This is a genomic window from Ruegeria sp. BG10 (genome assembly GCF_056538575.1).
The window spans coordinates 1-55113 of the sequence record NZ_JBQFTI010000003.1 but is presented as its reverse complement, the minus strand read 5'-3'; the positions used below and the strand labels follow the sequence as shown (position 1 = coordinate 55113).

Sequence of the window (55113 nt, the reverse complement as noted above, 5' to 3'; positions counted from 1 at the left end):
CGGTCAGCGCAATGATCGCCACAAGGATGCGTGGCAGATGCCTCAGGGCGGGGTGGACAAGGGCGAAGACCCCCGCGACGCGGCCCTGCGCGAATTGTGGGAAGAAACCGGCGTCTCCGCCGATCTGGTCGAGATCGTGGCTGAAACCGAAGGCTGGCTGCCCTACGATCTGCCCCATGACATCGTGCCGAAGATCTGGAAGGGCCGCTATCGCGGGCAGGAACAGAAATGGTTCCTGCTGCGCTTTACGGGCCAGGATGACCAGATCGACATCCAGACCGATCACCCGGAATTCACCCGCTGGAAATGGCAGGAGCCCGCCCGTCTGGTCGCGGAAATCGTACCCTTCAAGCGCGAGGTGTATGAGCGGGTGGTGGACGCCTTTGCCGACCACCTGTCATAAACCGATATGCGTATCGAAGACATCTGGCCCAAATACCGGTCCCGCCTGAAGGCGTTTCTGAGGTCCCGCGTGGCAAACGCGGCGGATGTGGACGATCTGCTGCAAGAGATTTCGATCAAGGTATTCACCGGCCTGCCGGGCCTGAAGGATCCGGCCAAATTGCAGCCCTGGCTGTTTCAAACGGCGGATCGCGCAATCATCGACTATTACCGCAAGTCGGGCCGTGCTCCGGCCCATCCGGACGATCTGTGGTATCACCGCGACGACCCCGAAATACGTCAGGATCTTGAGGGTTGTGTCGAGCCGTTCATTCGCGGCCTGCCACCGGAAACCGCCCGGATGCTGATGGCCATCGACATCCAGGGCATGTCACAGCGGGACTATGCGCAGGCGCAGGGGCTGTCCTATTCCACGCTCAAGTCACGCGTGCAAAAGGGCCGGACCGAACTGCGCAGGGCGTTCGAGGAGTGCTGCACCATCTCGATGGATGTGCGCGGCAATATCGCCGAAGTGCAGGAAAAACCAATCAACTGTAAAAAATGTTGATCTGATCGTCGTCTTTTTGGCGCGGGCTTCGTCTGACAGATGAAACCAGCAAAAGGAAAGACCGATGATCCGTATCATAAGCCTGAAGATCTGCCCCTTTGTTCAGCGCGTGACCGCGCTGCTTGCGGCCAAGCAGGTGCCCTGTCAGATCGACTATTTCAGCCTCAGCGACAAGCCGGACTGGTTCCTTGATCTGTCTCCGACCGGTCAGGTGCCGGTGCTGGTGACCGAAGGTGGAACGGCGCTGTTCGAATCTGACGCGATCACCGAATATCTTGACGAAGTGACCGCCCCGCTACAGCCTGGGCTCACACCCGAAGAACGCGCCCTGAACCGCGCCTGGAGCTATCAGGCCAGCAAGCATTATCTGGTTCAGTGCAGCACGATGCAAAGCGCGGACCGGGCGGTGTATGACGACCGGGTCACCAAATTGAACGCCGCTTTTGCCAAGGCCGAGACCCAACTGGGCGACGGTCCCTTTTTCTCCGGTGAGATCCTGGGAAATGTCGATATTGCATGGCTGCCGCTGCTCCATCGCGCGGCGATCGTCACGGAACACAGCGGTCATGACATGCTGGCCGGCTATCCCAGGGTGAAGGCGTGGCAGCAGGCGTTGCTGGCAACCGGGATCCCGCAGGACTCCGTGTCTGCGGATTTCCATGCCCGGTTCACCGATTTCTATCTGGCCGACCGGACATGGCTGGGGCGGGGCGCGAACCTGAATGAAGCCCCGGGAACAGTCAGGTGAAACAATCCGGCGGGTGTTGCGGCTAATTCGATCACTGCGCCGCACGTTGGCGTGAGGTGGCGTGGTTCGGTTCCGTCTGCGCCTCTAGCTTGGGGCACATGAAAGACACCGTGCACCGCCGTCCCGGCATTGCCCCTGCCGGGCGCAAGTTTCAGGGCACCGACCGTCGCGCGCCCTTGCGCGACGGTTTGCAGGGCTGCGGTGAATACGGTCCCAACCAGACCGCCGGGCGGTTCTATCCCATCGCCTGCGTCGCGCTTGAGGTCACGCAGCGCTGCAATCTGGACTGCACGCTGTGTTACCTGTCGGACCGGGCCGAGATGACCTATGATCCGCCGCTTTCGGTTCTGTTCGCGCGGATTGCCACCATCCACAGCCATTATGGCCCCGGTGTTTCGGTGCAACTGACCGGCGGGGATCCCACGCTGCGCAAGGCGCGGGATCTTGAGGCGCTGTGCCGCGAGATTCGCCGGCTGGGCATGCGGTCCTGTCTGATGACCAACGGCATCCGGGCCAGCCGTGCATTGCTGACACGGCTTGCGGCAGCCGGGCTGGACGACGTGGCCTTTCACGTCGACACAACTCAGAACCGCAGGGGGTTCCACAGCGAGGCCGAGCTGAACACCGTGCGCCGCAGCTATATCCGCCGGGTGCAGGGGCTGCGGCTGCGGGTTCTGTTCAACACCGCCGTCCATGACGGGAATTTCGACGAGCTTCCGGCGCTTGCCCGGTTCCTGCGGGATCAGCCCGAAATTGCCTTTGTGTCCTTCCAGATGCAGGCCGATACCGGCCGGGGCGTTCTGCGCCAACGGCCGGACAGGATCACGCAGGACAGCGTGGCGGGTGCGGTTGAGTTGGGCTACGGGACGCCGCTGCATTTCGGCGCGGCGGCGGTCGGGCATTCGAAATGCAACCGCTATGCCAGTGTCGTTACCGCAGGCGGTCGGGCAGTTCCCGTGCTGTCGAACCGGCGGCTGGTGCATCAGGTGATTGCCGCGTTGGAAAAGGCCGGTCGGTCGGCAGAGGCACATCTGGATATCCGCGACAGTGTGCGGCGCGTGGTCCTGCGCAACCCGCTGCTGGCGTTTCGGACCGGGATGCACCTGATCGGGTGCATCATGCGGCTGGGGTCCGGGCTGATGCGTGGCCCGGTGCGTCGGCAGGCAGTGTTCATCCACAATTTCATGGCCGCTGACGCGTTGGACGCAGACCGGTGCGCCGCCTGCGTGTTCATGGTGGCCACGGCCAATGGCCCGATGTCGATGTGCGCCCATAACGCCCGGCGTGACCAGCATCTGTCGGTTCCCGACCGGATCGACGGACCGACCGGTCCAAGCTGGTGGAATCCAGCCGTGCCGCGCTTGTCCGCTGTTCCCGATCTGCCGGGCCTGGGTGATCCGGCGCTGGCACCGCTCAAACGGCTCAAGGGGCAGATGCGGGCGGAACGGCAAAGCCGGAAAACCGCGTCATGAGAAGTACCCTCATCGTGCTGCTGATGCCCTTGCTGGCTGCTTGTGCGAGCGTTGAACGTCTGGCGCTGCCGACCGCTGCGCCCTTACCGGGCACGGCGCTGACGCGCAGCGCGCCACCACCGGGGCAACAGGTCGATCATGGCGACTGGACCGCGTTTCTGACCCGCCATGTCACCGCTGACGCGCAAGGCGTGAACCGGGTGGCTTATGGGCGGGTCACACCTGCGGACCGGGCGCAACTGGATAGCTATCTGGCGGATCTTCAGGCCGTGGATCCGGCCCGTCTGACGCGGGATCAGCAACTGGCATACTGGATCAATCTGTATAATGCGCTGACAGTTGACGTGATTCTGGATAACTACCCCGTCGCCTCGATCCGGGACATCACCGACGGCCTGTTTTCCTTTGGCCCATGGGATCGGCCTTTGGCACAAGTGGCGGGCCGCATGTTGACGCTGAACGACATCGAACACCGCATCATCCGCCCCACTTTCGACGAACCCCGCATCCACTATGCCCTGAACTGCGCAGCTGTAGGATGCCCGAACCTGATGGCCCGGGCATGGCAGGCCGAAACCCTGGAACGCGATTTCGCCGCTGCCGAGCGCGCCTATGTCAATGATCCCCGCGGCGTGCGGTTCGACGCGCGCGGCGGGCTGGTCCTGTCCAAAATCTACATCTGGTTCCAAGAGGATTTCGGAGCGGATCAGCGCGCTGTGCTGGCGTATATCCGGTCAGCGGCCGATCCGGAGCTGCGCGCGCGGCTGCAAGAGGTTCCGCGCGTCCGGGCTTACAGATACGATTGGGCGCTGAACGACGCGGCCACGGGATCGTAGCCGCGCGGTCTTTTACAGCAAGCCTTCGGCGCGCAGCAGGTCTTGCAGGTTGGCTTCGGGTCGGGGACCGATATGGCTGATCACCTCGCGGGCACAGACATTGCCGATCCGGGCGCAGGTCTCGTAATCGCGGCCCGTGGCCATACCATAGAGGAACCCGGCCGCAAACTGATCGCCTGCGCCGGTCGCATCCACCGGCACCACCTTTTGCACCGGAACGTCGATACGCTGACCCTGGTTCAGCACGGTCACGCCATCGCCCGAGCGGGTGCAAACGACAAGGGGGCAAATCTCGGCCGTTTTCGCCAGCGCTTCTTCAAGGTCGGCGGTTTCGAACAGCGATTTGATCTCAGCCTCGTTGCCGATGACGAAATCCAGCTCATTCTCGATCAGCAGCAGGAAATCAACCCGGTGGCGTTCGACGCAGAACGGATCGGAAATGGCGATGCCGGTCTTGCCGCCGCCCTTGTGACAGTCGCGCGCGGCCTCAAGAAACGCGGCCTTGCCCTTTTCCTTGTCGAACAGATAGCCCTCAAGAAACATGATCTGGCTTTTGCCCGCCACATCGCTGGAAACGTCCTGCGACGACAGTTCGGAAGATATCCCCAGATAGGTGTTCATCGACCGTTCGCCATCCGGCGACACAAAGATCATCGAACGAGAGGTCGGCAGTTCCCCGCCCGGTACCGGCGGGTTGACGAAATCGACGCCGTCCTCGTTCATCGCGTCCGCGTAGAACCGGCCCAGGGCGTCGTCATGCACGCGCCCGATGAATGCAGCATCAAGCCCCAGCGCGCCGGCGCCGGCGATCGTATTGGCGACCGAGCCTCCGGGCGTCTGAACCCGGCTTTCCATCGCCGCATACAGAACCTCGCCGCGCTCGCGCTCGATCAGTTGCATGATGCCTTTTTCGATGCCCATCAGTTCCAGGAAACTGTCATCGGCCTGGGAAATGACGTCGACAACGGCATTTCCAATGCCGACCAGCTGGTAGGTTTTCATAGGTTCTTGTCCTCGAATTGACAGAGATCGCGGATGATACAGGTGCCGCACAAAGGCTTGCGCGCCTTGCAGTGATAACGTCCATGCAGGATCAGCCAGTGATGCGCATGGAGTTGAAAATCGGCGGGGATGTTGTCTTCGATGGCGCGTTCGACCGCGTCCACGTCCTTGCCCGGGCAGATGCCGGTGCGATTGCCGACGCGAAATATATGGGTGTCCACCGCCTGCGCCGGTTGTCGCCACCACATGTTCAGCACCACATTGGCCGTCTTGCGCCCGACCCCCGGCAGCGACTGCAGGGCCGTGCGGGAATTGGGCACCTCACCACCGTATTCGTCGACCAGAATGCGGCTGAGCTTGATGACGTTCTTGGCCTTCTGCCGGAACAGGCCGATGGTCTTGATATGTTCGATCAGACCCTCTTCGCCCAGATCCAGCATCTTTTGCGGCGTGTCGGCGATTTTGAACAGCGCGCGTGTGGCCTTGTTGACGCCGGCATCGGTCGCCTGCGCCGACAGTGCTACGGCCACGACCAGAGTGTAGACGTTCACATGCTCCAACTCGCCCTTGGGTTCGGGGTCGGCTGCCTGAAAACGCGTAAAGATCTCGCGGATCGTGTGGTAATCGAGTTGTTTTGCCATCCGCGCCTTAATGCCGCCCGCAGGGCCATGACACAAGCCCAAAGCCAATGCGCAAGTTCCGGGTCGCGGGGGCGTGACCTGCGCGCTATGTTTGACCCAAGACAATGAGGTGAGACCGATGAACGTCCAGACCCCCGAGACCGGCTATCATTACAACGTCATGCGGCGCGCGATCGAATTGATCGACCAGGGTGGCGAAACCCTCAGCCTTGAGGAACTGGCCCGCCAGATGGACATGAGCCCCGCGCATTTCCAGCGCCTGTTCTCGCGCTGGACCGGCGTGTCGCCAAAACGGTACCAACAATATCTGACGCTGGGCCATGCCAAGGCGCTGCTGCGCGAGCGGTTCACCACGCTTGAGACCGCCCATAACGTCGGGCTTTCCGGCAGTGGCCGCCTGCATGACCTGTTCCTGAAATGGGAATCCATGAGCCCCGGCGAATACGCCCGCAAAGGTGACGGGCTGACCATCTTCTGGGGCTGGTTCGAAAGCCCGTTCGGCCCCGCGCTGGTCATGGCCACCGACAAGGGCATCTGCGGTATCGCCTTCAGCGCGGAATCCGGTGAGGCCGCCGCGATGGAGGACATGCTGTCACGCTGGCCACGGGCGGAATTCGTCGAGGACCCGATGCGCCTGCGCCCCTGGGTGCTCAGCGCCTTTGGCACGGCCAGCGACCGGCTGGAGCCGACGCCGCTGTACCTGATCGGCTCGCCCCTGCAAATCAAGGTGTGGGAGGCGCTGATGCATATCCCGACCGGTCAGGTCACCACCTATTCCGAAATCGCCCAGCGGGTGGGCTCTCCACAGGCCGTGCGCGCGGTGGGCACAGCCGTCGGGCGCAACCCGGTCAGCTGGCTGATCCCCTGCCACCGGGCACTGCGCAAATCCGGGGGCCTGGGCGGCTATCACTGGGGCCTGCCGGTCAAACGCGCCATGCTGGCCTTTGAGGCGGCGCAGGCAGAGGCGTGATTGACAGAAAGTCTTTCCGGTGCCAAATACGCGGCAGGTTCGGGTCCCCTGCCGTTCGCGGCCCTTCGGCTTTGGTGAAACCCGGTTGATATCTCATCTGTTGCCCTTTCCAGGCGCGCGGATGGCAATGCGAACCCCGTCCAGATGTCGCGCCCGTTCAAGGAAACGAGGCAAACAATGACGATACAAAAATACATCCCTCCGGTTGACGAACTGAAGGCACAGGCGAAACGGCTGCGTGAGAGATTGCGCATAGCAGGCGATTCGCTGTCGCACAGCGAGGCATTGGAAACGCTGGCTCATCAATATGGCGCGCGGGATTGGAACACTTTGCACGCCCGGGCCGGAAACCGCATGCATCTGCACGTCGGCGACCGGGTCGAGGGGCGATATCTGGGTCAACCTTTTTCGGCCGAGATTCGCGGAATGACCATGCTGGGCGACGGCGCGCATCGCCGGGTGACCCTGCAGTTCGATACGCCCGTGGACGTGGTGCGTTTCGACAGCTTTTCGGCGTTCCGCCAGCGCGTGACGGGTGAGATCGGCTGGGACGGTCGATCTACCCGGTACACCTCGGACGGGGAGCCGCAGCTGGTGGTTCGGCCCACCTGACAACAATACGAGGCACCTTCGGGTGCCTCACAATTTGATACCATCAAATGGGGATTACTCGGCAGCCCAGCCGCCGACGGCCTTGACCTCAAGAAAGTCTTCCAGCCCCCAGACCCCGCCTTCGCGCCCGTTGCCGGATTGTTTCATCCCGCCGAACGGAGAACCGGCGCTGCGCGACTGGCCGTTCATCTCGACCATGCCGGACCGCAGCACACGCGCCATGCGGTTGGCGCGCGCGCCGTCCTGCGTCTGGACATAGTTGGTCAGCCCATAGGGCGTGTCATTGGCAATCTCGACGGCCTCTTCCTCGGTGTCGAAGGGGATCATGGTCAGGACCGGGCCAAAGATTTCCTCGCGCGCAATGGTCATCTGGTTGTTGGCGTCGGCAAAGACTGTGGGGCGCACGTAATAGCCCTTGTTCAGACCCTCGGGCCGGCCGGTGCCGCCGGCAACCAGACGCGCGCCCTCGTCGATCCCGGCCTGGATCAGGTCCTGAATCTTGGTCCACTGAACCTCATTCACCACCGGGCCGATATGGCGGCCTTCCTCTGCGGCGCTGCCGACGGTGACCTTGTTCGCGACCTCGGCGGCGGTTTCCACTGCCTGATCATAGATCGGCCGCTGAACCAGCATGCGGCTGGGCGCGTTACAGCTTTGGCCGGTGTTGTTCATCATATGCAGAACGCCGCGTTTGACGGCCTTTTCATCGGCATCCGCAAAGACCACATTTGCACCTTTGCCGCCGAGCTCCAGATGCACTTTCTTCAGCGTATTGGCCGCGTTTTTGGAAATTGCCGTTCCGGCACGGGTTGATCCGGTAAAGCTGACCATATCCACATCCGGATGTCCCGACAGCTGCGACCCGACACCTGCGCCGTCGCCGTTGACCAGATTGAATACGCCGGGCGGGAACCCTGCCTCGTCCATCATTTCGGCAAAGATCATGGCGTTCAGCGGGCTTTGTTCGGACGGCTTCAGAACCATGGTGCAGCCCGCAATCGCCGCGGCGCCCACCTTGAGCGTGATCTGGTTCATCGGCCAGTTCCAGGGTGTGATCAGGGCGGCCACTCCGACTGCTTCATAGATGATGCGGTCATTCGGGGCGTGATCGCCCAAGGGGCGTTCGAACTGAAACGCCTTTGCGGCGCGGATGAAATTCTTCAGGTGCCAGATTCCCGCGCCCGATTGCTGCGTGCGCGCCATGTCGATCGGGGCACCCATCTCTTGCGACATGGCCCGGGCCAGATCCTCGGACCGGCTCTGGTAGATGTCGGCCAGCTTTTCAACCAGCGCAATGCGTGTCTCGACCGGGGTTGCCATCCATCCCGGCAGGGCGGCCCGGGCCGCGGCGACGGCGGCATCGGTATCCGCCTGCGCCCCCAGTGAAATCACCGCGCAGGGCTCCTCGGTCGAGGGGTTGATGACCTTGAAATCATTGGCCGCCGACGGGGCAACCCATTGTCCGTTAATGTAGAAATTTCGCATTTCGATCATGGCGTGTCCTCCCGACCATGTTGCCGAACCCGGTGTTCGGGGCACTGTGTCATCGGGCCCGGGGCGCGGCAAGTGGGAAATCTGATCAAATCCGCGGGCGCAGGGAGAGCGTCGAAAATTCCCCGAAGTTATTTGCCGACTGTATAACTATTGCGCAAAGTGGTTAGGTTCACAGCAGCCGACTCGGTTAACAATCAGCAGAGGAGATGCCCCATGGGTTTGCGCATCAACGATACGGTACCGAATTTCACCGCTGAAACGGATCAGGGCACCATTCAGTTTCACGACTGGATCGGGGACAGCTGGGCCATCCTGTTTTCGCACCCCAAGGATTTCACTCCCGTCTGCACCACCGAGTTCTCGGCCGTTGCGCAACTGAATGACGAATGGGCGGCGCGCAATACCAAGGTTCTGGGCGTATCGGTTGACGGGGTCGAGGACCACAAGAAATGGAAGAAGGACATCGAAGCCTACGGCAATGCCAATCCGGGCTTTCCGATCATCGCCGATGACGGGCTTGAAGTGTCCAAGGCCTTTGACATGCTGCCGGCCGAGGCATACCTGCCCGACGGTCGCACCCCGGCAGACAGCGCCACCGTGCGGTCCGTCTTTATCATAGGACCGGACAAGCAGCTGAAACTGTCGATGACCTACCCGATGACCGTGGGCCGCAACTTTGCCGAGATATTGCGGGCGCTGGACGGGTTGCAGATGTCGGCCAAAGGCGTCGCCACGCCGGCGAACTGGGTGCCGGGTGAGGATGTGATCATCCCGCCGGCGGTGTCGAACGAAGAAGCGGCCGAGAAGTTCGGCGAGTTTGAGACGATCTTCCCCTACCTGCGCAAGACCAAGGCGCCGTCGTAAGGCGGATGCCGGGTCGGGGGGCTGTCTGCCCCCCCAATCGCGCCTTTGGGCGCGATCCCCCCCGAAGGTATTTTCAGCCAGATGAAGCAGGCGGGCGCTGCGGATGCAGGTGGAGCTGCGCCCGGTAAACCGCACGTTTGAATTCCCGGGTCAGCTTGTCGCTGAGCGGCGGTTTGGTCTGAATGGTCGAGCCGCCGATTTCGCCGGCCACTTCCTGATTGCCGCTGCCCTGGAGGGCGTGGATGGGCTGACCGGTAAGCCAGTGCATCTGCAGGAAAGTATCCACGGGGCGGTCGATCCGGTTGGTGGCAGCCAGCAGGCGGTTGGCGGCGCGCCGTCCGACCACCTGACAGACACATTGCAGGCCGATGATTTTGGGCAGGATCAGGCGCAGCCCGTCGCGTTCGGCCAGTGTCTGAGCGGGCACCTCGCGCTGTTTCACCGGAATGCGGATGTAGTGATCAGGTGTTGCGATCGGGGCCAGCAGATCCAGCGCCTGGGCCATGCGGGGGGCGTCGATGCGCAGATCGTCCTCGGTGATAATGGCCAGGTCGATCTCTTCCTCGACCAGTTTGCGCCAGATGCGGCGATGGCTTTCGAAAACGCCGATTTCCGCCGGGCGCAGGGCAAACGGGTAGTGCGGGCGATACAGGTCGCCCGGATGCAGGTGAACGCCTGCGATCTGGTCGGGGTCGCGCCCGTTCACCGCCTCGAACAGTTCGGCATTGGGCAGATCGGCGCACAATTGGTCGGCATTGGGTTTGCGCGCGGTGCTGGAAGACATGTGGATGACAAAGGATCGCATATTCCCGTGCATAGAACAGGCGGAGAGGCGGGGGAAGAGGAAGCGGTCGCGGATCGCGGGCTGAGTGACTTTCGGTGAGGGCGAGATGGCACGTACCGCCTGGAACGCGACGGTCACAGGCTGAACGCTGTGGATCAGGCTTCGCCAAAATCCACCAGAACGGGGGCGGTGTCATAGATGATCCTGACCGTCTTGAACCGCTCCAGATCGTCGGTCAGTTCAAACAGGTCCACGCATTCGATGGTTTCGGGATGCCCGTCGCGGATGGTGCGCGTGTAGTTGAAGTGCACCGCCATGCCAGGACCGCCCGAAATGTCGGCAAACGTATTCCTGTGGCGGATGGACCTGTCATGGGTGATCTGCATCACGTTACTGTAGAAATCCCGCGCCGGTTGCTTTCCCGAAACCGGCGAAACCGCTGTTGCGTCTGCGGCGAACAGGCCCAGCAATGCGGGCAGATCGCCGTTTTCCATGGCCTGCAGGTAGCGCCGCGCCATCGCCTCCATCCAGGCTTTGTCGGGCATTGGCAATCCTCCCTCTGAGCGTGACGGGAGTGTACCACAAAAAAGGCCCCGGCATTGCGCCGGGGCCTTCGTCATTGGAAAAAGGGGCAGATTACTCTGCGCTTTCCTCTTTCTTTTCTTTCTTCTCGGGAACGATCTCTTCGCCGGTTTCCTGATCGACGACTTTCATGGACAGGCGCACTTTGCCGCGATCATCAAAGCCCAGCAGCTTGACCTTCACTTCCTGACCTTCCTTCAGAACATCCGACGGATGGTTCAGGCGGCGGTTTTCGATCTGGGACACGTGGACCAGACCGTCGCGCTTGCCAAAGAAATTCACGAAGGCGCCGAAATCGACGATCTTAACCACTTTACCGGTATAGATCTGACCCTCTTCCGGCTCGGCCACGATCGAATAGATCATGTCATAGGCCTTCTGGATCGACTCACCGTCGGGCGAGGCGATCTTGATGACGCCGTCATCGTTGATGTCGACCTTGGCACCCGACACTTCGACGATTTCGCGGATGACCTTACCGCCCGAGCCGATCACTTCGCGGATCTTGTCGGTGGGGATGTTCATGGTCTCGATGCGCGGCGCGTGGACCGAGAATTCGTTGGTCTCGGACAGGGCTTTGCCCATCTCACCCAGAATGTGCATCCGGCCTTCTTTGGCCTGAGCCAGAGCGGTTTCCATGATCTGAGGCGTGATGCCCGCGACCTTGATGTCCATCTGCAGCGAGGTGATGCCGTTTTCGGTACCCGCCACTTTGAAATCCATGTCGCCCAGGTGGTCTTCGTCACCCAGAATGTCGGTCAGAACAGCGTATTCGCCGTCATCTTCCAGGATCAGACCCATTGCCACACCGGCAACCGGCGCTTTCAGCGGAACGCCCGCGTCCATCATCGACAGCGAACCGCCGCAGACAGAAGCCATCGAGCTGGAACCGTTGGATTCAGTGATCTCCGACACCACGCGAACGGTGTAGGGGAAGTCGGTCGGCGCAGGCAGAACCGCCTGCAGCGCGCGCCATGCCAGCTTGCCGTGGCCGATCTCACGCCGGCCCGGAGGGCCAACGCGGCCCACTTCACCCACCGAATAGGGAGGGAAGTTGTAATGCAGCAGGAAGTTCGATTTGAAGTTGCCGTGCAGCGCGTCGATGAACTGTTCGTCGTCACCGGTGCCCAGCGTGGTCACGGCCAGCGCCTGCGTTTCACCACGGGTGAACAGGGCGGAACCGTGGGTACGCGGCAGCATTGAGGTTTCGGCTTCGATAGCGCGGATATCGGTGGTCGAGCGACCGTCGATACGCTTGCCGCCCTTGACGACGTCACCGCGCAGAATGCCGGCTTCCAGCTTTTTCATCGCCGAACCAAGATTGGCGTCTTCCAGCTGTTCCTCGGTCAGCGCTTCCTTGATTGCTTCACGGGCGGCGGCAACAGCGGCGGTACGCTCCTGCTTGTCGGTGATCGCGAAGGCGGCGCGCATCTGCTCTTCACCAGCGGCTGCGACGGCAGCGTACAGTTCCGAGTAGTCGGGGGCCTGGAAGTCAAACGGTTCTTTCGCGGTGTCTTCGGCCAGATCGATGATCAGGTCGATGACCGGCTGAATCTGCTCATGCGCGAAGGTCACCGCGCCCAGCATTTCGGCCTCGGACAGTTCGTAGGCTTCCGATTCCACCATCATCACGGCGTTCTTGGTGCCGGCGACGACCAGGTCCAGACGCTGTTCGGGGTTCAGGCGCAGGTCCTGCATGTCGTCCACGGTCGGGTTCAGGACGTATTCGCCATCGACGAAACCAACACGGGCACCGGCGATCGGGCCCATGAACGGCGCGCCCGAGATGGTCAGGGCTGCCGAGGCGGCGATCATCGCGACGATGTCGGGGTCGTTGACCAGATCGTGGGACAGCACGGTGCACATCACCAGCACTTCGTTCTTGAAGCCGTCAACGAACAGCGGGCGGATCGGACGGTCGATCAGTCGCGCGGTCAGCGTCTCTTTCTCGGTTGGGCGCGCCTCGCGCTTGAAGAAGCCGCCCGGAACCTTGCCGGCGGCATAGTATTTTTCCTGATAGTGCACGGTCAGCGGGAAAAAGTCCTGACCGGGCTTTTGGCTCTTGGCAAAGGTCACGTTCGCCATCACGCTGGTTTCGCCCAGCGTGGCGATCACGGTGCCGTCGGCCTGACGGGCAACCTTTCCGGTTTCCAGTGTCAGCGTCTCTTCGCCCCACTGAATCGATTTCTTTGTTACATCAAACATTTGCGTATCCTAGAAGGGAGCGCTCCCGGCCCTCCGGGTCTCCCGTTTGCTTGGCGGCCCCATTGCCGCCGACCCCAATTTATCTTCCGTTCGAGTGCCGGGGTCAGGGCACAACGTCTCAGATGCACGGCGCATACATGAGATTGCGCCCAAAGGAAAGCGAAACTGCATCACCTGGGCGGTATGGTGCTGTGACCATCCGGGCATGGCGCAACGTCGCGCGGGTGGTTAGGATATGAGGGCACCAAATCCGACTGGGCCGAGGATGAAGATGAATATATGGTTGAACATTGCTGCCCTCGTGATGCTGGGCCTGGGCGGCCCCGCCGCCCTTGCCGCACCGGGCACGCCCTTGGAATGGACCGAATTGCCGGACCCGTCGGCGCAGGGGTTCGAGGACCCGTTTCGCGACCTCAAACCCGAACAGTTCGACGATCTGCTGTTCGTGCTGCGCCTGCGCAACCGCTTGCAGCAGGATGCCGGCAGCCCGCAAGAGCGGCAGAAATGGCAGGACCTTCTGATCGAGACTGAGGACGCGCTGGCCGCCGATCAGGTCGATGTCGACTGGTTGCTGTCGCAGCGCCAGCTTGTCACCGACCGCAGGGCCAAGGCGGCGGCGGCCGGAAATCCGACCCTGGAAGGTCAGACCGTGACAGTCACTGGCTTTGCCATTCCCGCACCGCCCGATGCGGACGGGCGGCAGGTCGCTTATCTGGTGCCGCAGGCCGGCATGTGCAGCCATTACCCGCCGCCGGCGCCCAATCAGATGATCCGGGTGACGCTGAATGGCGACTGGACGCCCGGATATGTCTACGAACCGGTGCGCCTGACCGGGCGGCTGGCCATCGCCCCATCGGTGCAGAAGATGCACATTATCGACGGGTTGGTGCCGATGCGGGCCACGTTCCGGCTGGAGGCCGAGATGGCCGAGCCGCTGGAGGGTGCGAAAAACCGGGACGGGACGCTCGGTCGCCTGAAGGATCGCCTGCGGGCGGCGACCGGCCGGAAAACGGGTGGAACACTGGTGGCGGACTGAACGCCGAACGGTGGTTGCGCGCGGAATTAAATTCACGAAAATGAATGCATTTTGTGAAATTTCGATGACAGTGTAGGCTCTTAACCCAAGACCCAGGGTCGAAATGACGGGAAACGCGCCAAGGGGAAACCGAGATACCTGCCGTCTATCGACCGAAAGCCTTGGCGTTTGCACGCAGCAAACAGAAGGAAAGTCGAATGTCTCAAACCAAGAAAATGCTGGATCCGGATCCTCGGATCTATGATTTCGAGACCGAATACGAGCTGGGGCAGGATAACGTCCGGCCTTTCGGTCTGGACATCCACAACCCGGTCTTCCTGATCTCAAGTATCCTGATCTTTGCCTTCGTTCTGATCGCATTGGCCAATCAGGAAGCCGCCGCTTCGTTCTTTGGCTGGCTCCGGCCCTGGCTTACCAGTACGTTCGACTGGTTCCTGGTGTTGTCCGTGGATGCCATAACCCTGTTCTGTCTGGCGTTGATCGTGCTGCCCGTGGGCAAGGTCCGGATCGGCGGCAAGGACGCCAAGCCCGACTATTCCTATGCCGGATGGATTGCGATGATGTTCGCCGCCGGTATTGGCATCGGTCTGCTGTTTTTCGGCGTGATGGAGCCGGTCTATTACAATTTTGCCGAGGGCGGTAACGCGGCCCCTCTGGGCATCGATATCGCAGTGCCGGGCAATGAATATGCCGGCATCGTCGGCACAATCCATCATTGGGGGCTGGAAGGCTGGGCGGTCTACGCCGCCGTTGGTCTGAGCCTGGCAATCTTCAGCTACAACCTCGGCCTGCCGTTGACCCTGCGGTCGGCGTTCTACCCGATCCTGGGCGAACGTGTCTGGGGCTGGTGGGGCCATATCATCGACACGCTGGCGGTTTTTGCCACGCTGTTCGGCCTGACCACCTCGTTGGGTCTGGGCGCGCAGCAGGTCGCGGCGGGGTTGAACGAAGTGTTCGGCATTGCACCCAGCCCGACAGTGGTTGTTCTGCTGATCATCGGCATCACCATGATCGCGCTGGGTTCGGTTCTGATGGGCATGGATGCCGGCGTCAAACGGCTGAGCGAGATCAACATGGTCATGGCCGTCGGTCTGTTCATCTTCGTGATCGCGGTCACGGGCGTCGGTACAGCCATTTCGCGCTATTTCAACGTGATGGGCGACTATGTGATGAAGCTCCCGGCGCTGTCGAACCCGTTCGGGCGTGAGGATACCAGTTACTTCCATGGCTGGACCACGTTCTACTGGGCGTGGTGGATCGCCTGGTCGCCCTTCGTGGGCATGTTCATCGCCCGCATCTCCAAAGGTCGCACGGTGCGCGAGTTCGTGATCTGCGCGCTGCTGGCCCCGACGGCGGTCTGTGCGCTGTGGATGTCGACCTTTGGCGGCGCCGCCATCGACATGCTGAACGCAGGCGGAGCGGAAGGTGTTCGCGCCACGGTGATCGACAGCTATGCCCCCGAAGGCGCGCTGTTCGGGTTCCTCAAGGAATTGCCGCTCTATTCCATCGTAGCTCCGATTGCGCTGGTCCTGATCGTGGTGTTCTTTGTCACCTCGTCTGACTCGGGTTCGCTGGTGATCGACACGATCACTGCCGGCGGCAAAATGGACGCCCCGGTGATCCAGCGGGTTTTCTGGTGCACGCTGGAAGGTCTGGTGGCGATTGCCTTGCTGCTGGGCGGCGGCCTCAGCGCGCTGCAAGGCGCGGCGGTGTCGACCGGCATCCCGTTCACGCTGGTGGTTCTGATGATGTGCTATTGCCTGTGGCTGGCGCTGAAGTCCGAGCGGTCAAAAATCTGAACGTTCGCGAACGACCTGAATAGAATACAAGGGGCCGCCATGCGGCCCCTTTTTCTTGCGGGTGTCTCTTGCATATAGTCCGAAATCGAACTAAATAGTGCGATATCGTATTATATTGGAGATACAGATGCCCCTGTCCCGCCGCAAAGCCCTTGCCGTCCTTGGGGGCGGCACCATTCTTGCAGCCACCGCTGGCGTCGGATACGCGGTGACGCGAACGCCGCGCCGCGCGCTTGCGCCGTGGGCCGCTGCAGGAGAGGAGACCGAAATACGCCGCAAGGCCCTGTCCTTCGCCCTGCTGGCGCCGAACCCGCACAACCGGCAGCCGTGGATCGTGGATCTGAATGCCGAGAATGCGGTGACCCTGTATGCCGACACTGACCGTCTGCTGCCCGAGACGGACCCGTTCAGCCGGCAGATCACCATCGGTCTGGGGTGTTTTCTGGAAGTGATGCGCCTGGCCGCCGCGCAGGACGAGTACCGAGTGGAACTTGACCTGTTTCCCGAGGGTTCGGACGGAGCAGCGCTGGACAGCCGCCCGGTTGCGTATGCCCGGTTTGTGCCAGATGCCACGATCACGCCCGATCCGCTTTTTGCTCAGGTTCTGGCGCGCAGATCGCTGAAAGAGCCCTATGACATCACGCGACCGGTTGCCGCGGATGTCCTTGAACATCTGGCAGAGGCGGCCACTGGCACGGATTTTGGCGCCTCGGTGGACCCCGACAGCATCGCTGCGCTGCGAGAGCTGTCGCGCCGGGCGCTGCTGATCGAAATCAAAACACCGCACACCTACAAGGAAAGCGTTGATCTGTTTCGGATCGGTCACCGCGAGGTGAACGCCGATCCGGATGGCATCGATTTCACCGGGCCCATGTTCGAGGCGCTGAACCTGACTGGGCTGTTCACGCGCAAGGCTGCGCTGGATACCGCATCCATGACCTACAGGGCCGGGATCGATGCCGTGCTGGCCAATACGGAAACCGCCATGGGCCACGTCTGGCTGGTGACACCGGCCAACACCCGGCACGACCAGATCGCGGCGGGCGCGGATTGGGTGCGGGTCAACCTGGCGGCCACCGGGCAGGGGCTTGGCACCCAACCGCTCAGCCAGGCATTGCAGGAATATCCGGAAATGGCCGAACTCTACCGAGACATCCACAACCGGCTTGCGCCCGACGGGGGAACCGTTCAAATGTTTGCCCGTATCGGTTACGGGCCCGACGTGGCCCCAAGCCCGCGCTGGCCACTGGAATCCAAGATTGCACGACCCGAAACATAACCTTGGCACCGTCTTTGCGGTTTTCAATGAAATCGGCATCATCAGCCAGCTGTCGGGGGCGCTGTTCCAACGGCACCTGCCCGACGGCTTTCTGGTTTCCCATTTTTCGGTTCTGAACCATCTGGTGCGCGTGGGTGAAGGGGCGACCCCGCTGGCTATCGCGCAGGCGTTTCAGGTTCCCAAAACCACGATGACCCACACGTTGAGCGGGCTGGAAAAGGCCGGGTTGATCCGTCTGGAACCCAACCCGAAGGACGGGCGTTCGAAATGCGTCTTCCTTACCGAAGCAGGGCGGGCGTTTCGCGAAAACGCGATTGCGACCCTGGCGCCGGATGTCGAGAAACTGGCCCAAGTCATCCCCCCGGACCGCCTGTCCGCCATGCTGCCGCTGTTGTCGGAACTGCGCGTCTATTTGGATGCAGAGCGCGACGGCACGGACTAGCCCGTCTCGGTTATGGATCTGAGCACCGGAACAAAAAACGCCCGCCGGATCGGCGGGCGCAAAAGGCGTAGATTACTTACAAAAAAGCGATTAGCGGCGGATGCCCAGCTTTTTGATCAGGTCCTGGTAACGCGCTTCTTCCTTGCCTTTCAGGTAGTCCAGCAGCTTACGACGCTGGGCAACCATCTTCAGCAGACCGCGACGACCGTGGTTGTCTTTCTTGTGGGTCTTGAAGTGTTCGGTCAGGGTGTTGATGCGCGAGGTCAGGATGGCAACCTGGACTTCCGGCGAACCGGTGTCGCCGTCCTTGGTTGCGAATTCTTTCATGACGCGTGCTTTGTCAGCGGCAGTGATCGACATCGGGGTCTCCTTTGAAAGGTTAGAGTGAATGGCGCAGGCCGGGATGTCGTCCAGCACAGGCCCATGGAGAAAACCGCACCGATTCCAATGCGGATGGGCGCGTATAAGCGCAATTCCCACAAATGGCAAAGGGATTCTGCCGCCTCAGCCAAAGCTGTTGAGCTGCGCCAGTTCTCCGTCTGAGATCAGCTGAATATCGTCCGCGGTCAAGCCCCCGGCCCCCAGCAGGTGAGCCACCTCCTGCCCGTCGATCAGAACATGGGTCAGGTTCTCGTTTTCGGTGTCCGTTTCAATCCGGATATCGGGGTCTTCCTGACCGTCCCAGGAAATCAGCAGCTTGTCCTGACCAGGCTGGAAATCCATCACTGTGACGGCTTCGTCTTCTGCGTCGGGGTCCAGAACGATGTCATCCTCGCCACTTCCGCCGGTGACAATGTCGCCGCCATCTGCCAGAATCGTATCGTCACCGGCACCGCCATTCAGGAAATCCACCGCCTGCGCGCCTGCACCGTCATGGCCCGACAACCTGTCGTCGCCCTGGCCGCCGAACAGGGCATCCGCGCCCGCGTCCCCCTCCAACACATCGTCGCCATACCCGCCCTGCAGGGCGTCGTCGCCTTCGCCGCCAGACAACGCGTCATTGCCCTGACCGCCAAAGAGTTCGTCATCCCCCTTGCCGCCGTCCAGCCGGTCTGCGCCGAAATGACCATAAAGGGCGTCGTCGCCTTCGCCCGCCTCCAACTGGTCATCGCCACCCTCACCGTGAAGAACATCGTCGCCCTTCCCGCCGGTCAGGATATCCATGCCGTCACCGCCAAACAGCACATCGTCGCCGGCCCCGCCGTCGATCCTGTCATCGTCAGCGTAGCCGTTGATCTGGTCGTTGCCGTCCTGACCGGTCAGGTCGTCCGCTTCGTCGCTGCCGGCAATGACCAGATCGCCTTGGAATTCAGAGATGACAGTGCCGGTTGAAGGGCTGGAACCGTCCGGCTCGACGGGGTCTTCGATGTTCTCGCCGACCTCCAGAAAGTTGCCTTCGGAAATCTCATCGGGCTGATCGTCCACGATGTCGTCGTCTTCCGGGTCATCATCGGCGACAAACGCGTCGCTCATCGCGTAGGCCGCGCCGCCGACGGCCGCGAGGCTCAGCAATCCGATCAGAAACATGGGCCCCTCCGTGAACGCATCGCTCCGAGCGTGAAATATCCCATGGATTCAGACGCCTGGTCAAAGCCAGGTTGGTCTCGTGGTTAACCTTTTGTCACCACGCCTCGGGTTGCTGCGTGTAGGCGATGTAGAGCGGATGCTTCGGATGCCCGGCCTTGGTCAGCCCCAGATGGAAGAGCGGCTGGCCGGTGCCGCGCAACAGGGTTTCGACAGCCGGCCCACGGTCCAGATGTGCGCCATGGGTGCCCCAGGCGGCAATGACCTGATCGGCCCAGTCTACGCCATCCAGAATCGCGGCGTCATTCGCCGGACCCACCGGATCGGTCGCCGCCCGCATCTTGCGCGGATCGGTGTCGCGCCAGGCAAAGATGTTGGTTACCTGAAATGCACCGAACCCCAACGCCCGCGCGCGGCGTTCGCAGCGCTCCACTGTCGGGTCATTCTGCACCTCGGTTGCGGTCGAGGGGTTCAGCATCACGAACAGCGCCTTTTGCCCGGCCGGATCCCACACGCGGGTCAGGCTATAGCGATACTTCTCGCAGTCGGAATAGATGGCGGTCGAGGGCGCGTCGCCTTTGGTATGCGTTCGGGTGATCATGTCACCCGCCTAACACGGCACTCAGGCAACGAACACCCGGCTGGGATGCAATTCGCCGGATTTATAGATGCCCACCGCGACGGCCCTGCCATCCAGCGAGGCCCAGGCTTCATCCCCGTATTCCACGTCCGAGGCCAGCACCATGCCCGGATTGCCGTTGCCCAGGCGGGTGGCACCTTCGGGGGTACATTTCAACTCGGGCAGATCAGCAAGGCCGGTTTCCAGCGGGTGTAGGTAGTCGTCCAGCGCCTCGGTCTTGGCCATCTCGTCGATTTGTTCAATGCTCAGCCCGTCTTCGGCCTCGAACGGTCCGGACCAGATGCGGCGCAGCTCCCTGACGTGGCCGTGACACCCCAGAGCCGCGCCCAGATCGCGGGCGATGGAGCGGACATAGCCGCCTTTGCCGCAGGTCATCTCCAACACAACGTGATCTTCGTCAGGGCGGTCGACCAGCACCAATTCCTCGACCCATAGAGGGCGGGCGGTCAGTTCGACGTCCTCGCCATCGCGGGCCAGTTTATAGGCGCGCTGTCCGTCGATCTTTACGGCCGAAAATTTGGGCGGCACCTGCATGATCTCACCCAAAAACGGGCTCAGCGCCTGTTTAATGTCGTCATCCGAGGGGCGCGCATCGCTTTCCGCAATCACCTCACCCTCGGCATCATCGGTGTTGGTGGCCTGCCCCAGACGCACGGTGAACGTGTAGGCCTTGAGCGCATCGGTGATGTAGGGAACGGTCTTGGTCGCCTCACCCAAAGCCACGGCCAGAACGCCGGTCGCCTCGGGGTCCAGCGTGCCCGCGTGGCCCGCCTTTTTCGCGTCCATCGCCCAACGCACCTTGTTGACCACAGCGGTCGAGGTCATGCCGGCGGGCTTGTCCACCACCAGCCAGCCGGAAATGTCGCGACCCTTGCGTTTGCGTCCCATCTTGCACCTTGAATCTTACTGAGGCGCGCGACCTAGCGGATCGGTCGGGCACTGTCAATTTAGCATACGGGGGTGCGGGCCGTCAGGGAATATCCTGCACCACGCCCACAATCGGGCCCAGCGAAAACCCGACATCGGACCGGTTGCTGGCCCGGTCATACATGCGTGAGATATTGCCGTCGAAGAACAGCGCGTTCGGCGTGCCGATCACATCCCGGAACAGGCTGCCGAATTCGTGGAAAGTGACGTAATCATCCGAGATTGCAAACACCGCGCGGGTGCCATCGGCGCTGGTGCCGACCCCGTTGCGCACATAGCGCGAGGTCGAATCGGGCAGGAAACGCGGGTGCAGCGCGCCGTCGATCACCAGCATCGGGCCGGATTGCGTGGCGAAACGGCAGACCGGGGCCTGAGCAACGTAATCCAGCGTCTCGAACACATCGGCGCGGCCTTCGCGGATGCAGAACACGCCGTTTGGCAACAGGCCGAAATTGCCGGGGCCGGGGTTCGGGATCACGTGCATGATCTCGTCGCCTTCTTCGACGTAATGCCCCACGGGCGATCGGTCGTCGTGATACATGCCGGCATTCATGGCAAAGGCCAGACGCTTGCCATTGGGGGTCAGCGCCTCGTTCACCGTCGAAAAATGCCCCAGCAGCTCGCCATTCGCGTCATTCAGGAACAGGCGCAGGTCTTCGTTGGCGGCATCCACCTCGCAGACCGTGTACCGCTTGTCCTCATGGGTCAGCTTTTCACAAGTGACCGCCGAGGCTTGCGCGGCCCAAAGGACCGCGCCCAGCGTGGCCAGAGCCCTTATCACTCGTCAAGATCGCGGCGCACCGCGTCCTGATCGAACATGCGACGTGTGTCGTCCAGCCGATCAAACGTGTCATCCAGACGGAATCGCAGATCGGGTGAGAATTTCAGGCCGACCTTCTTGCCGACCATGCGCCGCAATTCACCCTTGTTGCGGGCGAGCAGCTCGATCACATCCTCCTGCCCCTTGCCGCCCAGAGGCAGCACATAGGCGGTGGCGATCTTCAGATCGGGCGAGGTGCGCACTTCACCTACAGTGATCGACATGCGGTTCAGGTCGGGGTCGTGGACATCTCCGCGCGCCAGAACCTCGGACAGGGTGCGACGGATCAGTTCGCCGACACGCAGCTGTCGTTGGGACGGGCCGGGGCCATCGTGAAATTTGTTCTTTGCCATATTCCCGATCTAAGCCCAAAGCCGGGCTTTGCCAAGCGGGCGCGAACCGGGTAGGAGGCTTTGAGCCGACTTATACAAAAAGGACCAGCGCAATGACCCATATTCCGGGGATCGTCATCACAGGGGCTTCGGGCCGTATGGGGCAGATGCTGATCAAGACCGTCACCGACAGCGATCAGGCGCGTCTGGTCGGCGTCGTCGAGCGTGCGGGCCATGACTGGATCGGTCAGGATGTAGGCGAGGCGATGGGCGGTCAGGCACTCGGCGTCAACGTCACCGACGACCCGCTGGAGGCGTTTGCGCAGGCGCAGGCGGTGATCGACTTCACCGCGCCCGAGGCAACGCTGGAGTTCGCCGCTCTGGCCGCGCAGGCGCGGTGCGTGCATGTGATCGGCACCACCGGCATGACCGACGAACAGATCGCCGCGCTGGAACCGGCCGCGCGCCACGCGGTGATCGTGCGGGCGGGCAACATGAGTCTTGGCGTCAACCTGCTGGTGCAACTGACCAAAAAGGTCGCCGCCGCGCTGGACGAGGATTTCGACATCGAGATTATCGAAGGTCACCATCATCACAAGGTCGACGCACCCTCGGGCACCGCGCTGATGCTGGGCGAGGCTGCCGCCGAGGGGCGCGGCGTCGATCTGACGGATGTATCGGACCGGGGCCGCGATGGCATCACCGGCGCGCGCAAACGCGGTGATATCGGCTTTCACGCCATTCGCGGCGGCGACATCGTGGGCGAGCATGATGTGCTGTTCGCCGCCTCCGGCGAACGCATCGTGCTGCGCCATCTGGCCTCGGATCGCGCAATTTTCGCCCGCGGCGCGCTGAAAGCGGCGCTGTGGGGGCAAGGCAAGTCGCCGGGTCAGTACGACATGGTGGATGTGTTGGGGCTGTAAGGCATAGACGGATCGTCATCCGGTATTAAGCTCTGCATATGCGGACCCTGACGGCGCGCCTTGCAACCGGACTGTTACTGGCAGTGTTCTATCTGACGCTGCTGCCGTTTCTGACGCACGGTTTCAGCATGATCGGGGTCGGGCTGTCAGATGATGCCGCCCGGCAGAGCTATCTTTTTGCCGACGGTCAGAGGGTCGGCAACGCGGCGATGATGCTGCATATCCTGACCGGAACGCTGCTGGTGGCACTGGTCCCGCTGCAACTGCTCAAAGCCCTTCGGCGACGATTCACCCGTTTTCACCGACTGTTGGGCAAGGGTCTGATCACGCTGGCGCTGATCACGGGGCTGGCCGGGATGGTGTATATTCCCCTGCGCGGCACGATCGGGGGGCCGGTGATGTCTTCCGCCTTCTTCCTGTATGGGCTGTGCTTGTTCACGGCCGCCCTGATGGTGGCGCGCATGGCGCTGGACGGGAACCGCGCGGGGCACTGGGCCTGGGGATTGCGGCTGTTCTGGCTGGCGCTGGGGTCCTGGCTTTACCGGGTCCATTACACGCTTTGGTATCTGCTGACCGGTGGGCTGTGGTCCGAGCCCGATTTCTCGGGCCCTTTCGACCTTGTGCAGAATTTCGCGTTTTTCATCCCTTATCTGCTGGCGGTGCAGGTCTGGATCTCTCGACGGCGTTCCGCCCATCAGGGCGCGCTGATCACAAATCCCTGATCTTGTCCGCGCGTAGCGGGCAGGCCAGATAAACGCCGAACTCTTTCCCGATATCGGCGCTGACCCGGGCGTGGACCCGGCCCTGCCGGTCGAGGAAGCGCTGGTCGTCTTCGACGGGGAAAATCCCCTCGTGCCAGATACCGGGGCGGATATAGAGGCCACGCGAACCATCACACCAGAACGCCACCACTTTGTCCGGCCTCAGGTTATCGCCAGGCAGGGCGGCGGGGATAATGAACGGCTTGTTGTCGAGCGGCCAGAACATCTGACCGCCGTCGGGGTGATAGTTCATGTGCCACAGCAGAACCTGATCGCGCGGTGCGGTTTGCCGACTGGCCTGCGCCTGTTGCGGGTCGGTGGACCAGCCAAGAACATAATGGCCGTTGACCGCCTCGTTCCGGCCATACAGCACGTCGCCCTTCCATTCCCCGTGGAACGTGCCTTCGACCCAGCCGCCTTCATCGCCGGTACCTTCGTCGATGGGGCGCCAGCCCTGCTGCGGCCAGCGCACGATCTCGATTTCAAAACTCTCCGGGTCGTCGACAAGACAGCCATAGCCTTTGACAGATGTGTAAGTAGCGCGAATAAGCGGAACCTCGTGCCAGGGCAGGGACGGTTTCGTGCTGGCCTCAAAGATGTATTCCGGCGCGTTCATGGCGTGCCCACATGTTTGTCGACCATGCGCTGCACCATGGGCGCGAAATGGGTGAAATCGGGGGTTTCCATGTCCGGGCGTTTGCCGGCCTCGTCCAGATAGCGGACCTGTATGATCTCTTTCAGGTTTGGATTTGCCTCGAATTCGGCGACTTCATCCGCGCTCATCGGGCCACCCTGCAGTTCCAGCGTATGGACCGAGGCCTCGGACAGGCGGTTGAAATACTCCGGCTTGGTGGCGCAGAGATAGCGTTTGGCCGCGACGTGATAGCGGCAGCAATCGGTGATGACCGACGGGAAGAACTGTTCCAGCACCGCGGCCCCGGCATCTTCGTGATGGCGGTCCTCGGTGTCATCCGGGTGATAGCTGCCGAATTCTGAGGTGAAATGGCCGATGTCGTGCAGCAACGCGCCGACGATGATTTCTTCGGGCATGCCGTTCTGTTCGGCGATGGTCGCACCCTGCAGCATGTGTTCGGCCATGGTGACAGGCTCGCCCAGATATTCCTCACTGCCCCGGCGGGTGAAGATGTCGCCGATGAAATCCACGATATTATCGCGGTTCAGGGTCGAAAAATCCGGTTTCATTCCGCTGCCTCCGGTTGATCCATGTCCATTGCCGCCAGCGTCGACAGCAATCCGTCCTTGTCGGCGTAACAGCCCTGCAACCAGCGCGAGCCTGCGCCGGAATAGCCCAGCCGCGCGTGCAGCACGCGGGTATTGTCGACAATGAAGCTTTCGCCCGGTTCCAGTTTGAACGACACGCCCATGGCGGGGTCATCAATGATCGCGGCCAGTTGGCGATAGGCGGCGTAATAAGCCTCCATCTTTTCGAACGGGATATCCACCAGCGGTGCGGTCGAGCGGTTGTTGAAGCGGATGCCAAGCAATTCGCCATCCGGCGACAGTTCGATCATCGGGCGGCGCGACCGCAGGCAAACGCCGTCCGCGCCTTTGTATTCGAAGCGCGCGGGGTAACCGGCCAGCAGGGCAAAACCATCCGGATTCTGGTCGCGCAGGCGCTCGGCGGCGCGGAACCCGTCCACAACGATGGATTCGCCGCCCTCGGCGCTGTTTTCCAGACAATAGAGGATTTGCAGCGTCGGCACCGGGTCGCGATAGGGGTTGTCGGTATGGGCCTGCAAGCCAAGGCCGGTATAGGCGAGGTTGGTGGGGTTCACCTCGGTCCGGACCTCGAAATAGGCGCCATAATTGGTCTTTCGGACGTAACCGAACAGATCGGCCACTTTCAGCAGCGATTCCGGCTCGGTCGGGCCGCCGGTCAGCTTGGCAAAACCGAACTTGGCGACCGCTGCCAGCCAGTCGCGTTTGGCGGTTGGATCGGCGTGCACCTCGGCCCAGTCGGCACTGGGCGCGTCCATGCCGCTCTGCCATGTGATGATGCCGGGGGCGGTTCGGCCGATGGGGCGGCTGTGGTCGCGGTCATAGATATGGTCGGCCAGCCAGTCGGACGGGAAAGTGACGGTCTTGCCTTCTGGCTGGAAGGTGACACGCAGATCGCCGTTCACGACCTCGGCGGCGCTGACCGAGATGTCCGTTGGGATGTCGCCGATGGTGATCAGGCGTTGCCCGTTCCCCGGCGCGCGCGTTTCTGCGTCCGGCGCATTGTCGCGCAGCCAGATGGCGTGAAAGCGGGCCCGGGTTCCGTCGTCAAATTCCAGCGTCAGGACCGACGGGTCAAACGTAGCGGTGCGCAGCATGGGCGGTCTCCTGTTCGGCGCGGGCTTTGGTTGAGCAGATACGCGCTTCGTGGCATTACGACAATTAATCCTTCTTTCTGCTGAGGCTTGGAAAAACTTATGGCTAAGAAAAAGATCGGATTGCCGCCGCTGGACTGGCTGCGCGTGTTCGAAGCGGCCGGGCGGTTGGGCGGGTTTTCCGCCGCCGCGCGGGAGTTCGGCCTGACGCAGGCAGCGGTCAGTCAGCGGATCGGCAACCTTGAGGCGTGGCTGGGGCGCACCCTGTTTGTGCGCGAGGCGCGGGGCGTGTCGCTGACGGTTGAAGGCGAAAGCTATCTGCCGCTGGTGCAGGACAGTCTGCAGGCGCTGGAACGCAACACCGAGGACCTGTTCGGGAAGTCCCCGCGCGAGCTGCGGGTGGCCGGGTTGTCGTCGCATATCTATGCGCTGGTTTTGCCCTGCATCCCCCGCTTTCAGGAACTGCGCCCCAAAGTTCGCCTCATGACCGATTCCGTTGCCCGCCGGTCGTCGCTGGATGAAGAAAAGACCTGGCTGCAAATCCGCTATGGGCGTGGCGTCTGGCCCGGGCGCGAGGCTGCCCTGATCGCGCAGGAAGTGCTGGTTCCCATGGCCGCCCCGGAAGTGGAATGGGGTGCGCCCTTGGTCGATCAGCGAGGCGAACGTCCGGGGTGGCGCGATTGGGCGCGGCACGCGGGGATTTCGGATTTGCCGCCGTCGCGCGTCAGTTTCGATTCAATGGGACATGCCATTGCTGCGGCGCGTCAGGGGATGGGGGTTGTGCTGGGGTCTGTGCCTCTGGCGGCTGGCAATGTACAGACGGGTCAGTTGCGCCGGCTGGATCTGCCCGAGCTTGCAACGCGCGAAGGCTATTGGCTGACCTGGCCCGAAGACCGCTTGCGCTCGAAAAAGCAGCGCGCGCTGATTGACGACTTTCTGGCGGCGCTGCGGGGATGAGCGTTCAGAAATCGACCGCGATGCCCTTCTTTTCCCAGTCGCCGTAACGGGCGGGGTCCGGGCCGTCGCGCCCGCCCAGCTCTTTCGGCATCTCCTTCGCCTCGGCCTTGGCCTTGCGGCGGCGCTCCTCGGCCTCGGCCAATGCGCGCCGGGCGGCGGGCGGCAGGTCTGTGCGGTCGTCACTCATGACATCGGGTTCCTTTCCGTGCATGGGCTTGATATACGCCCCCGTCCGCCCTTGGCAATGCGGGCGAGGGTCACAGCAAAGGCGGTTTTTATGTCCGACAACGCAACAGCGGCGCGACGCAGCGCGATTTACCTGCTGGATCAGATATTGGGGGAAGGGCGGCTTTTGTCCGAATGTCTGGCCGCCGGTGCGCTGGATCGTCTGGGGCCCGAAGACCGGGCCCGGGCACAACGCCTGACACTGAAAACCTTGCGCGGGCTGGAACGCGCCGACCGGCTGCTGGACAATCACCTGAACCGGACACCGGCCCTGACCGTGCATAACGCTCTGCGGCTCGGCGCGGTCGAGCTGTGTCACGGCGAGGCCGCGCATGGTGTCGTCAACTCGATGGTCGAGATCGTCGGACGGTCGCGCAAGCATGCGCGGCTGAAAGGTCTGGTGAATGCGGTGCTGCGCAAAGTGGCCGCCGAAGGCCCCGACGCCTGGCCAAAGATGCGGGTGCCACGCCTGCCCGACTGGCTGCGCGATCCGCTGATCATGGCCTGGGGCGCCGAGGCTGTAACTGGCATGGAACGGGCTCAGTTTGCCGGTGCACCGCTGGATATCACGCTGAAACCCGGCGCGACCGGACCCGGCGAGGCCCTGCCGACAGGGTCGATGCGCATACTAGATGCCGGGCAGGTGTCCGGCCTGCCGGGATTCGACCGGGGCGACTGGTGGGTGCAGGACGCCGCCGCCGCGATTCCGGTGCGGGTTCTGGCCCCGAAGACAACAGAGAAGGTTCTGGACCTCTGCGCCGCGCCGGGCGGCAAGACGCTGCAACTGGCCGCCGCCGGGGCCGGGGTTACGGCGCTGGATATTTCGGATTCGCGGTTGGAGCGGGTGCGTGAAAACCTCAGACGCACCGGGCTGACCGCAGAGGTGATCGCGGGCGACGCTCTGGAGCATCAGGGGCAATACGACGCCATCCTGCTGGATGCGCCCTGTTCCGCCACCGGCACCATTCGCCGCCACCCGGATCTGCCCTTTGCCAAGGACGGGTCCGAGTTTGGCGGGCTGATCGAGTTGCAGGCACAGATGCTGGCGCATGCCTGGACCCTGCTGAAACCCGGCGGGCGGCTGGTTTACTGCACCTGTTCCCTGCTGCCGGACGAAGGCGAGGTGCAGATCGAAGAGGCGCTGAACCAGTATCCCGACATGAAGGTGGATCACGCTGCGCTGAAGATTGCCGGCGTCGACCCGGGCTGGATCACCGAAGAGGGCGGCCTGCGCCTGCGCCCCGATTACTGGGCGGATCGCGGCGGCATGGACGGCTTCTACATCGCCTGCCTGAACAAAACCGGCTGAGCGCACGCTTTTCGATGACTTGACGATCAGCGCGGTCTATCGTTGGGTCTCAGGCGCCAGCAGAGCGCAAGGGGCAGAGTAACGAGCGGCATGTCGAACTCAGATACCATGTCAAACTGGTGGACGCGGTTTCAAAACCGTCTCTACGCGCGGCTCAGCCAGCGGCGCAAGGCGGCGACCGGTTTCGTCGGCGAGCCCGAGCCGCGCACCATCGGATCCTTTGCGCGCGGACGGCAACTGGTGGCGGGCAACCTGCTGTTTGCCGGCTATCTGGTCGAGGCGCAGGACACCGGCCTTTGGGATGTCGCCGCCCCCAGCACGGGGTTCGACAGTGAACGCCACGGTTTTGCCTGGCTGGACGATCTGGCCGCTGTAGGCGACATCCGGGCGCGTGATAAAGCCCAGCGCTGGGTCTGGGGATGGATCGACGCACATGGCCGCGGGCAGGGGCCGGGCTGGGCACCGGACCTGACCGGGCGGCGGGTGATGCGCTGGGTGAACCATGCGGCGTTTCTGTTGCGCGGCGTCGATGACAAGAAAAGCGCGCTGTTCTTTCGGGCCCTGGCCCAGCAGACCTGGTTCCTGTCCAAACGCTGGCACGCGGCCACACCGGGCCTGCCCAGGTTCGAGGCGCTGGCCGGTCTGGTGCAGGCCGGGCTGGCGCTGGAAGGGCAGGAGCGGTTGGCCGATCCGGCGCTGCGTGCGCTGGCGCGGGAATGCGACAGGCAGATCGACCAGCAGGGCGGCATTTCCACCCGAAACCCCGAAGAACTGCTTGAGGTGTTCACCTTGCTGGCCTGGACCTCGGCCGCGCTCAGCGAATTGGGGCGGGGCACGCCCGGCGCACAGGCCAACGCGATCAAGCGCATGGCCCCCACGTTGCGCAGCCTGCGCCATTCCGACGGCGCGCTGGCCCGGTTCCACGGCGGCGGGCGCGGGGTCGAGGGGCGGCTGGATCAGGCATTGGCGCAAAGCGGGGTCAGACCGCATCACGCCTCGGGTCTGGCGATGGGATATGCGCGGCTTTATGCGGCCCGGACCAGCATCATCGTGGATGCCAGCCCGCCCCCAAGGGGCGCGGCGTCCTTCAATGCGCATGCCTCAAGCCTGGCATTTGAACTGACCTCGGGGCGTCGACCGCTGATCGTGAATTGCGGATCCGGTGAAAGCTTCGGGTCCGAATGGCGGCGGGCCGGGCGGGCGACGCCTTCGCACTCGACGCTGTGTCTGGATGGCTATTCCAGCGCCCGGCTGGCCGCCCCGGCACCCGGCACCGAAAAAGAGGCGCTGGTCGACGCCCCGCAAGAGGTGCCGGTCGATTTCGAAGAGGCGTTCGAAGGTACGCGGTTCATGGTCGGGCATGACGGCTATGCCCGGGTTTTTGGCCTGACCCATGCCCGGACGTTCGAGCTGCGCTTTGACGGGCGGGAACTTGCGGTCGAGGATATCTTGCTGACCGCCACCGACAAATCCAAGCGGCAATTCGACAAGGCGCTGGACGCTTCGGGGTTGAACGGCATCGGGTTTGACATCCGGTTTCACCTGCACCCCGACGTGGATGCCGCCATTGATCTGGGCGGCGCGGCGGTGTCGATGGCGCTCAAAAGCGGTGAAATCTGGGTATTCCGCCATGATGGCGTTGGAAAATTGTCTGTCGAACCAAGTGTTTATCTTGAAAAAGGCCGTCTGAAGCCGCGCGCGACAAAACAGATCGTTCTATCCGGGCGCGCAATGGAGTATGCGACGCGCATCCGGTGGACGCTGAGCAAGGCACAGGATACAGCCTATGCCGTGCGCGATCTGCACCGGGACGAGCCCGAGTTTGACTGACGCCAAAAGGACCTTTGGACCCATGACCGATCTTCACCCCGTGCGCCGCGCGTTGCTTTCCGTTTCCGACAAGACCGGGCTGATCGAGCTGGGCAAGGCGTTGGCCGAGCGCGGGGTCGAGCTGTTGTCGACCGGCGGCACCGCCCGCGCGCTGCGCGATGCGGGGCTTGAGGTTCGGGACGTGAGCGAGGTCACCGGTTTCCCCGAGATGATGGATGGCCGGGTCAAGACGTTGCATCCGATGGTGCATGGCGGCTTGCTGGCGCTGCGCGACAACGACACCCACATCGCCGCGATGGAAGAGCACGGCATCGGTGCGATCGACCTGCTGGTGGTGAACCTTTATCCGTTCGAGGCAACGGTCGCCAAGGGCGCAGCCTATGACGAGTGTATCGAGAATATCGACATCGGCGGTCCAGCGATGATCCGCGCGGCGTCCAAGAACCACGCTTTTGTCAACGTGGTTGTGGATGTCGAGGATTACTCGTCGCTGCTGGACCAGCTGGAAGAGAATTACGGCAAAACATCCTATGGATTCCGCCAGTGGCTGGCGCAAAAGGCGTATGCCCGCACCGCCGCCTATGACGCCGCTGTCTCCAACTGGATGGCCGACGCGCTGCAGCTTGAAGCCCCCAAGCGCCGCGCCTTTGCGGGTGAGCTGAAACAGACCCTGCGCTATGGCGAAAACAGCCACCAACAGGCGGCGTTCTACACCGATGGCACCAACCGCCCCGGCGTGGCCACCGCAATGCAACATCAGGGCAAGGAACTGAGCTACAACAACATCAACGACACGGACGCGGCTTTTGAGCTGGTGGCCGAGTTCGACCCGGCGCAGGGTGCCGCCTGCGCCATCATCAAGCATGCCAATCCCTGCGGCGTGGCCACTGGAGCAACCTTGTTAGACGCCTACAAGGCGGCGTTCGATTGCGACCGCACCTCGGCCTTTGGTGGCATCGTGGCGCTGAACCAGCCGCTGGATGCGGAAACCGCGCAGGAGATCACCGGTATCTTCACCGAGGTTGTGATTGCCCCCGGCGCATCGGACGAAGCCAAGGCGATCTTTGCCGCCAAGAAGAACCTGCGCTTGCTGACGACCGAGGCGCTGCCGGATGTGACCGCAGGCGGCAAGACCGTGCGTCAGGTGGCCGGTGGTCTGCTGGTGCAGGACAAGGACAATGGATTTGTCGGCATGGATGACCTGAAGGTCGTGACGAAAAAGGCACCGACCGAGGACCAGATGCGCGACCTGCTGTTTGCCTGGAAAGTGGCGAAGCACGTCAAGTCCAACGCCATCGTTTATGTCAAAGATGGCGCGACCGTCGGTGTTGGCGCGGGGCAGATGAGCCGCGTCGACTCGGCGCTGATTGCTGCGAAAAAGGCCGAGCGCATGGCAGACGCGCTGGGCCTGCCGCAACCGCTGACAATTGGGTCTGCCGTGGCCTCGGATGCGTTCTTCCCCTTCCCGGACGGGCTGATGGAGGCTGCACAGGCCGGTGCCACCTGTGTCATTCAGCCCGGCGGCTCAATGCGGGATGACGAGGTGATCGCAGCCGCGGACGAGGCCGGGCTGGCCATGGTCTTCACCGGCATGCGCCATTTCCGTCACTGATGCGCTTTCGGCTGCTTTTCTGGGCCGGGCTGGCCGCGTTTCTGATCGACCAGATCAGCAAATATCTGGTCGTTCACGTGATGCGCGTGGCCGAAGGCAATATCGACGTGCTGCCGCCCGTGCTGGTGTTCAAATACGGCGAGAATCGCGGCATCAATTTCGGCCTGTTTCAGGGCAATTCCGAGGCCGCCCGCTGGGTGCTGATCGGCATCTCGCTGGTGATTTCGGCCGGTGTCCTGATCTGGCTGATGCGCACGGCGCCATCAAAGCTGATGCTGATCTGCGGCGGGTTGCTGATCGGCGGTGCGCTGGGCAATGTCGTGGACCGGCTGCTTTACGGGTATGTTCTGGATTTCCTCAACATGTCCTGCTGCGGGATCAACAACCCGTTTGTGTTCAACCTGGCCGATGTGTTCATCTTCGCCGGGGCCATCGGATTGGTGCTGTTCGACGGTAAAAAGCCCTCGTGACGTGCCCGGGGAAATGGGATAAAAGCGCCTGAAACAGGCTGGAGACTCTGATGCGGTTGCCGCGATCCATACTTGCTGTGACATTGGCCTTTGTGGCTGCGGGATGTTCCGACATCGGCCTGCGCCACCTTGAGGCGCCGGGGCCGGGACCGGATGAATTCTCGGTCATGCCGGTCAAGCCGCTGACGCAGCCGAAGGATTATCAGTTTCTGCCGGCACCGACGCCGGGCGGCAGCAACCTGACCGACCCGAATCCCAAGGCCGACGCCATTGCGGCGCTGGGCGGCAATGCAGCCGCAGTGAATACCGGAACCGCGATCCCGTCTTCGGATGCGGCGCTGGTCACTGCCTCCAGCCGCTATGGCGTTCCGGCCAATACCCGTCAGGTCGTGGACACCGAAGATGCCGAGTTCCGCAGGAAGCAAGGCCGCTGGACCCGGTTGCGCCTGTTCAAGGTGGATCGCTATGCGCAGGTGTACCGGCGCGAGGCACTGGACCCGGATGTGCAGACCGAAGCGGCGCGCCGCGCCGGGATCGAAACGCCCTCTGCCCCTCCGGCCGATGAATAAATCTTAACTTTCCGTCATCGGCCTTGAACCTGCGCGGCCCTACCGTAGTTTGAACACTATAAACGAAACGGAGGATGCCCCATGGTTCGGGCTCTGGCCTTGTCTGCCGCCCTGATTGCCGCCGCCCCGGTCTTTGCCGGGGATGGCCACGAGGCGGTCACCACTTTCACGCTGGACAACGGCATGGATGTTGTCGTGATCGAGGATCACCGCGCCCCGGTCGTGCAACACATGGTCTGGTATCGCGCCGGCTCGGCGGATGAACCGGTCGGCTCGTCCGGCGTGGCGCATTTTCTGGAACATCTGCTGTTCAAGGGCACCGACACGCTGGCCCCGGGCGAGTTTTCGGCCACGGTCGCCGCCAATGGCGGCAATGACAATGCCTTCACCTCTTACGATTACACCGCCTATTTCCAGCGCGTCGCCGCTGATCGTCTGGAACTGATGATGCGGATGGAGGCAGACCGGATGCGCAACATTCGCCTCACCGATGAGGATATCGCCACCGAACGCGACGTGATCCTGGAAGAGCGCAACCAACGCACGGAAAACAGCCCCCGTGCCCTGTTCGGCGAACAGATGAGCGCGGCGCAATACCTCAATCACCGCTATGGTGTGCCGATCATCGGCTGGCGGCACGAGATGGAGACCCTGGACATGGAGGATGCGCTGTCCTTCTACCAGACCCATTACGCGCCCAACAACGCCATTCTGGTGGTCACCGGCGATGTCGAACCGGATGCGGTCAAAGCGCTGGCCGAGCAATATTACGGCGTGATACCGGCCAATCCGGACCTGCCGGAACGGGTGCGCTCGCAGGAACCGCCGCAAACCGCGGAACGTCGCCTGACCTACAAGGACGCACGGGTGTCGCAACCTTACGTGCAGCGCAGCTATCTGGCACCGGAACGCGATCCCGGCGAACAGGAAAAGGCCGCGGCCCTGTTCCTGCTGGCAGAGCTTCTGGGTGGCAGCACGACGTCCTACCTGAACGAAAAACTGCAGTTCGAGCAGCAGAAGGTCGTCTATGCCGGGGCCTTCTATCGCGGATTGTCGCTGGATGACACGACCTTCGATTTGCTGGTTGTCCCGGCACAGGGCGTTTCGCTGCAAGAGGCCGAGGAGGCGATGGATCAGGCCGTCGCCGACTTCATCGCCGAGGGTGTCAATCAGGAGGATCTGGACCGGATCAAGATGCAGCTGCGCGCCGCCCAGACCTATGCCCGCGACAATGTCGACGGGATCGGCAACCGTTATGGCCGCGCTCTGACCAGCGGCCTGACGGTTCAGGATGTACAGGACTGGCCCGATATCCTGCAGGCCGTGACCAGCGATGAAATCATCGCCGCCGCCCGCGACGTGCTGCAACCGGAAACATCGGTCACCGGCTGGCTGATGCGGGATGATGAGGTGACGCAATGAAACGGATTTTCGCAACCCTGATCGCCTTTGTCGTCGCATTGCCCGCCTGGGCAGAGATCGAGATCGAAGAGGTCACTTCCCCCGGCGGCATCACCGCCTGGCTGGTCGAAGATCACTCGATCCCCTTCACCGCGCTGGAACTGCGCTTTCGGGGCGGTACTTCGCTGGATGAGCCGGGCAGGCGCGGCGCAGTTTACCTGATGAGCGGACTGATCGAGGAAGGCGCGGGCGACTTGGACGCCCGGACCTATGCACGCGAGCTTGAGGCGCTGGCAGCGTCGTTCCGATACAATGCCGCCGATGACTCGGTCTCTATTTCCGCGCAGTTCCTGACTGAAAACCGCGACGCGGTGATCGACCTGCTGCGCACCACAATTCACGAGCCACGATTTGATCAGGATGCGGTGGATCGCGTCAAGGCACAGGTCCTGTCCGGCCTGCGGTCGGACCAGACCGACCCCAACGACATCGCCGGGCGCAGTTTTGCACGGATGGCCTATGGCGATCATCCCTATGGCACCGAGGGCAAGGGCACGATCGACAGCGTCACGGCCCTGACCCGTGAGGATGTGGTCACAGCCTATGACAATGTCTTCGCCAAGGACCGGCTATATGTCGGTGCCGTGGGCGATATCACCCCGGAAGAACTGGGCGCGCTGCTGGACAACCTGCTGGCCGACCTGCCCGAGACCGGCAAGCCGATCCCCGGCCGCGCCGACGTGTCCATTTCCGGCGGGGTCAGCGTGGTCGAATTCGACACGCCGCAATCCGTGGCGCTGTTCGGCCATGCGGGTATTGACCGGGACGATCCCGATTTCTTTGCCGCCTTCGTCCTGAACCACATTCTGGGTGGTGGCGGGTTCGAAAGCCGTCTGATGCAGGAAGTGCGCGAAAAACGCGGCCTGACCTATGGCGTGGCGACCTATCTGGTGCCCAAGGATCTGGCTTCGGTCTATCTGGGGTCGGTGTCCTCGGCCAATGACCGCATTGCCGAAGCGGTCGAGGTGATCCGCGATGAATGGGCGCGCGCGGCCTCCGAAGGCGTGACGCAGAAGGAACTGGACGACGCCAAGACCTATCTGACCGGGGCCTACCCGTTGCGCTTCGATGGCAACGGACAAATCGCCGGGATCATGGTCGGGATGCAGATGGAAAACCTGCCGATCGACTACATCGCCACCCGCAACGACAAGGTGAACGCGGTGACGCTGGATGAGGTGAACCGGGTGGCCCGCGAATTGCTGGACCCTGAGGGGTTGCACTTTACGGTTGTCGGCAAGCCCGAGGGGCTGGAAACCACGAACTGATACCAAAGGGGCTGAGCGGTGCTCAGCCCTTTTTCATGCTGCGCAGCATCTGCCCCATCATCTGACCGAACTTGCCCGACCCGCGCTGATACAGCGCGCCGTCCACCGCCAGAACCGTCCCGCTGATATAGCTGGCCAGATCGGAACTGAGGAACAGGCAGGCGTTGGCGACGTCCTGCGGCTGACCCCAGCGGCCAAGGGGCACGTCGCGGCGCAATTCCTCATGGGCGTTTTCTGTCGGCGCCAGACGCCGCGCGCCTTCGGTACCTTCGATGAACCCCGGCACGACCGAGTTCACGCGGATGCCCTCGACCCCCCATTCCATCGACAGGGTCCGGGTGATCTGATCGACGCCCGCCTTGGCGGCGCAGACATGGGCCTGACCCTCATAGGGCAGATAGGATTGCGGGGCCGAGATGTTAATGATGCTGGCCCCCGGGCGCTTGAGGTAGGGGTAGGCCCCTTTCAGCACATGGACCGTGCCCATCAGGTCGATATCCACCACCGTCTTGAACGCGTTGACCGACATCTCGGCCGTCAGCGCCGGGAAGTTGCCCGCCGCGCCCGAAACCAGAACGTCGAAGTCGCCAAATGCGTCGTGGAACTGTTTCAGCCCCTTAGCCACGGCGTCGGGATCGCGCACGTCAAAGGCCGCGCCGATGGCCTCCGCTGCGCCTGCTTCCTTGAGCGCCGCGACCGTATCATCCACCTTTTCCTGCGACCGGCTGGCAACCGCCAGCCTGGCCCCCGAGGCCGCAAAAGCCTCGGCAATGCCCCGGTTGATGCCGCTGGTGCCGCCGATGACGATGACGGTTTTGTTCGTAAAATCCATTTGGGCCTCCCTGACGCGGGAGCCCTACTCGCCGTAGGGCACCCAGATGTTTTTGACTTCGGTTGCAGCCTGCAGGAAGCGGCGCGAATGGTCCACGCCCCAATCGATTGCCGTAGCGTTATTGACCCAGGTGCGTTTCAGATTTCCGTCCGAAGCTTTCTCGATCACCGCCGACAGGTCGGTGGATGAGAAGCACCAGACCGCATCCACGTTCAGATGCGAGGCCAGTGGTTTCGCCAGTTCCGCATGGCTGCCGGTCAGGATGTTGACCACGCCAGCAGGCACATCCGAGGTTTCGAGGATTTGATAGAAATCCGTCGCCGCCAGCGGATGGGGTTCGCTTGCAGCCAGCACCACCCGGTTGCCCATCGCAATCGCGGGTGCCATGGCCGAGACCAGACCCAGCAGGGGCGCTTCATCCGCGCAGAGTGCGCCGATCACGCCAACCGGCTCTTTCATGGCAATGGCAACACCCCGGATCGGCACGCCATGCACCTGACCATCATATTTGTCGGCCCAGGCGGCGGCGGTGAACAGGCGCTGGATCGAGGCCTCGACCTCTTTTGCGCCGTCTTTCCTGCCGGTCATGGCGTCGATGCGGGCAGCGAATTCGTCGCCACGGGCCGAAAGGTTCTCGCCGATATAGTACAGGATTTGCGCCCGCAGATGGCCGGTAGTCTTGGACCAGCCTTTGGCACCCGCAGCAGCCTCAACCGCGTTGCGGACATCCTTGCGGTTGGCCAAACCCACGTGGCCCAGCAGGCCGGACTTGCCCCAGACGGGTTTCGAATAGCCGCCATCGGGCCGCGCCTGCTTGCCGCCGACATACATCTTGGCGGTGCGGTCGATGGGATCGACCGGTGCGCCTTCGCCCATGGACGCCTCGACCTTCGCCAGCGGTTTGGCCTTGCCTTTGGGCTTGGTATAGGCCGTCAGCCCTTCCCAGCCGCCCTCGCGGCCAAAGCCGCTTTCACGCACACCGCCGAAGCCTGCGGCAGCGTCGAACAGGTTGGTGGCATTCACCCAGACCACGCCCGCAACCAGCTTGGGCGCAATGTCCAGCGCAAGGTTCACGTTCTCGGTCCAGACCGTCGCGGCCAGCCCGTAGCGGGTGTTGTTGGCCAGTTCCACCGCCTCTTCCGGCGTGCGGAAGGTTGAAGACACCAGAACCGGGCCAAAGATTTCCTCCTGCATCAGCGGGTCCGAGGCCTCGAGCCCCGAGATCAGCGTCGGCGGGTAGAAGCATCCGTTTTCCGGCAACTCACAGGCTGCCTGATGTACGTGTCCGGCGGTATTGCTGTCGACCATACCCTTGATGGTCTGCAACTGGATCGGGTCAACGACCGCGCCCACGTCGATGCATTTGTCCAGCGGATCACCGATGCGCAGCGTGTCCATCCGGGCGCGCAGCTTGGCGTGAAAGCGGTCGGCGATGCCCTCCTGCACCAGCAGGCGCGAGCCCGCGCAGCAGACCTGACCCTGATTGAACCAGATCGCATCGACCAGACCTTCGATGGCACTGTCGATATCGGCGTCATCAAAGACGACGTAGGCCGACTTGCCACCCAATTCCAACGTCAGTTCCTTGCCGGAACCGGCGGTCGCCTCACGAATCCGCCGCCCCACGGCGGTCGAGCCGGTGAAGGCGATCTTGTCGACCTCCGAGTTCACGATCATCTCACCCACCGCGCCATCGCCGGTGACGATGTTGACCACGCCCTTGGGCAGACCCGCCTGCGTGCAGATATCGGCGAACAGCAGCGCGGTCAGCGAAGTATATTCAGCCGGTTTCAGAACCACCGTATTGCCCATCGCCAGAGCCGGCGCGATTTTCCACGCCAGCATCAGCAGCGGAAAGTTCCACGGAATGATCTGCCCACACACACCCAGAGCCTGCGCATCAGGCAATTCGCTTTCCATCAACTGCGCCATGCCCGCATGGTAATAGAAATGCCGCTGCGCCAGCGGGATGTCGATATCGCGCGATTCCCGGATCGGTTTGCCGTTGTCGAGGCTTTCCAGCACGGCAAAGAGGCGCGAGTGCTTCTGCAACAGGCGCGCGATGGCATAGAGGTACCGCGCGCGGCCCGCGCCACCCAGCTTCTCCCATTTCGGTTGCGCCTTGCTGGCAGCGGCAACGGCGGCGTCCACATCGGCCTGTTTCGCCTGTGTCAGCTTGGCCAGAACCTCACCGGTCGCGGGGTTGCGACTGTCGAAGCCCTTACCGGGCTTGGTGAAGGCACCGTCGATATAGTGGCCGAACTTGTCGCCCTGATCGACCAGCCAGGCCAGCGCCTCGGCAGAGCTTTCGGGGGCGGGGCCGTAATCCATGGTCTCGAAGATTTCTTTGACTGTCATTGTTCTTGTCCTTTTCCCGGGGCTTCGCCCGTTGGGCGCTGAAACTGCTGCGGCAGAGCAGTTTCCGGGCGCGCCTCACCCCATAGAGTGACGGTAACCGGCCGAGTAGGCGCCGGTGACATAATGTTCCAACTGGCGTTCGATATCACCCAGCAGAGACGACGCGCCAAAGCGGTACAGGTCCGGCTCCAGCCAGCGGTCGCCCAGTTCGTCCTTGATCAGCGACAGGTAAACCAGCGCGTCTTTTGCCTTGGAAATCCCACCGGCCGGCTTGTAGCCGACGCGGTATCCGGTGCGGTCATAATAGTCGCGGATCGCGCGGATCATGACCAGTGACACGGGCAGGGTGGCGTTGACGCTTTCCTTACCGGTCGAGGTCTTGATGAAATCCGCCCCCGCCATCATGCAGACCAGCGAGGCGCGCGCTACGTTGCGCAGGCTGCCCAGCTCTCCGGTTGCCAGAATGGCCTTCACATGCGCATCGCCGCAGGCGGCGCGGAAGGCTTTCATTTCATCATACAAAGCCTGCCAGTCGCCCGACAGAACATGGCGGCGCGAGATGACGATGTCGATCTCCTCGGCCCCGGCCTTCACGCTTTCCTCGATCTCGGCCACGCGCAGGTGAAAGGGTGACAGCCCGGCGGGAAATCCGGTGGACACGGCGGCAACCGGAATGCCGGTGCCCTTCAGCGCGTCAACCGCGGTTTCGATCATGTCGTGATAGACGCAGACGGCTCCGGTGGTGATCGGCGGCATGTCCAGCGCCTGCAGAACCGAAGGGGACACCGGCTGGCGCGCCTTGGCGCACAGGCGGCGTACACGGCCCACCGTGTCATCGCCCGACAGGGTGGTCAGGTCGATCATCGTGATCGCCTTCAGCAACCACGCGGCCTGATAGTCCTTCTTCACCGACCGCCGACCGGGCAGGGTGGCGGCGCGGCGCTCGATCGCCGAGGTGTTGGCCTGTACCGCCCGCACCCAATCCAGATCCAGATCCATGCCCGGGTTCCGGGGTTCGGTCACTTGCGGCAGATGCGCGGTGCGCACGGCGCTGTCTGAGCTCTGCGTTTCCATCTTCACGTCCTTTGGGAGGTTTGCGCCAAAATCGCACGGGTTGCGGTCAAATGGAAGGCAAACCGGGTCCGCAGGGGGAAATTTTTTGACCAAATGGACAAAATCGGCGTTTTCTTGCGAATAATTCGCAATAGCGTTGACTTAGTTGCGAATGGTTCGCATATTCATTCTCAACAGGAAACCAGATCGGGGTCTGATATGATTCGTCGCAGCTTTCTTGCAGCACTGGCCTTTGCCGCTGCATTGCCACTGACGGCCTGGGCCGAGGCGCCGCTGAAGGTGGTGGCAACAACCGGCATGATCGCCGACGCCGCGCGTCAGGTGGGTGGCGATCAGGTCGAGGTGAAGGGCCTGATGGGCCCCGGTGTCGATCCGCATGCCTATCGCCAGACCCGCAGTGACATCGTTGCCATGACCCGCGCCGACCTGATCCTGTGGCACGGCCTCTATCTGGAAGCGCAGATGGAGGACTTTTTCCATGATCTCGGTCGCAAGCGCACTGTGGTGGCGGTGGCCGAGGGGGTCGACAGATCAAAGCTGCGCGCCCATGACGATTACGCCGACAAGTTCGACCCGCATGTGTGGATGAGCCCGGCCCTGTGGCGCGATGTGGTGGTCGAAGTTCAGAAGGCGCTGACCGAAGCGCGCCCGGATTCGGCGGATGTCTTCGCCGCCAACGCGCAGGCGCATCTGGCGGATATTGACCAGCTTGAAGCCTATGGCAAACAAGCGCTGGCGGCGGTGCCGGAAAACAACCGCGTACTGGTCACCGCGCATGATGCGTTTGGCTATTTCGGTGCCGAATACGGCTATGAGGTTCTGGGCATTCAGGGCATCTCGACCCAGTCCGAGGCCGGTCTGAACCGGATCGGGAAACTGGTGGAGACGCTGGTTGATCAGCAACTGACGGCGGTGTTCGTGGAAAGCTCGGTCTCTGACCGGTCGATGCGTGCGCTGATCGAAGGGGCCGCCGCCAAAGGGCACGAGGTCGGTGTCGGCGGCGAGCTGTTCTCGGACGCCATGGGCGAGCCGGGCACTTATGAAGGCACTTATGTTGGCATGCTGGATCACAACATCACGGTCATAGCCGGTGCCCTGGGGGCGGACGTGCCCGCGCGGGGCATGAACGGCAAGCTGTCGGCGGGGTTTTGAGTGATGCTGGAACTGGCCGCAGATCAGGGTGTTTCGGTTGCTGAGCACGGCGTGGACGACAGCCCTCTGGCCATTCGCGGCCTGACGGTATCCTACGGACAGAAGCCTGCGGTGTTTTCGGTGGACATGACCGTAAAGCCCGGCGCGATGACGGCGATTATCGGACCGAACGGGGCGGGCAAGTCCACGCTGCTCAAGGCGGCATTGGGAATCGTCTCTCCGCTGTCCGGGCAGGTCACCGTTTTTGGTCAGCCGCTGGAACAACAGCGCGCCCGCATTGCCTATGTTCCGCAGCGCGCCAGCGTCGACTGGGATTTTCCGACCCGCGTGATTGACGTTGTCCTGATGGGGCTGTCACGGCAACTGGGCCTGCTGGGCCGGGTTCGGGCGCGGCATATGGCCTGCGCGATGGATTGCCTGAACCGCGTTGGCATGCGCGATTTTGCGGATCGTCAGATTGGCCAGCTTTCGGGTGGTCAGCAACAGCGGGTCTTTCTGGCCCGCGCGCTGGCGCAGGACGCCGATCTGTACCTGCTGGACGAACCTTTTGCCGGGGTCGATGCGGCCACCGAAAAGGCCATCATCGCCGTGCTGAAATCGCTGAGAGAGACGGGCAAGACGGTTGTTGTGGTGCATCACGATCTGGCCACCGTCACCGACTATTTCGATCATGTCTTCCTGATCAATACGCGCAAGGTGGCCGAGGGGCCGGTGGCCGAGGCCTTCACCGCCGAAACCCTGCAATCAGCTTATGGGGGCCGTCTGGCCACGGCACAGATCGATCAGATTTCGCGCGCGCTGGGATAGGCCATGCTTTGGGATGCTCTGAGCTTGCAGCTTGGCTATAACGCCACGCTGGTCGCTATTGGCGCGACCCTGCTGGGCGTGTCTGCCGGGGTGACCGGCACCTTCCTGTTTCTGCGCAAACGCGCGCTGGTCAGCGATGCAATCAGCCATGCGACCCTGCCGGGCGTCTGTCTGGCCTTCATGGTTTTGGTCGCATTTGGCGGAGACGGGCGCAACCTGATCGGCCTGCTGGCCGGGTCCGCCGTCTCGGCCTGGATCGGTCTGCTGTGCATGAACTGGCTGACGCGGCGCACGCGGCTGGCCGAGGATGCCGCCATCGGGGCGGTGCTTTCGGTGTTTTTCGGGTTTGGCATCGTCCTGCTGACTGTGATCCAGACCATGGGCGTGGGCCGTCAGGCAGGGCTGGAAGGCTTTCTGCTGGGCTCGACCGCCGGGATGCTGTGGGCCGACGCGCTGATCATCGCGGTCGGCGGGGCGGCCACGCTGGTTCTGGTCATGATCATCCGCCGCCCGATGACCATGGTGGCTTTTGATCCTGAGTACGCGGCGGCCCGGGGCCTGCCTGCGCATCGCATTGATCTGGCCATGATGGGGTTGGTGATGGCGGTCACCGTTGTTGGCCTGAAGATCGTCGGGCTGATCCTGATCGTCGCGCTGTTGATCATTCCGCCGGTGACCGCGCGGTTCTGGACCGACCGTTCGGACCGGGTTGTTCTGCTGGCCGGGCTGGCGGGCGGACTGGCCGGGTATCTGGGCGCGGCGCTGTCGGCCTCGGCCCCCAATCTGCCCACCGGTCCGATCATCGTGCTGGTCAGCTTTGCCTTTTTCGCCGTTTCGCTGTTGCTGGCCCCTGTCCGTGGCGTTCTGGCGGCGATCCTGCGGCATCTGCGCTTTCAGCGGCGGGTCCATATCCGTCAGGGGTTGCTGGCGCTGGCACAGGGGCAAAAGATCTATGAGCCGCTGACGATCCGTTTGTTGCGGCGCGCCGGGCTGGCCCGCGCCGATGGTGTCGCCACCGAGGCAGGCAGGGCGCGCGCCGCCAAGGCGCTGCGCGACGAAAAACGCTGGGAAATCGTCCGCGCGGATCAGGCGCACGAGGCGACAGCAGCGCTGTATGACGGGTTGCGTGACATCGAAACTGTTCTGACCCGCGACCAGATCGCCGAAATCGACCGCCAGATCGGCGCCCCGCAGGAGGTGCCGGTATGAGCGGCCAGGAATTTGTCCCCCTGTCGCTGACACCGCTGCTGATCGGAACCTTTGCGGCCATCGCCTGCGCGCTGCCCGGCAACTTCCTGGTGCTGCGCAAACAGGCCCTGATCGGGGATGCGATCAGTCATGTGGTGCTGCCGGGCATCGTCGTGGCCTTTCTGCTGACCGGCGCGATCTCGACCTGGCCCATGATGCTGGGGGCTGCCGGCGCGGCAGTTGTGGCCGTGGTGATGATCGAGGCGGTCCGCCGGCTGGGACAGATCGAACCCGGCGCGGCGATGGGGGTGATTTTCACCACCATGTTCGCCGGGGGTGTGCTGTTGCTGGAACAGACCGATACCTCGACCGTGCATCTGGATGTTGAACATGCGCTCTATGGCAATCTGGAAAGCCTGATCTGGCTGGATGCCGTCGGGTGGTCATCTGTTCTGGACCTCACCGCGCTGGCCGGTCTGCCACCGGAACTGCCGCGCATCGCGCTGACCCTGGTCGGCGTGGTCCTGTTCATCTGGCTGTTCTGGCGGCCGCTCAAAATCTCGACCTTCGACGAAGGGTTCGCCCGCACGATCGGCATTCGCACTGGTGCGCTGGGCATGGCGCTGGTCATCATCGCAGCGATTGCGGCGGTGGCGGCCTTTGATGCGGTGGGCTCGATCATCGTGATTGCCATGTTCATCTGCCCGCCCGCCGCGGCCCGCATGATGACCAACCGACTGGAAACCCAGATCGCGTGGAGCGTCGGTTTCGCCTGTGTCTCGGCGATTTCTGGCTATGTGCTGGCCGGCTACGGGCCGTTGTGGCTGGGCGGTGCTGACGCGGTGAGCGCGGCCGGGATGATCGCGACGATGTCCGGGCTGATCCTGGCTGGCGCCGCGCTCTGGGGGCCGTGCCGAACCCGCGTCGGTGCGCCCGGTACCGCTTGACCCGGCATGTTCCCGCCACCGCCTTCTGCGGTAGGTCGGCTGAACTTCGCCCAGATGAACCGGCGGGCCAGAGTTAACAAGCCTCACCCCCTGTTTCATGGTAGGTCACCCGCAATTACTAAGCGCATGACCACCACTCACTTCGGATCGTTCGGACAACCGCGACCGGTATCGTCAGGTTTTGCCTGATGCAACGCGGTTGTTCGAACGCCCCCTCCCGCAAAATAGAGCAGCCAAACCGGTGGTAGAATCGTGCCCGGCTGTGCTAGGTCTAGCGGTATGGCGCAGGCAAACCCCAATATCCGCGAAAACCGACCGGTAATCCGACAGCTTGAGGATGCTGCGATCAATCGAATCGCTGCCGGTGAAGTGGTGGAACGCCCGGCCTCGGCCGTGAAAGAGCTGGTCGAGAATGCCATCGACGCCGGATCGACCCGGATCGCCATCGATATTGCCGACGGTGGCAAGACGCTGATTCGAGTTACGGATGACGGGTGTGGAATTGCGCCGGATGACCTGCCGCTGGCGCTGTCGCGCCATGCGACATCGAAGATTGACGGCTCGGACCTGCTGAACATCCACACTTTCGGTTTCCGGGGTGAGGCGCTGCCGTCGCTGGGCGCTGTGGGCCGTCTGACCATCACCAGCCGGGTGCCGGGGGCCGAGGCCGCCTCGGTCCATGTTGCGGGTGGCAGAATGGATGCAGTCAAACCCGCCGCCCTGCGTTCCGGCACGGTGGTCGAGCTGCGCGATCTGTTCTACGCCACGCCTGCCCGGCTGAAATTCATGCGCACCGACCGGGCCGAGGCGCAGGCGATCACCGACACCGTCAAACGTCTGGCCATGGCTGAACCGGCGATCACCTTCACCCTGCGCGACGTGTCCGGAGGCGGCGAGGGCCGCGTGACCTTCCGCGCCGACCGTGAGAATGGCGATCTGTTCGACGCGCTGCACGCCCGTCTTGCCCGTGTGATCGGGCGCGAATTTGCCGAAAACGCCTTGCAGATCGACGCCACGCGTGAAGGTATCCGGCTATACGGATACGCGGCCCTGCCGACCTATTCGCGGGGTGCGGCTGTGGCGCAGTACCTGTTCGTCAATGGCCGCCCCGTGCGCGACAAGATGCTGACCGGGGCGTTGCGGGCGGCCTATTTCGATTTCCTCAGCCGCGACCGTCATCCGGCGGCGGCGCTGTTCATCGACTGCGATCCGACATTGGTGGATGTGAACGTGCATCCGGCAAAGTCTGAGGTTCGGTTCCGCGATCCCGGTGTGGCACGCGGGCTGATCGTCTCGGCCCTGCGCCACGCGCTGGCCGAGGCCGGGCATCGGGCGTCCTCAACCGTGGCCAATGCGACGCTGGGCGCGATGCGGCCGGAACCGGCGCAACCAGCCCCTGCGCGTGTCTATCAGATGGACCGGCCCTCGCCCGCGGCGCAGCAGGCCGCCTTTCAGGCACAATCGCCGGGGTTTGCGGAACTTTCCCGGGATTACAGCGCCAGTATCGTCGAACCGACCCCCGTAGCCCCCACTGTCGAAGACCCGCCAGCACAAGACCTGCCATTGGGCGCGGCGCGCGGGCAGGTGCACGAGAATTACATCATCGCCCAGACCGCCGATGGTATGGTGATCGTTGACCAGCACGCTGCACATGAGCGGCTGGTCTATGAAAAGCTCAAATCCCAGATGGCCGAAAACGGCGTCGCCGCGCAGGCGCTGCTGATCCCCGAGATCGTGGAACTGTCGGAGGGCGACTGCGCGCGGCTGATGGCTGTGGCGGACGACCTGTCGCGCCTTGGTCTGACGCTGGAACCTTTCGGTGGCGGGGCTGTCGCCGTGCGCGAAACCCCGGCCATTCTGGGTGAGGTCGACGCCCGCGCGATGATTCTGGATATCCTGGACGAACTGGCCGATCAGGGCGAAAGCCAGATGGTACAGGCACGGATCGAGGCGATCCTCAGCCGCGTGGCCTGCCATGGCTCGGTCCGATCGGGCCGTCGGATGCGTGCCGAAGAGATGAACGCCCTACTGCGCGAGATGGAGGCGACGCCGCATTCCGGGCAGTGCAACCATGGGCGGCCGACTTACGTGGAGCTGAAGCTGAGCGATATCGAGCGTCTGTTCGGGCGCAGTTGATCCCTTGGCCTTGCCGGGTTATGAAGAATAAAACAAGAACATCCGAGGCGACATGATCGAGATTGCTGGCACCCAATACGCGCTGACCGACCCCGGGATCCTGATTGCGGGCGGTGTGGTGGCTTTGATCCTGCTGCTGCTGTTCTTGTCGCTGCGGGCGGCTCAGCGCTCGGCCCGGATGGCGGAACCTCTGGCGCGGCAGATGGCGCATCTGGGCCAGCATGTGCAGCAGTTGGGACAGGGACAGGAACAGTTGCGCGGTGGGTTGAGCCATGTTTCGGACCAGCAGGCCAATGCGCAGGTGCAGGTGATCCAGACGGTGGAATCGCGCCTGTCCTCGGTGCAGCAGCAGATGAATGACCGGCTGGCGGATAACGCGATGAAATCGGCGCGGGCGCTGGCCGAGATGCAGGAGCGGATGAAGGAATCGCTGCATGGGTCATCGAAACAGACCGCGACCTCGCTGACGCAATTGCAGGAGCGGCTGGCCGCCATCGACAAGGCGCAGGACAACATCACCAAATTGTCGGGCGATGTGCTGTCATTGCAGGATATCCTGTCGAACAAGCAGACGCGCGGGGCGTTCGGTGAGATTCAGTTGAACGATATCGTGTCCAAGGCGCTGCCGACAGACAGTTTTCAGCTGCAGGCGACCTTGTCGAACGGACGGCGGGCGGATTGTCTGATCAACCTGCCGAACCCGCCGGGGCCGATTGTGATCGACAGCAAGTTCCCGCTGGAAGCCTATGAGGCGCTGATCGGGTCCACCAATGACATGGAACTTAAGGCCGCGGTGCAGATGTTCCGCAGCACGGTGCGCAAGCACATCAACGATATCGCCGAGAAATACATCCTCGACGGCGAAACCGCCGATGGCGCGTTGATGTTCTTGCCTTCCGAGGCAGTCTATGCCGAACTACACGCCAAGTTCCCCGAACTGGTGCAAGAGAGTTTCAGCAAACGCGTTTGGATCGTGTCGCCTACCACCTGCATGGCGACACTCAATACGATGCGCGCGATCCTGAAAGATGCCCGCATGCGCGAACAGGCAGGCGCGATCCGCAAGGAACTGGGCCTGCTGCACAAAGATGTGGAGCGTTTGGGCGACCGCGTCTCAAACCTGGACCGCCATTTCGGACAGGCGGCCAAGGATATCTCGGACATCAAGATCAGCGCTGAAAAGGCCGGGCGTCGGGCCCAGCGTCTGGACAATTTCGATTTTGAGGAACTGGCCTCCGAGGATCAGACCAATGTGGTCCCGCTGGGCAAGACCGAAGGCTAGCGTTCTGCGAAACAAATTGTCCGGAGATCACGCGGGTCCTGACCGGGATTGCGTCAATACAAGGCCGGTCAGATACGCAGAAAGGGCTGAAACAGGCGCGGCATCAGCTTGCTGAATTTCAATGGCGCATCTGTCACGGCCAGGCAGATGCAATCTTCTGAGACGTCTGCCGTCGGCGTGTGATGCACGCTTTCATCCGCGATCTCGACATCGCCGCGGGCAAAACGGTCGACCTCGTCCGAAAACGCGCCCTTGAGCACCATGGTCAGTTCCACGCCATTGTGGCTGTGATCCGGTACAGCGGCCCCGGCCGGGATCAACAGCAGACGCGCGGTGGCTTCGCGGGTGGTCGGCAGGATCGCCTGTTTCACACCCATCCCGATCGAGCGCCACTGAATATCGTCGACATCACCGCCCACGTAATCCTGCAGCGGCGCCGGCAGAACGGAACATCCCGGGCGCGCGGGTTTTGCAATCGGCGCACCCTGGGCGATCAGCGCCATCGTCGCCGCCAGCGACCCGTCGCTCATTTCAGGGGCGTCATCCTGCTCCTGCAAAACGCAGCCGCCGACCGCGTCAAAGCTCTCTGCCCGCGCCCGGCAATGGTCGCACAGGGACAGGTGGGTGGCGACCATCAGGTCGAACGCTTCGGGCAGAGTGCCCGCGGCGTAAGCCATCAGCAGGTCGTCCGTCAGGTGATGTTTGATCTTGTTGCTCATCTTCATCATCTCAGTTCATCGCATGGCGCAGGCGATCCAGCGCCAGCCGTATCCTTGATTTGATCGTTCCCAGGGGCAGCCCGGTTTCAGACGCGATCTCACGGTGACTCAGGTCACCGAAATACGCCTTTTCGATCAGTTCTCTTTGCGCTTCCGGCAACGCTGTCAGCGCGTCACGCAGTTGCGCGGTTTCCTGTTGCAGCGCGATCACGTCGCCCTGATCCGGTTCCGCTTCGGGGCCCCATCCCAGATCCTCGGGTTCGGGGCGGCGTTGCTTGCGCAACACGTCGATGCGCTTGTTCCGGGCGATCGTGAACACCCAGGTGGCCACAGTGGCCCGGGCCGGATCGAACAGATGCGCCTTGTGCCACAAGGTCGCCATCACCTCTTGCGCGCATTCCTCAGCCAGCGTGGCGTCGGATCCCGATTTGATCAGGAACGCCTTGATTCGTGGCGCGAAATGCTGAAACAGCTCGGCAAACGCCGCCTGATCCTGCGCATCCCGTATGCGTCTGACGTGGCTCACCCACTCTGTTCTGGTGTTGCAACTGTCATCCGCTCGGTCCACCGGCTTGCCCCTGATGCGTTTCTTTGCGCGCCAAGGTTTCAGTGCAGGCCCGTCGGCCGACGGTTCATCCAAGGTCACGGTATCGATCTCGGTAAACATAACCACATTACGCGGGTCAGCCCAAGGCGGATCACTTTATTCGGCCATTTTGATCCGAACCGCGCTAGATTACGTAAACTCTGATACAGCGAACTGGGGAAAAGAATGTCATTTAAACGGGTTACAGGCGGATTGGACATCAGGGTATGAACAGGGTCGACCATATCGCAGGCCATACCTATCACGGGCGCAAGGGCGCAACCCGGAACGCCTTTCGATATTCAATCGACTACATCCTGCTGGACCCGGAAAACCCGCCCAGAACGCCGGCCTTGTTCTCGGTGAACCGCGCCAATGTCATGAACTGGCGCGACCGTGATCACGGCGGCGCGCCGCACCGGGGCCGTGGTGCAGCGTGGCTGCGCGACCGGTTTGACGAGATGGGGGTGGCCCAGCCGAAGACGATCCGCCTGCTGACACAGCCGCGCGTCTTTGGCCATGTGTTCAATCCGGTCAGCTTCTGGTTCTGTTTCGACGGGGAGGGGCAGCTTTACGCGGTGGTGGCCGAAGTGACCAACACCTATGGCACGCGCCACAGCTATCTGTGCCACAACCCGAACTTTGCCCCTCTCGGGCCGTCCGACCGGGTGGTGGCGGACAAGCTGATGCATGTCTCGCCGTTTCAGAAAATCGAGGGGACTTACACATTCCGCTTCGATTACCGCCCGGACCGGGTGGGCGTCTGGATCGATTACGGCCGCGCCGGGGGCGGGTTGATCGCGACGCTGACAGGTCCCCGGGCGCCGTTGACCAACCGCGCCATCCTGTGGTCCCTGCTGCGGCGCCCCTTCGGCGCGCGCCGCGCCTTTGCCCTGATCCTGTGGCAGGCGCTGAAACTCAAGGTCAAACAGGCCCGGTTTCGCTCGTTTCGCAGCGCCCCCGTTCCCGATCACCCGATTTCCCGCATTCGCGAACGCTGAGCGCATAGTTTGTTTGCGTAAGATCAAAGACTCAGCCGGCGCAGGGTGATTGTGGTAGGATGGAAACCGCGAACACGAGGAGTTGGGTCATGTTGGAAATCTCGGCAAGAAAGATCGCTCAGGTCGCCATGATGGGGCGCGAGCTGGACCGGGCCGAGGGCGAGCTGCGCGCGTTCATCGACCGGATGGGCGAGGACGAACAGGCCGAGCTGGTTGCTGTCATGTGGATCGGGCGCGAAAGCTTTTTCGCCGAGGATCTGGCCGAGGCCATCGCCACCGCAAAATCCGAAGCTTCGACCCCCTGCGCCGATTACCTGATCGGCACGCCGCACCTGTCGGACCATCTGGAAAACGGATTGGATGCGCTGGGCATATCCGCCGAGGATGTAGAAAACGACCTGATGTAGGCGGCGGTCAGGTCAGGACCTGCATCATGAACAAACCTTAATAATTCCATCCTGCTACATTAACGCGGGCCTCCTTAATCAGTTGTGTGACGGGTATCGCAACACTGATGAGACGGAGGAAATTATGGGATACGCACAGACAGTCAGCCCGCAGAAGGGCCTCTTTTTCGGCCTGTTTTCCAATTATGCCGAAGCACGGGTCGAGCACTTTCGCCAGGGGATCTACGCCAGAACCGTTCGCGAACTGGAAAACCTCAGCGACCAGCAACTGAACGACATCGGAGTGCCGCGCGACGAGATCAAGGAACGCGCCTATCAGAGCGTGTATCACAAGCAGCCCTACCGTCGGCAGGTGCAATAAGGCCAGTCCAACGCGAACCGAGGAGGAAGACAATGCTGGATACACATTCAATCCCCGAGACCAGGGTCATCGCCAGTGCGTTGCTGCTGTTTGACCGGGCGATGAAGCTTCAGACCATCCGGACGGACATCGTGCGGGCCGCTCAGGACCTCAACCGCCTGACGGATCACCAGCTGTCCGAGCTTGGGATCAACCGCAGCGATCTCGACGACACGATCGAAAGATTTATCTGACCGGTCCCTGCAGAATGTCCCGAAACTGAAAGGTTATCGGGTCAACGCCAAAAGCCATTCCGATTTTCCGGAATGGCTTTTTTGTTTTTAGTGGTTCTGAAACTCAGGCCGTATGATCCACGACCTGAAGATGTTGCGCCAGCCTGTCGATCTCGGCCATCCAGCCCTGAACCAGCCTGGGGTCGCTGGGGGCGGCATGTACGCCCGCCGGTATCGCGCGGTTCAGAACCGCCTCAACCGCCAGCGACACGGGGATCGACACCAGCCGCGCCATGGCCGTGCCGCGCGCGTCGCCCCAGGCATCCATCACATAAGTCTTGTGCCAGACCGACACGCCGTCCATTTCCGCCTTCAGACCGACGCAGAGAACAACGCGGTCCGGTTCGCCCTCGTCATAGGCGTTTTCGTCCCAGAACCGGTCCGACATCTCTTTCAGGCGCGCGTCGCCTTCGGGGCCGGACAGGGTTTCGATTTCCCGAAACACGTCTGACCACGCATCCGCCCAGCCGTTCAGGCGCAGGGTACCGCGGACGAATTCCTTTACGGTCCAGTGATCCTCGAACCGGTATTCGGCCATGAAAGGGATCGAGTCGCGGTTGGGATAGACCTCGAAGCTTTCCGGCGTCGGCAACGGCGCGATATAGCTGCTGATCGCGTCCCACGGGCGCGCAACGTCCAGCGGGGCATAGTCGCGGATCGACCGCGACGGCGACCGCAGCGCCTTGAGAACGCCCAGCGGCGACCAGCTGAACTTGTAGCGGAACGGGTTGGGGTGTTTCGGGATGCCGCCGCAATAAGAGATGAAGCTCAGGTGGTTTTCCGGATCGAACGCGTCCGATGCGCGGTAGTCATCGACCAGAGCATGCGCCATCAGGTGGTCGATGCCCGGGTCCAGACCCACCTCGTTGACAAGCGCCACGCCAGCCTCACGCGCCTTGTCGTCCAGCGCGCGCATCTCGGGCGCGATGTAGGAGGACGAGGCGAAATTGGCCTCTTTCGCAATCGCCAGTTCTGCCAGCGGCACGTGCCAGTCGCCCGGCAGCATCGAGACGATCACGTCGCCCTTTGCCAGCACCCCGCCAATCGCGTCGATGTCGAAGGCGCGGATTTCATCGGTCAGATCTCCGACTTCGGCCCTGGCCTTTTCAACGGTCCGGTTCCAAACGGTGAGTGTGTGCCCGCCTTCGATCAGGCGGCGCAGGCCGGGGATGGCCGACAGGCCGGTGCCACACCAGTGAATCGTCATGCGTAAGCTCCTTTATGGCGGTTCAGCCGAATTTCAGTTTCGCGGTCACAATTGCCCCGACAAGCAGGATCGATATCACATTCCCCAGGATCAGGGGCCATGCGGCGATCATCAACCCATAAGCCAGCCACAGGGTCAGCGTTGTCAGAATCAACAGGTTCGCAGGCAGAGACAGGTCCTTGGTCTCGCGCGTGCGCCAGGTTTTCAGGGTCTGTGGCAACCAGCAAATGGTTCCCAGTATTGCGGCCGCTGCCCCGATCAGATGTTCCATGGATGCACTCGCTTAAACATGGTTGCGGAACGTGTCCCGCGCGCGGCCCCAGACACCGGTTTCGATGTCGCCAAGCGTCAGCAGAGAAGGCAGCAGCTGTGCCGCATAATCTTCCGAGCTTTCGACCGGCAGCATCGACGGCAGGTTGTCGATCGCCATCACATCCATCACCGGGTCCGTCGCCACGCGCAGGGCCGGCGTCTCCCATGTGGTGGCCCTGTCGTAGACCGGCACCGGGTTGTAATCGCTGTCCGGATCGCAGGCCACGTCGCCAATGGCGGTCAGCTTGCGCGGCATGGTCAGGGCCGCGCGTGGGACAAAGACCGGCGTGCCGGGGCAGGCGAAGATGCAGTTCAGGAACAGGTCGTGGTCCAGTATCTCGGGGAAAGGTCCGCCGCTGGCGGTTTCCGCCATGTCCCATTTGGTGACGGGCACGCCCATCGCTTCGCACAGATCCGCCGCACCGGTGCCGACCCGGCCGAGGGCGCCAATGACGATGGCGCGGGGCCGGTCCGCGCCGGTTGCGTCCAGTTCCGCCAGCAACTCGGCGTTCAGCGCGTCCTTGCCCGGATAGACCCCAACCGGCGGGCAAACCTGCCCGCGCTGCTGCGCCGCCCATGTCTTCAGGGTCACAGCCGCCCCGGCATAGCCGGCCCAATATCCAAAGGCGGCAACGCGGCGGCCATCCTCATCCATCAGATATTCCAGATCATAGAGCGTGCCGCCCCCCGCCCTGAACCGGTCCAGCAGCGCGCGGCCCGAATGCTGGCCCTTATAGGCGTGGCCGAACATGATGTGACGATGGGGCAGGGGCGTGCCGTCCTCGGGCAGTTCCTTGAGCCCGAAGATGATCGCATCCGACGGGGCGTCGGGCCAGAAGTTTTCAGCCGCGATGTCACACCCAACTTCCTTGTAGCCGTCAATCGGAATGGCGCGGACATGGCTTTCCTCGACCGTCACGCGAATGCCCGCAGCGATCAGCGCGGCAGCGCCTTCGGGGGTCAGCCCCACCCGTTCCTCATTCGGGCGTTGCTCTGCCCGGACCCAGAGATGTGTCATGCGATATCCTTTTGTCAGAGCATTCCGGCGGCGCGCACCGCCTGAACCGAAGGTCGCGCTTCCATCGCCGCGCGGAAGGCTTCGATTTTGGGAAAGGCGGTGACGTCGACGCCGTCCCCTTCAAGCCAGCTGCACACCACATACAGGTACGCATCAGCCAGCGAGAATTCCGCGCCCAGCACAAACGGCCCGCGCAGCCCGTTCGAACAGATGTAATCGCAGGATGCCGTCATATTCTGCGCCACCTTGCCCGTCATGTCCGTCCAACTGGATTGCTGGTCGGCCCAGCGGTGCCCGCGCTGCTTGTGCGCGTGGTTCACATGCATGGTCGAGGCGAGGTAGAACATCACCTCGCGCATGCGCGCCGCCAGAATCGGGTCGTCAGGCACCAGCCCGGCTTCGGGCGCTTTGGCTGCGATATATTCCAGCAACGCCCCGGTCTCGGTCAGAATGCCGCCGTCAACGGCCAACGCGGGCACGCGGCCCTTGGGGTTGATCTGCTGATAGGCCGGCCCGGTCTGCTCACCGCCGGCGAAATCCAGTTGTATGGCCTCATAGTTCAGCCCGGCCTCTTCCAGCGCGATGGCAACCGCGACCGAAATCGTACGGGGGGCATAGTATAGCTGCATCAGGGGACCTCCGGGCCGGGGTTACAGATGGGTTTGCGCGAACTGCCGGTCGGGTGCCTCCAAATGTGGCACGGCGTTGAACAGAACCGGGCTCAGCTGCGCGCCGATCGGGTGCAGACGATGCATTGACGTGTTCATGATGGCAAGGGCCACCCGCGCCATCGACGGGATATCCAGCCCCATCGCCTGCCGCACCACCATCGAGATCAATCCGCCCGACGTCACGATAATCGCGGGCCCGCCCTCGGTGCCGATATCGCGCAGCGCATCCGAAACACGGGTCTCGAATTCTTCAAAGGTCTCGGGCGTATCCTCGATCTCGCCATTCGCCCAGGCGGCGAATGTGCGCGGCAGGTGTTCTACAAACCCTTCGCGGTCGACCGGAACGGGTACGCCATGCTGATCCTCGAACATTTTGGCGAGCGTGAAATATTCGATCTCGTTCAGACGCGCGTCCCGGACCGGGTCCGGCAAGCCCATGCTGGCGGCGGTTTCGGCGTGACGGACCAGCGTGCCGCAATAGGCCCGCGGGTAATGCGCCCGCGTGTCCTGCAGATGCGCGCCCAGCCAGCGGGCCTGCTGGTGGCCCAGTTCACTGAGCTTGTCATAATTGACTTCGTCACGCGCAGCCGTGTTGGCCTGGCCGTGACGGACCAGTGTGATATGTGACATGGCGGCCCCTTTCTCGCGAAGTCTTAGGGCAGGTTGCGGGCAGGGGCCAGAGGTGTTCCACCAGCTGCCGGCAAAAATCGTTTCCGCTAATGCGCTTGGCTGCCGGCTACCGAAACGGGTCAAAAAGGGCCTCGGTTTTAATACGCGGATGTTGCCTAACGGAAAAAAGTTTCCTATAGGATACAAACCTGCATGCCGCCGCATACATTCCCGATGGTCCGGCAACCGGGGCGGGCCGTCCCCGCCCATCCAAGCCTGTTGACTTGCGATGGTCTCCCGGGAACCTTGGGGTGGCACGGCTTTAGTGCAAAGCAGCCGGATCCTGCCGCGCTGCGCTCATGGACACTGGATTACGAAAGGTCTCTGACATGACATCTTCGCCAAACCGCACCCCACTTCATTCGTTGCATGTTGAGTTGGGGGGTAAGCTGGTTGATTTTGCGGGATGGGAGATGCCTGTTCAGTATCCTTTGGGGA

At 62.7% G+C, this 55113-nt stretch carries 58 protein-coding genes (1 of these 58 only partly in view); 32 read left to right on the top strand and 26 right to left on the bottom strand.

All coding sequences use genetic code 11. The annotated features are described in order from the left end of the window. The 5 genes from ACR0D8_RS13550 to ACR0D8_RS13530 form a co-directional block, all read left to right on the top strand. A protein-coding gene (locus ACR0D8_RS13550) for an RNA pyrophosphohydrolase (RefSeq protein WP_480647216.1) crosses the window boundary here: on the top strand, window positions 1-403 show its 3' portion. The gene continues 83 nt to the left of window position 1, outside the view; 403 of the gene's 486 nt are visible here — the last part of the coding sequence; the start codon falls outside the window, past its left edge; its stop codon occupies window positions 401-403. Window positions 404-409: 6 nt separating this feature from the next. Continuing rightward, window positions 410-949, top strand: coding sequence for an RNA polymerase sigma factor SigZ (gene sigZ, locus ACR0D8_RS13545; RefSeq protein ID WP_480647214.1), 540 nt, complete (start codon window positions 410-412; stop codon window positions 947-949). A gap of 64 nt (window positions 950-1013) precedes the next feature. Beyond that, entirely contained in the window at window positions 1014-1697 is a 684-nt protein-coding gene (locus tag ACR0D8_RS13540) for a glutathione S-transferase family protein (RefSeq protein WP_480647213.1), read from the top strand. Between the two features lie 98 nt (window positions 1698-1795). After that, complete coding sequence (locus tag ACR0D8_RS13535; RefSeq protein WP_480647212.1) at window positions 1796-3169, top strand: radical SAM protein; 1374 nt, start codon at window positions 1796-1798, stop codon at window positions 3167-3169. Continuing rightward, window positions 3166-4005, top strand: a complete 840-nt coding sequence (locus ACR0D8_RS13530) for a DUF547 domain-containing protein (RefSeq protein ID WP_480647211.1) — start codon at window positions 3166-3168, stop codon at window positions 4003-4005. Before ACR0D8_RS13535 ends, ACR0D8_RS13530 begins: the two co-directional genes overlap by 4 nt. 12 nt (window positions 4006-4017) lie before the next feature. Here ACR0D8_RS13530 and ACR0D8_RS13525 read toward each other — a convergent pair whose 3' ends face one another. Then, entirely contained in the window at window positions 4018-5007 is a 990-nt protein-coding gene (locus tag ACR0D8_RS13525) for an adenosine kinase (RefSeq protein ID WP_480647210.1), read from the bottom strand. Further along, complete coding sequence (nth, locus tag ACR0D8_RS13520; RefSeq protein ID WP_480647208.1) at window positions 5004-5648, bottom strand: endonuclease III; 645 nt, start codon at window positions 5646-5648, stop codon at window positions 5004-5006. Before nth ends, ACR0D8_RS13525 begins: the two co-directional genes overlap by 4 nt. A 118-nt stretch (window positions 5649-5766) precedes the next feature. Here nth and ACR0D8_RS13515 point away from each other — a divergent pair, with 118 nt between their 5' ends. Together ACR0D8_RS13515 and ACR0D8_RS13510 are read left to right on the top strand one after the other, a co-directional pair. After that, on the top strand, window positions 5767-6618 hold the full coding sequence (locus ACR0D8_RS13515; RefSeq protein ID WP_480647206.1) for a methylated-DNA--[protein]-cysteine S-methyltransferase: 852 nt from the start codon (window positions 5767-5769) through the stop codon (window positions 6616-6618). 177 nt (window positions 6619-6795) lie between these two features. Further along, window positions 6796-7230, top strand: coding sequence for a glyoxalase superfamily protein (locus tag ACR0D8_RS13510; RefSeq protein ID WP_480647205.1), 435 nt, complete (start codon window positions 6796-6798; stop codon window positions 7228-7230). A 54-nt stretch (window positions 7231-7284) separates the two neighbouring features. On the opposite strand, the gene ACR0D8_RS13505 is transcribed toward ACR0D8_RS13510, so the two are convergent. After that, window positions 7285-8724: an aldehyde dehydrogenase family protein gene (locus ACR0D8_RS13505; RefSeq protein ID WP_480647203.1), complete on the bottom strand. Its 1440-nt coding sequence runs from the start codon at window positions 8722-8724 to the stop codon at window positions 7285-7287. A 213-nt stretch (window positions 8725-8937) separates the two neighbouring features. On the opposite strand from ACR0D8_RS13505, the gene ACR0D8_RS13500 reads away from it, so the two are divergent. Then, on the top strand, window positions 8938-9588 hold the full coding sequence (locus ACR0D8_RS13500) for a peroxiredoxin (RefSeq protein ID WP_480647201.1): 651 nt from the start codon (window positions 8938-8940) through the stop codon (window positions 9586-9588). A gap of 73 nt (window positions 9589-9661) precedes the next feature. On the opposite strand, the gene ACR0D8_RS13495 is transcribed toward ACR0D8_RS13500, so the two are convergent. The 3 genes from ACR0D8_RS13495 to pnp form a co-directional block, all read right to left on the bottom strand. Continuing rightward, a complete protein-coding gene (locus ACR0D8_RS13495; protein ID WP_480647199.1) occupies window positions 9662-10393 on the bottom strand; it encodes a glycosyltransferase family 25 protein in 732 nt (243 codons plus the stop codon). Between the two features lie 134 nt (window positions 10394-10527). Continuing rightward, complete coding sequence (locus ACR0D8_RS13490; RefSeq protein WP_480647197.1) at window positions 10528-10917, bottom strand: nuclear transport factor 2 family protein; 390 nt, start codon at window positions 10915-10917, stop codon at window positions 10528-10530. Between the two features lie 91 nt (window positions 10918-11008). Next, window positions 11009-13159 carry a polyribonucleotide nucleotidyltransferase gene (gene pnp / locus ACR0D8_RS13485; protein ID WP_480647196.1) on the bottom strand — a complete coding sequence of 717 codons (2151 nt, stop codon included), beginning with the start codon at window positions 13157-13159 and terminating at the stop codon, window positions 11009-11011. A gap of 271 nt (window positions 13160-13430) precedes the next feature. On the opposite strand from pnp, the gene ACR0D8_RS13480 reads away from it, so the two are divergent. From ACR0D8_RS13480 to ACR0D8_RS13465, 4 genes are all read left to right on the top strand, one after another. Then, complete coding sequence (locus ACR0D8_RS13480) at window positions 13431-14195, top strand: DUF3299 domain-containing protein (RefSeq protein WP_480647194.1); 765 nt, start codon at window positions 13431-13433, stop codon at window positions 14193-14195. A gap of 197 nt (window positions 14196-14392) precedes the next feature. Then, on the top strand, window positions 14393-15994 hold the full coding sequence (locus ACR0D8_RS13475) for a BCCT family transporter (RefSeq protein ID WP_480647192.1): 1602 nt from the start codon (window positions 14393-14395) through the stop codon (window positions 15992-15994). Between the two features lie 127 nt (window positions 15995-16121). Next, window positions 16122-17273, top strand: a complete 1152-nt coding sequence (locus tag ACR0D8_RS13470) for an Acg family FMN-binding oxidoreductase (protein ID WP_480647190.1) — start codon at window positions 16122-16124, stop codon at window positions 17271-17273. Next, window positions 17254-17715, top strand: a complete 462-nt coding sequence (locus tag ACR0D8_RS13465) for a MarR family winged helix-turn-helix transcriptional regulator (protein WP_480647188.1) — start codon at window positions 17254-17256, stop codon at window positions 17713-17715. Before ACR0D8_RS13470 ends, ACR0D8_RS13465 begins: the two co-directional genes overlap by 20 nt. A 90-nt stretch (window positions 17716-17805) precedes the next feature. Here the strand turns inward: ACR0D8_RS13465 and rpsO are convergent, their stop codons facing one another. The 6 genes from rpsO to rbfA form a co-directional block, all read right to left on the bottom strand. After that, a complete protein-coding gene (gene rpsO, locus ACR0D8_RS13460; protein ID WP_050605082.1) occupies window positions 17806-18075 on the bottom strand; it encodes a 30S ribosomal protein S15 in 270 nt (89 codons plus the stop codon). Between the two features lie 144 nt (window positions 18076-18219). Next, window positions 18220-19242 (bottom strand): calcium-binding protein, encoded by a 1023-nt coding sequence (locus tag ACR0D8_RS13455; RefSeq protein ID WP_480647186.1) that lies wholly within the window; start codon window positions 19240-19242, stop codon window positions 18220-18222. Between the two features lie 94 nt (window positions 19243-19336). Then, a complete protein-coding gene (locus ACR0D8_RS13450; protein WP_480647184.1) occupies window positions 19337-19840 on the bottom strand; it encodes a DUF1643 domain-containing protein in 504 nt (167 codons plus the stop codon). A 21-nt stretch (window positions 19841-19861) separates the two neighbouring features. After that, window positions 19862-20767, bottom strand: a complete 906-nt coding sequence (gene truB / locus ACR0D8_RS13445; protein WP_480647183.1) for a tRNA pseudouridine(55) synthase TruB — start codon at window positions 20765-20767, stop codon at window positions 19862-19864. 82 nt (window positions 20768-20849) lie between these two features. Then, complete coding sequence (locus ACR0D8_RS13440; protein ID WP_480647181.1) at window positions 20850-21587, bottom strand: phosphodiester glycosidase family protein; 738 nt, start codon at window positions 21585-21587, stop codon at window positions 20850-20852. Next, window positions 21584-21979, bottom strand: coding sequence for a 30S ribosome-binding factor RbfA (gene rbfA / locus ACR0D8_RS13435; RefSeq protein WP_170562172.1), 396 nt, complete (start codon window positions 21977-21979; stop codon window positions 21584-21586). The genes ACR0D8_RS13440 and rbfA overlap by 4 nt, the downstream gene beginning before the upstream one ends. A gap of 92 nt (window positions 21980-22071) precedes the next feature. Between rbfA and dapB the strand changes: the two genes are divergently transcribed. Together dapB and ACR0D8_RS13425 are read left to right on the top strand one after the other, a co-directional pair. Beyond that, a complete protein-coding gene (dapB, locus tag ACR0D8_RS13430; protein ID WP_480647179.1) occupies window positions 22072-22881 on the top strand; it encodes a 4-hydroxy-tetrahydrodipicolinate reductase in 810 nt (269 codons plus the stop codon). 38 nt (window positions 22882-22919) lie between these two features. Then, the gene (locus tag ACR0D8_RS13425; protein WP_480647177.1) at window positions 22920-23603 is read left to right on the top strand and encodes a DUF2306 domain-containing protein; all 684 of its coding nucleotides are present in this window, start codon (window positions 22920-22922) and stop codon (window positions 23601-23603) included. On the opposite strand, the gene ACR0D8_RS13420 is transcribed toward ACR0D8_RS13425, so the two are convergent. From ACR0D8_RS13420 to tmpA, 3 genes are read right to left on the bottom strand one after another with little or no spacing between them, the layout of a single operon-like run. After that, on the bottom strand, window positions 23590-24258 hold the full coding sequence (locus ACR0D8_RS13420; RefSeq protein WP_480647175.1) for an ureidoglycolate lyase: 669 nt from the start codon (window positions 24256-24258) through the stop codon (window positions 23590-23592). The two genes, ACR0D8_RS13425 and ACR0D8_RS13420, sit on opposite strands and share 14 nt — an antisense overlap. Then, the gene (tmpB, locus tag ACR0D8_RS13415; RefSeq protein WP_480647173.1) at window positions 24255-24845 is read right to left on the bottom strand and encodes a (R)-1-hydroxy-2-trimethylaminoethylphosphonate oxygenase; all 591 of its coding nucleotides are present in this window, start codon (window positions 24843-24845) and stop codon (window positions 24255-24257) included. The genes ACR0D8_RS13420 and tmpB overlap by 4 nt, the downstream gene beginning before the upstream one ends. Beyond that, window positions 24842-25978 (bottom strand): 2-trimethylaminoethylphosphonate dioxygenase, encoded by a 1137-nt coding sequence (gene tmpA, locus ACR0D8_RS13410; protein ID WP_480647172.1) that lies wholly within the window; start codon window positions 25976-25978, stop codon window positions 24842-24844. The genes tmpB and tmpA overlap by 4 nt, the downstream gene beginning before the upstream one ends. 99 nt (window positions 25979-26077) lie before the next feature. Between tmpA and ACR0D8_RS13405 the strand changes: the two genes are divergently transcribed. Further along, window positions 26078-26932, top strand: a complete 855-nt coding sequence (locus ACR0D8_RS13405) for a LysR family transcriptional regulator (RefSeq protein WP_480647170.1) — start codon at window positions 26078-26080, stop codon at window positions 26930-26932. Window positions 26933-26936: 4 nt separating this feature from the next. Here ACR0D8_RS13405 and ACR0D8_RS13400 read toward each other — a convergent pair whose 3' ends face one another. Further along, window positions 26937-27119 carry a DUF1674 domain-containing protein gene (locus ACR0D8_RS13400; protein WP_480647724.1) on the bottom strand — a complete coding sequence of 61 codons (183 nt, stop codon included), beginning with the start codon at window positions 27117-27119 and terminating at the stop codon, window positions 26937-26939. A 90-nt stretch (window positions 27120-27209) separates the two neighbouring features. On the opposite strand from ACR0D8_RS13400, the gene ACR0D8_RS13395 reads away from it, so the two are divergent. The 7 genes from ACR0D8_RS13395 (at window position 27210) to ACR0D8_RS13365 (ending at window position 35676) form a co-directional block, all read left to right on the top strand. Continuing rightward, on the top strand, window positions 27210-28466 hold the full coding sequence (locus tag ACR0D8_RS13395; RefSeq protein WP_480647168.1) for an RsmB/NOP family class I SAM-dependent RNA methyltransferase: 1257 nt from the start codon (window positions 27210-27212) through the stop codon (window positions 28464-28466). Window positions 28467-28556: 90 nt separating this feature from the next. Continuing rightward, on the top strand, window positions 28557-30296 hold the full coding sequence (locus ACR0D8_RS13390; RefSeq protein WP_480647166.1) for a heparinase II/III family protein: 1740 nt from the start codon (window positions 28557-28559) through the stop codon (window positions 30294-30296). 22 nt (window positions 30297-30318) lie between these two features. Continuing rightward, window positions 30319-31908 carry a bifunctional phosphoribosylaminoimidazolecarboxamide formyltransferase/IMP cyclohydrolase gene (gene purH / locus ACR0D8_RS13385; protein ID WP_480647164.1) on the top strand — a complete coding sequence of 530 codons (1590 nt, stop codon included), beginning with the start codon at window positions 30319-30321 and terminating at the stop codon, window positions 31906-31908. Further along, entirely contained in the window at window positions 31908-32378 is a 471-nt protein-coding gene (gene lspA / locus ACR0D8_RS13380; RefSeq protein ID WP_480647162.1) for a signal peptidase II, read from the top strand. The genes purH and lspA overlap by 1 nt, the downstream gene beginning before the upstream one ends. A 50-nt stretch (window positions 32379-32428) precedes the next feature. Continuing rightward, the gene (locus tag ACR0D8_RS13375; RefSeq protein ID WP_480647160.1) at window positions 32429-32947 is read left to right on the top strand and encodes a DUF3035 domain-containing protein; all 519 of its coding nucleotides are present in this window, start codon (window positions 32429-32431) and stop codon (window positions 32945-32947) included. A gap of 81 nt (window positions 32948-33028) precedes the next feature. Next, window positions 33029-34369, top strand: a complete 1341-nt coding sequence (locus ACR0D8_RS13370) for a M16 family metallopeptidase (RefSeq protein WP_480647158.1) — start codon at window positions 33029-33031, stop codon at window positions 34367-34369. Then, on the top strand, window positions 34366-35676 hold the full coding sequence (locus ACR0D8_RS13365) for a M16 family metallopeptidase (protein WP_480647156.1): 1311 nt from the start codon (window positions 34366-34368) through the stop codon (window positions 35674-35676). Before ACR0D8_RS13370 ends, ACR0D8_RS13365 begins: the two co-directional genes overlap by 4 nt. A gap of 22 nt (window positions 35677-35698) precedes the next feature. Here ACR0D8_RS13365 and ACR0D8_RS13360 read toward each other — a convergent pair whose 3' ends face one another. The 3 genes from ACR0D8_RS13360 to deoC form a co-directional block, all read right to left on the bottom strand. After that, complete coding sequence (locus ACR0D8_RS13360) at window positions 35699-36508, bottom strand: SDR family oxidoreductase (protein ID WP_480647154.1); 810 nt, start codon at window positions 36506-36508, stop codon at window positions 35699-35701. A 24-nt stretch (window positions 36509-36532) separates the two neighbouring features. After that, window positions 36533-38866 (bottom strand): aldehyde dehydrogenase family protein, encoded by a 2334-nt coding sequence (locus ACR0D8_RS13355; RefSeq protein WP_480647153.1) that lies wholly within the window; start codon window positions 38864-38866, stop codon window positions 36533-36535. A 75-nt stretch (window positions 38867-38941) separates the two neighbouring features. After that, the gene (gene deoC, locus ACR0D8_RS13350; protein ID WP_480647151.1) at window positions 38942-39940 is read right to left on the bottom strand and encodes a deoxyribose-phosphate aldolase; all 999 of its coding nucleotides are present in this window, start codon (window positions 39938-39940) and stop codon (window positions 38942-38944) included. A 198-nt stretch (window positions 39941-40138) separates the two neighbouring features. Between deoC and ACR0D8_RS13345 the strand changes: the two genes are divergently transcribed. The 6 genes from ACR0D8_RS13345 to ACR0D8_RS13320 all read left to right on the top strand — a co-directional run bounded on the left by ACR0D8_RS13345 (window position 40139) and on the right by ACR0D8_RS13320 (window position 47452). Continuing rightward, window positions 40139-41092, top strand: a complete 954-nt coding sequence (locus ACR0D8_RS13345; RefSeq protein ID WP_480647149.1) for a metal ABC transporter solute-binding protein, Zn/Mn family — start codon at window positions 40139-40141, stop codon at window positions 41090-41092. 3 nt (window positions 41093-41095) lie between these two features. Next, window positions 41096-41899 carry a metal ABC transporter ATP-binding protein gene (locus ACR0D8_RS13340; RefSeq protein ID WP_480647148.1) on the top strand — a complete coding sequence of 268 codons (804 nt, stop codon included), beginning with the start codon at window positions 41096-41098 and terminating at the stop codon, window positions 41897-41899. A 3-nt stretch (window positions 41900-41902) separates the two neighbouring features. After that, window positions 41903-43108, top strand: coding sequence for a metal ABC transporter permease (locus ACR0D8_RS13335; RefSeq protein ID WP_480647146.1), 1206 nt, complete (start codon window positions 41903-41905; stop codon window positions 43106-43108). Then, entirely contained in the window at window positions 43105-44034 is a 930-nt protein-coding gene (locus tag ACR0D8_RS13330; RefSeq protein WP_480647144.1) for a metal ABC transporter permease, read from the top strand. The genes ACR0D8_RS13335 and ACR0D8_RS13330 overlap by 4 nt, the downstream gene beginning before the upstream one ends. A 279-nt stretch (window positions 44035-44313) precedes the next feature. Next, the gene (gene mutL / locus ACR0D8_RS13325) at window positions 44314-46170 is read left to right on the top strand and encodes a DNA mismatch repair endonuclease MutL (protein ID WP_480647142.1); all 1857 of its coding nucleotides are present in this window, start codon (window positions 44314-44316) and stop codon (window positions 46168-46170) included. Between the two features lie 52 nt (window positions 46171-46222). Beyond that, complete coding sequence (locus ACR0D8_RS13320) at window positions 46223-47452, top strand: DNA recombination protein RmuC (protein WP_480647140.1); 1230 nt, start codon at window positions 46223-46225, stop codon at window positions 47450-47452. A gap of 68 nt (window positions 47453-47520) precedes the next feature. On the opposite strand, the gene ACR0D8_RS13315 is transcribed toward ACR0D8_RS13320, so the two are convergent. Continuing rightward, entirely contained in the window at window positions 47521-48171 is a 651-nt protein-coding gene (locus tag ACR0D8_RS13315; protein WP_480647138.1) for a ChrR family anti-sigma-E factor, read from the bottom strand. A gap of 10 nt (window positions 48172-48181) precedes the next feature. Continuing rightward, window positions 48182-48697 carry a sigma-70 family RNA polymerase sigma factor gene (locus ACR0D8_RS13310; RefSeq protein WP_475157096.1) on the bottom strand — a complete coding sequence of 172 codons (516 nt, stop codon included), beginning with the start codon at window positions 48695-48697 and terminating at the stop codon, window positions 48182-48184. Between the two features lie 287 nt (window positions 48698-48984). Here ACR0D8_RS13310 and ACR0D8_RS13305 point away from each other — a divergent pair, with 287 nt between their 5' ends. The 4 genes from ACR0D8_RS13305 (at window position 48985) to ACR0D8_RS13290 (ending at window position 50759) form a co-directional block, all read left to right on the top strand. After that, entirely contained in the window at window positions 48985-49758 is a 774-nt protein-coding gene (locus tag ACR0D8_RS13305) for a DUF1365 domain-containing protein (RefSeq protein WP_480647136.1), read from the top strand. Window positions 49759-49847: 89 nt separating this feature from the next. Beyond that, entirely contained in the window at window positions 49848-50165 is a 318-nt protein-coding gene (locus ACR0D8_RS13300; RefSeq protein ID WP_170408475.1) for a DUF3775 domain-containing protein, read from the top strand. 124 nt (window positions 50166-50289) lie between these two features. Further along, window positions 50290-50526: a DUF1127 domain-containing protein gene (locus ACR0D8_RS13295; protein ID WP_475157107.1), complete on the top strand. Its 237-nt coding sequence runs from the start codon at window positions 50290-50292 to the stop codon at window positions 50524-50526. A 32-nt stretch (window positions 50527-50558) separates the two neighbouring features. Beyond that, entirely contained in the window at window positions 50559-50759 is a 201-nt protein-coding gene (locus ACR0D8_RS13290) for a hypothetical protein (RefSeq protein ID WP_475157112.1), read from the top strand. Window positions 50760-50862: 103 nt separating this feature from the next. Here the strand turns inward: ACR0D8_RS13290 and ACR0D8_RS13285 are convergent, their stop codons facing one another. Genes ACR0D8_RS13285 through ACR0D8_RS13265 form a run of 5 tightly spaced genes read right to left on the bottom strand, consistent with a single transcriptional unit; the run spans window position 50863 to window position 54636 of the window. Continuing rightward, on the bottom strand, window positions 50863-52005 hold the full coding sequence (locus tag ACR0D8_RS13285) for a saccharopine dehydrogenase family protein (RefSeq protein ID WP_480647133.1): 1143 nt from the start codon (window positions 52003-52005) through the stop codon (window positions 50863-50865). A gap of 22 nt (window positions 52006-52027) precedes the next feature. Further along, the gene (locus ACR0D8_RS13280) at window positions 52028-52276 is read right to left on the bottom strand and encodes a SemiSWEET family sugar transporter (protein ID WP_475157122.1); all 249 of its coding nucleotides are present in this window, start codon (window positions 52274-52276) and stop codon (window positions 52028-52030) included. A gap of 12 nt (window positions 52277-52288) precedes the next feature. Continuing rightward, complete coding sequence (locus tag ACR0D8_RS13275; RefSeq protein ID WP_480647131.1) at window positions 52289-53335, bottom strand: saccharopine dehydrogenase; 1047 nt, start codon at window positions 53333-53335, stop codon at window positions 52289-52291. 14 nt (window positions 53336-53349) lie between these two features. Continuing rightward, a complete protein-coding gene (locus tag ACR0D8_RS13270) occupies window positions 53350-53964 on the bottom strand; it encodes a glutathione S-transferase family protein (protein WP_480647129.1) in 615 nt (204 codons plus the stop codon). Between the two features lie 21 nt (window positions 53965-53985). Then, window positions 53986-54636 carry a histidine phosphatase family protein gene (locus ACR0D8_RS13265; protein WP_480647127.1) on the bottom strand — a complete coding sequence of 217 codons (651 nt, stop codon included), beginning with the start codon at window positions 54634-54636 and terminating at the stop codon, window positions 53986-53988. Window positions 54637-55113: the final 477 nt, after the last annotated feature.

Bases quoted from the DNA above. Each gene is read 5' to 3' on its own strand.
- sigZ (WP_480647214.1), top strand. From the start codon at position 410: ATGCGTATCGAAGACATCTGGCCCAAATACCGGTCCCGCCTGAAGGCG.
- ACR0D8_RS13540 (WP_480647213.1), top strand. From the start codon at position 1,014: ATGATCCGTATCATAAGCCTGAAGATCTGCCCCTTTGTTCAGCGCGTG.
- ACR0D8_RS13535 (WP_480647212.1), top strand. From the start codon at position 1,796: ATGAAAGACACCGTGCACCGCCGTCCCGGCATTGCCCCTGCCGGGCGC.
- ACR0D8_RS13530 (WP_480647211.1), top strand. From the start codon at position 3,166: ATGAGAAGTACCCTCATCGTGCTGCTGATGCCCTTGCTGGCTGCTTGT.
- ACR0D8_RS13525 (WP_480647210.1), bottom strand. From the start codon at position 5,007: ATGAAAACCTACCAGCTGGTCGGCATTGGAAATGCCGTTGTCGACGTC.
- nth (WP_480647208.1), bottom strand. From the start codon at position 5,648: ATGGCAAAACAACTCGATTACCACACGATCCGCGAGATCTTTACGCGT.
- ACR0D8_RS13515 (WP_480647206.1), top strand. From the start codon at position 5,767: ATGAACGTCCAGACCCCCGAGACCGGCTATCATTACAACGTCATGCGG.
- ACR0D8_RS13510 (WP_480647205.1), top strand. From the start codon at position 6,796: ATGACGATACAAAAATACATCCCTCCGGTTGACGAACTGAAGGCACAG.
- ACR0D8_RS13505 (WP_480647203.1), bottom strand. From the start codon at position 8,724: ATGATCGAAATGCGAAATTTCTACATTAACGGACAATGGGTTGCCCCG.
- ACR0D8_RS13500 (WP_480647201.1), top strand. From the start codon at position 8,938: ATGGGTTTGCGCATCAACGATACGGTACCGAATTTCACCGCTGAAACG.
- ACR0D8_RS13495 (WP_480647199.1), bottom strand. From the start codon at position 10,393: ATGCGATCCTTTGTCATCCACATGTCTTCCAGCACCGCGCGCAAACCC.
- ACR0D8_RS13490 (WP_480647197.1), bottom strand. From the start codon at position 10,917: ATGCCCGACAAAGCCTGGATGGAGGCGATGGCGCGGCGCTACCTGCAG.
- pnp (WP_480647196.1), bottom strand. From the start codon at position 13,159: ATGTTTGATGTAACAAAGAAATCGATTCAGTGGGGCGAAGAGACGCTG.
- ACR0D8_RS13480 (WP_480647194.1), top strand. From the start codon at position 13,431: ATGAATATATGGTTGAACATTGCTGCCCTCGTGATGCTGGGCCTGGGC.
- ACR0D8_RS13475 (WP_480647192.1), top strand. From the start codon at position 14,393: ATGTCTCAAACCAAGAAAATGCTGGATCCGGATCCTCGGATCTATGAT.
- ACR0D8_RS13470 (WP_480647190.1), top strand. From the start codon at position 16,122: ATGCCCCTGTCCCGCCGCAAAGCCCTTGCCGTCCTTGGGGGCGGCACC.
- rpsO (WP_050605082.1), bottom strand. From the start codon at position 18,075: ATGTCGATCACTGCCGCTGACAAAGCACGCGTCATGAAAGAATTCGCA.
- ACR0D8_RS13455 (WP_480647186.1), bottom strand. From the start codon at position 19,242: ATGTTTCTGATCGGATTGCTGAGCCTCGCGGCCGTCGGCGGCGCGGCC.
- ACR0D8_RS13450 (WP_480647184.1), bottom strand. From the start codon at position 19,840: ATGATCACCCGAACGCATACCAAAGGCGACGCGCCCTCGACCGCCATC.
- truB (WP_480647183.1), bottom strand. From the start codon at position 20,767: ATGGGACGCAAACGCAAGGGTCGCGACATTTCCGGCTGGCTGGTGGTG.
- rbfA (WP_170562172.1), bottom strand. From the start codon at position 21,979: ATGGCAAAGAACAAATTTCACGATGGCCCCGGCCCGTCCCAACGACAG.
- dapB (WP_480647179.1), top strand. From the start codon at position 22,072: ATGACCCATATTCCGGGGATCGTCATCACAGGGGCTTCGGGCCGTATG.
- ACR0D8_RS13425 (WP_480647177.1), top strand. From the start codon at position 22,920: ATGCGGACCCTGACGGCGCGCCTTGCAACCGGACTGTTACTGGCAGTG.
- ACR0D8_RS13420 (WP_480647175.1), bottom strand. From the start codon at position 24,258: ATGAACGCGCCGGAATACATCTTTGAGGCCAGCACGAAACCGTCCCTG.
- tmpB (WP_480647173.1), bottom strand. From the start codon at position 24,845: ATGAAACCGGATTTTTCGACCCTGAACCGCGATAATATCGTGGATTTC.
- tmpA (WP_480647172.1), bottom strand. From the start codon at position 25,978: ATGCTGCGCACCGCTACGTTTGACCCGTCGGTCCTGACGCTGGAATTT.
- ACR0D8_RS13405 (WP_480647170.1), top strand. From the start codon at position 26,078: ATGGCTAAGAAAAAGATCGGATTGCCGCCGCTGGACTGGCTGCGCGTG.
- ACR0D8_RS13400 (WP_480647724.1), bottom strand. From the start codon at position 27,119: ATGAGTGACGACCGCACAGACCTGCCGCCCGCCGCCCGGCGCGCATTG.
- ACR0D8_RS13395 (WP_480647168.1), top strand. From the start codon at position 27,210: ATGTCCGACAACGCAACAGCGGCGCGACGCAGCGCGATTTACCTGCTG.
- ACR0D8_RS13390 (WP_480647166.1), top strand. From the start codon at position 28,557: ATGTCGAACTCAGATACCATGTCAAACTGGTGGACGCGGTTTCAAAAC.
- purH (WP_480647164.1), top strand. From the start codon at position 30,319: ATGACCGATCTTCACCCCGTGCGCCGCGCGTTGCTTTCCGTTTCCGAC.
- lspA (WP_480647162.1), top strand. From the start codon at position 31,908: ATGCGCTTTCGGCTGCTTTTCTGGGCCGGGCTGGCCGCGTTTCTGATC.
- ACR0D8_RS13375 (WP_480647160.1), top strand. From the start codon at position 32,429: ATGCGGTTGCCGCGATCCATACTTGCTGTGACATTGGCCTTTGTGGCT.
- ACR0D8_RS13370 (WP_480647158.1), top strand. From the start codon at position 33,029: ATGGTTCGGGCTCTGGCCTTGTCTGCCGCCCTGATTGCCGCCGCCCCG.
- ACR0D8_RS13365 (WP_480647156.1), top strand. From the start codon at position 34,366: ATGAAACGGATTTTCGCAACCCTGATCGCCTTTGTCGTCGCATTGCCC.
- ACR0D8_RS13360 (WP_480647154.1), bottom strand. From the start codon at position 36,508: ATGGATTTTACGAACAAAACCGTCATCGTCATCGGCGGCACCAGCGGC.
- ACR0D8_RS13355 (WP_480647153.1), bottom strand. From the start codon at position 38,866: ATGACAGTCAAAGAAATCTTCGAGACCATGGATTACGGCCCCGCCCCC.
- deoC (WP_480647151.1), bottom strand. From the start codon at position 39,940: ATGGAAACGCAGAGCTCAGACAGCGCCGTGCGCACCGCGCATCTGCCG.
- ACR0D8_RS13345 (WP_480647149.1), top strand. From the start codon at position 40,139: ATGATTCGTCGCAGCTTTCTTGCAGCACTGGCCTTTGCCGCTGCATTG.
- ACR0D8_RS13340 (WP_480647148.1), top strand. From the start codon at position 41,096: ATGCTGGAACTGGCCGCAGATCAGGGTGTTTCGGTTGCTGAGCACGGC.
- ACR0D8_RS13335 (WP_480647146.1), top strand. From the start codon at position 41,903: ATGCTTTGGGATGCTCTGAGCTTGCAGCTTGGCTATAACGCCACGCTG.
- ACR0D8_RS13330 (WP_480647144.1), top strand. From the start codon at position 43,105: ATGAGCGGCCAGGAATTTGTCCCCCTGTCGCTGACACCGCTGCTGATC.
- mutL (WP_480647142.1), top strand. From the start codon at position 44,314: ATGGCGCAGGCAAACCCCAATATCCGCGAAAACCGACCGGTAATCCGA.
- ACR0D8_RS13320 (WP_480647140.1), top strand. From the start codon at position 46,223: ATGATCGAGATTGCTGGCACCCAATACGCGCTGACCGACCCCGGGATC.
- ACR0D8_RS13315 (WP_480647138.1), bottom strand. From the start codon at position 48,171: ATGAGCAACAAGATCAAACATCACCTGACGGACGACCTGCTGATGGCT.
- ACR0D8_RS13305 (WP_480647136.1), top strand. From the start codon at position 48,985: ATGAACAGGGTCGACCATATCGCAGGCCATACCTATCACGGGCGCAAG.
- ACR0D8_RS13300 (WP_170408475.1), top strand. From the start codon at position 49,848: ATGTTGGAAATCTCGGCAAGAAAGATCGCTCAGGTCGCCATGATGGGG.
- ACR0D8_RS13295 (WP_475157107.1), top strand. From the start codon at position 50,290: ATGGGATACGCACAGACAGTCAGCCCGCAGAAGGGCCTCTTTTTCGGC.
- ACR0D8_RS13290 (WP_475157112.1), top strand. From the start codon at position 50,559: ATGCTGGATACACATTCAATCCCCGAGACCAGGGTCATCGCCAGTGCG.
- ACR0D8_RS13285 (WP_480647133.1), bottom strand. From the start codon at position 52,005: ATGACGATTCACTGGTGTGGCACCGGCCTGTCGGCCATCCCCGGCCTG.
- ACR0D8_RS13280 (WP_475157122.1), bottom strand. From the start codon at position 52,276: ATGGAACATCTGATCGGGGCAGCGGCCGCAATACTGGGAACCATTTGC.
- ACR0D8_RS13275 (WP_480647131.1), bottom strand. From the start codon at position 53,335: ATGACACATCTCTGGGTCCGGGCAGAGCAACGCCCGAATGAGGAACGG.
- ACR0D8_RS13270 (WP_480647129.1), bottom strand. From the start codon at position 53,964: ATGCAGCTATACTATGCCCCCCGTACGATTTCGGTCGCGGTTGCCATC.
- ACR0D8_RS13265 (WP_480647127.1), bottom strand. From the start codon at position 54,636: ATGTCACATATCACACTGGTCCGTCACGGCCAGGCCAACACGGCTGCG.